Raw genomic sequence first — 47,032 nt, forward strand, 5'->3', positions numbered from 1 at the left:
AACTGCTCTGCTGGGCTGCTCATACCTTGATAATCGCACCGACCACCGACACTCCAGCCCCAGCAAAACCAGGTGTGGAAGAGTTCCCTGACCGGCCCCTTGTGGAGGACCGGCCGACCCGGATCAGGCCACGGCGATGAAGTGCTGCACGTCGGGGGACGGGCAATAGAACCTGTGCAGCAGCTCCTTCCATTTGGCGTATTCGGGGGAGCCCCTGAATCCCTGGGTGTGGTCCTCGAGTCTTTTCCAGTCGACCAGTAGCAGGAAGGACGACGGGTCCTCAATCGACCGGGAAAGGCTGAGCCCACGGAATCCGGGTATCGATTCGATGAGTGGCCGCGCTGTTTGGAAAGCAGTCAGGAAGTCATCTTCGAGGCCGGGACGCACGGGCAGGATGGCGTGTTCTCTGATCACCCGTCGACACTATCCCGGCTGGAGGGCCCGGCTCGGCGGGTACCATCGACTCCCATGAGCAGCAACACGACGGCCGACGCCGCCATACCGAGCACAGGCCCGAGGTCGGGCACCATCACCAGCATCGTTCTCGGTGGCGAGCACTATTCAGCCGAGCTCGTCGATGCGGTGCGCGCGGCGACAGTCGCGGCGGCGCTGGCAGCCGGCGGCTGGTTCGGCCGCGGCGACAAGAACGCGGCGGACGCCGCTGCGGTCGCCGCAATGAGGGGTGAACTGTTGCCGGCGCCGTTCGCCGGGTACGTGGTGATCGGCGAGGGCGAGAAGGACGAAGCCCCGATGCTGGCCAACGGAGAGGAGCTCGGCTCCGGGCAGGGACCGGCCTGCGATATCGCCGTTGACCCGCTCGACGGCACACGGCTCGTGCAGGAAGGCCTGCCCGGATCGGTGTGCGTCATCGCACTCGCCCCGCGCGGCACCCTCTTTGATCCCCGGGACGTCTTCTACATGGACAAGCTCATTTCCTCGGCACCTGCCCGCGGTGTTCTCAATCTCCGCGCCACCCCGAGCGAGAACGTGCGCCGGCTGGCTGAGGTGCTCGGGAAGCCGGTGACCGAGATCACCGTGGCCGTGCTCGACAAGCCGCGGCACGCGAGCCTGGTGGCCGAACTGCTCGGGTTCGGCGCGCAGGTCGTGCTTGCGGGGGAGGGCGACGTGTCCGCCGCGATCGACGCAGCCACACCCGGCGGGCGTATCGACCTGGCCATGGGAATCGGCGGCACACCAGAGGGTGTGCTCACCGCCTGCGCAATTCGGGCGCTCGGTGGATTCATGGAGGGCAGGCTCGCTCCCCAAAGCGATGATCAACTCGCCCTGGCCGTGGCCGCCGGGCACGACCTCGACAGGGTGTTGACACTCGACGACCTCGTGGCCAGCGACAGGGTGCTGTTCGCCTCGACGCCAGTAACCGCTCGGTCGTAGCGCAACGCCGTAGCGCGACGCCGTAGAACCAGACCGGCACGGCAGCGCGACGGGACGGCCACGCCGCGAGTGCGCCGTAGACCCCGGGCAGACCGAACCCCAGACCGACCAGGACGCTGAGCCCGCCGGCCACCCGGAGTCTGTTCCTGAGTGCTTTCTGTTCGAATGCGGAGTCAGCCATCAGGGCCTCCCGATATGCCGTCCAGTGTGTCTCTGAACGAGAGTCGCGCCACTTTCGGCCGGTGTCAACGGCCGGTTAACGACAAAACCCCCGGGGTTTCCGGGGGCTTTTTCGGTGGGCGATGCGGGACTCGAACCCACGACCTCTTCCGTGTGAAGGAAGCGCGCTACCAACTGCGCCAATCGCCCGAACCACACTCGAAAACCTCTCGACTGCGACATTTGATACTAGACCAGACCGGGGTCTGAACGCACATCGAGACGCCGCGACACGCTGCAATCGCTCGGTTTGAATATGCATCGCACTATCGGCTAGAGTCTTCAAAGCACGCAGAAATGCAGGCAGTTGCGGATGTGGCGCAGTGGTAGCGCATCACCTTGCCAAGGTGAGGGTCGCGAGTTCGAATCTCGTCATCCGCTCGAATTGAATCGGCCGAACGGCCGATTCTCTTTGGTATAAATACGGCGATAAACAAGCACGGTGGATTGGCCGAGAGGCGAGGCAGCGGCCTGCAAAGCCGTATACACGGGTTCGAATCCCGTATCCACCTCCAGCCTGAGAAGTTTTTGACTCGCTTCGCAGGATCTGGGCGATTGGCGCAGCGGTAGCGCGCTTCCCTGACACGGAAGAGGTCACTGGTTCGATCCCAGTATCGCCCACAGGAACAAACCCCCGGTAACCCCGGGGGTTTTGTCGTTTCCTGCTTGAATGATCGGCCGGCTGGGACTAACTTGTGTTGCACATGGGAACCGTCCGAACGCCGGAGCCGGTTCGGCGCCACCGAAAGTGGCTCGTCGGCAATGGTGTGCTCGGCCTCACTCATCGAGGAAAGTGGAGGACACGGCATGTCAACATCATCGGGCAAAACCACTACTACGACCATGACCGCAACGAACGTACAACGAGCATCACTGGGTGTCGGTATCGTCTTCGTTCTCGTGGGAATTCTGGGGTTCGTCCCTGGGATCACCACGAACCTCGACCAGATGCTCTTCGCTGGTCACGAGTCGGAAGCCTTGCTCCTGGGCCTCTTCCAAGTCTCGATCCTGCACAACCTGGTACACCTGTTGTACGGCGTCGCCGGGATCGCCCTGGCACGTAAGGCGAGCACTGCCCGCAATTACCTGATCTGGGGTGGAGTCATCTATCTCGTCCTATGGCTCTACGGCCTCTTCATCGATTTGGACGCTCCGATCAACTTCGTGCCGCTCAACGTCGCCGATAACTGGCTGCACTTGGGGCTCGGTATCGGCATGATCCTGCTCGGCGTCGTATTAGGGGGCCGCCGCACAAACGCCACGTCGAACAACATGTGATCTGTCGTGACAGGCCCAGGGCGCCGGATTAGCACGTCATGTGCGCTGGCGCCCTTCGGGATGCGGTAGAGTCTTCCAAGCACGCAGAAATGCGAGCAGTTGCGGATGTGGCGCAGTGGTAGCGCATCACCTTGCCAAGGTGAGGGTCGCGAGTTCGAATCTCGTCATCCGCTCGAAGTGAATCGGCCGAGAGGCCGATTTTCTTTGGGTGTACAGGTTTTAAAGAACACGGTGGATTGGCCGAGAGGCGAGGCAACGGCCTGCAAAGCCGTCTACACGGGTTCGAATCCCGTATCCACCTCCAGCCCGCGAGCACCATCCGCGGCCCTGGGCGATTGGCGCAGCGGTAGCGCGCTTCCCTGACACGGAAGAGGTCACTGGTTCGATCCCAGTATCGCCCACAGACAAATCCCCGGTTCTCGAACCGGGGTTTTTTTGTGATCGCTCACGAGGCCGACGATTCCTGCTCAGCCCTGGACTCGAACGACCCGCGACCCGAGCCCGCATCCCCGCCTGCTCGACTCCACTAAAGTTGTCGGGTACGCAAACACAGGGAGAAATACACGTGGCTGACGGCTTTGAGCTATTCACCGACCGATCCGTTGTCGCAATGCGCGTCAACGGCGAGCTCAAGGACCTCGCGACTCCGGTAACCGAGACGGATGACGTCACCCCGGTGACCGTCGACTCGCCCGACGGCCTCAACATCCTGCGCCACTCCGCCGCCCACGTGCTCGCTCAGGCTGTGCAGACCGTGAACCCCGCGGCGCGCCTGGGCATCGGCCCGCCCGTCACGGACGGTTTCTACTACGACTTCGACGTGGCCGAACCTTTCACGCCCGAAGACATCAAGTCGCTCGAGAAGGCCATGGACCGCATCATCCGCCAGGGCCAGCGTTTCGTGCGCCGCGTCGTGACCGACGACGAGGCGCGCGCCGAACTCGCCGCTGAGCCGTACAAGCTCGAGCTGATCGGCATCAAAGGCGGGGCAGCCGAGACCGCCGACAACGAGTCCGTCGAGGTCGGCGGCACCGAGCTGACCATCTACGACAACGTTGACCCCAAGACCGGCGAGACCGTGTGGAAGGACCTCTGTCGCGGTCCGCACCTGCCCAACACCCGCATGATCGGCAACGGCTACTCGCTCACCCGCCTGGCCGCCGCCTACTGGCGCGGCTCGGAGAAGAACCCGCAGCTGCAGCGCATCTACGGCACCGCCTGGCCCTCCAAGGACGAACTGCGCGCCTACCAGGCCCGCCAGGAGGAGGCCGCCAAGCGCGACCACCGCAAGCTTGGCGCTGAGCTGGACCTGTTCAGCTTCCCCGAGGAGATCGGCTCCGGCCTGGCGGTCTTCCACCCCAAGGGCGGCATCATCCGCCAGGAGATGGAAAACTACTCCCGCAAGCGCCACACCGAAGCCGGCTACGACTTCGTCTACTCACCGCACATCACCAAGTCCAACCTGTTCGAGACCTCCGGGCACCTGGACTGGTATGCCGACGGCATGTTCCCGCCGATGAAGCTCGACGCCGAGATCGACGCCGACGGCCACGTGACCCGCCAGGGCGTCGACTACTACCTCAAGCCGATGAACTGCCCGTTCCACAACCTGATCTTCCGCGCCAGCGGCCGCAGCTACCGCGACCTGCCCATGCGCCTATTCGAGTTCGGCACCGTCTACCGCTACGAGAAGTCCGGCGTGGTGCACGGCCTCACCCGGGTGCGCGGCATGACCCAGGACGACGCCCACATCTACACCACCCGCGAGGGCATGAAAGAGGAGCTCACCCGCACCCTCAACTTCGTGCTTCAGCTGCTGGCGGACTACGGGCTCGACGACTACTACCTCGAACTCTCGACCAAGGATCCGGTCAAGTTCGTCGGCAGTGACGACGCGTGGGACGAAGCGACCCAGACCCTCGCCGAGGTCGCCGCGGCGTCCGGTCTCGAACTGGTCGCCGACCCGGGCGGAGCCGCGTTCTACGGCCCGAAGATCTCGGTGCAGGCTCGTGACGCCATCGGCCGGACCTGGCAGATGTCCACCATCCAGCTGGACTTCAACCTGCCTGAGCGCTTCGAACTCGAGTACACCGCGCCGGACGGTTCGCGCCAGCGACCGGTGATGATCCACCGTGCCCTGTTCGGTTCCATCGAGCGGTTCTTCGCCGTGCTCACCGAGCACTACGCCGGTGCCTTCCCGGTCTGGTTGTCACCGGTGCAGGTGGTCGGCATCCCGATCTCCGAGCAGTACGGCCCGTTCCTCGACGACGTGATCGCCCAGCTCCGCGCCCACGGCGTGCGTGCCGAGGTCGACCACGCCGACGACCGCATGCAGAAGAAGATCCGCAACCACACCAAGGCCAAGGTCCCCTTCCAGCTCATCGTCGGCGACGAGGACCAGGCCAATGGCGCGGTCAGCTTCCGCTTCCGCGATGGCACCCAGGAAAACGGTGTTCCCGTCGCCGACGCCATCCGGCGCATCGTCGCCTCGATCGAAACCCGCGCGCAGGTTCACGGCACAGCTGACTTCATCGAGGGCGGCACTGCCGGAGCCCCGGTCGCTGCGGCCGGCGCGGACCAGGCCTGACGATGACCGACGCCACTTCGGCAGATCCAGAGAAAGACGCGCCGAGAGACACTCCCTGGGACCGGCTGTCCGGCAGCCCGCAAGATTTTGCCGAGGGAGTCCAGGTCGAGAACTCCGGCGACTTCGCCGCAGTACCGGATGCCTTCCAACGGCTGTGGACGCCGCACAGGATGGTCTACATTCAGGACGGTCAGCAGCCGCATCCCGACGATTGCCCGTTTTGCATCGCACCGTCGATGGACGACGAGAAGGCTCTTATCGTGGCCCGCGGCAGGTACGCCTATGTGCTGCTGAACCTGTTCCCCTACAACAGCGGCCACCTGCTGGTGTGCCCATACCGGCATGTTGCGACGTATGACGAAGCCACCCCGGAGGAAGTCGCCGAGATCGGTAGCCTGACCCAGGTGGCCATGCGGGTGCTCAAGGCCACCTCGGGCTGCGACGGGTTCAACCTCGGGATGAACCAGGGCCGCATCGCGGGCGCCGGGATCGCCGAACACCTGCACCAGCACATCGTTCCGCGGTGGGCGTTGGACTCGAACTTCTTCCCGATCATCGCCGGCACCAAGGCGATCCCGAAACTTCTGGGCGAGGTGCGCCGAGAGGTCGCAGAGGGATGGCCCGTCTCCACCGCCTGACTTCGCTCGCACGGCTCCCCGCACCACTCGTCTCCTGACCCAGATCTCATCACCCGTGCCCCTCGCCCCGAACAGCGGCACCAGACGCAAGGAATAGAATCGTAGCTATGACTGACACCACTTCCACCGAGCAGGTCGACAGCGCCGCACAGTTCGGCTCGAGCCGCGTCAAGCGCGGACTCGCCGAGATGCTGAAGGGCGGCGTCATCATGGACGTCGTCAACGCCGAGCAGGCCCGCATCGCCGAAGACGCCGGCGCCGTCGCCGTCATGGCGCTCGAGCGCGTCCCGGCCGACATCCGCTCCCAGGGTGGCGTCGCCCGCATGAGCGACCCCGACCTGATCGACAGCATCCGCGCCGAGGTCTCCATCCCCGTGATGGCCAAGGCCCGCATCGGCCACTTCGTTGAAGCGCAGGTGCTGCAGGCCCTCGAGGTCGACTACATCGACGAGTCCGAGGTGCTCAGCCCGGCCGACTACGTCAACCACATCGACAAGTGGAACTTCACGATCCCCTTCGTCTGCGGCGCGACGAACCTGGGTGAGGCGCTGCGTCGTATCACCGAGGGCGCCGCGATGATCCGCTCCAAGGGCGAGGCCGGCACCGGCGACGTCTCGGAGGCCACCAAGCACATCCGCACCATCAAGGGCGAGATCGCCCGGCTGTCCTCGCTCACCAAGGACGAGCTGTACGTGGCCGCCAAAGAACTTCAGGCGCCGTACGAGCTCGTTGCCGAGATCGCCGCGACCGGCAAGCTGCCCGTCGTGCTGTTCACCGCCGGCGGCGTGGCCACCCCGGCCGACGCGGCCATGATGATGCAGCTCGGCGCCGACGGCGTGTTTGTGGGCTCTGGCATCTTCAAGTCGGGCAACCCGCAGGAACGCGCCAACGCCATTGTCAAGGCCGTCGCCTTCTACGACGACGCCAAGATCATCGCGGATGTATCGCGCGGCCTCGGCGAAGCGATGGTCGGCATCAACGTGTCCGACCTCGCCGCCCCGCACCGTCTCTCAGAGCGCGGTTGGTAACACCCGCTTCATGAGCGTTGGAGTACTCGCCCTTCAGGGCGACTTTCGCGAGCACGCCGACGTACTGCGCTCACTCGGCAGTGAGGTCACCCTCGTGCGCCGCCCGGAGGAACTGGCCAGTGTCACCGGCTTGGTGATCCCGGGCGGCGAGTCGAGCGTGATGGACAAGCTGACCCGCATGTTCGGCCTGGCCGAACCCCTGCGGGCAGCTGTCGAACGCGGGATGCCGGTCTACGGGACCTGTGCCGGCCTGATCATGCTCGCCGACACCGTGCTCGATGCCATCCGCGGGCAGCAGAGCATCGGCGGCCTCGACATCAGCGTGCGCCGCAATGCCTTCGGCTCCCAGACGGCCTCGTTCGAGACCGATCTGGAGGTGCCGGCGCTTGGCGAGGCTCCCGTGCACGCCGTCTTCATCCGCGCCCCTGTGGTCGAGAGCGTTGGTCCGATGGCCACAGCCCTCGCCACAATCGCCGACGGCCGGTGCGTGGCCGTCGAACAGGGTAACCTGCTCGGCACGTCGTTCCACCCGGAAATCACGGGGGAGTACCGCTTCCACGAGTACTTCCTGCAGAAGGTGCGCTCGGCAGCCTTCCGCGGCTAGGCCGATCTGCCTCTCCTGCGTCAGACTGGGCGCATGACCCGGTATAGCGCATGACTCGATACAGCGCATGATTCGACACAACGCATGACTCGATACATCGCCTTGCTGCGCGGCATCAACGTCGGCGGCATCACCATAAAGATGGCCGACCTGGCCGAGGCCGTCGCCGCACTCGGCCACACGGGAGTGACGACCATCCTGGCCAGCGGCAACGTGGTATTCGAGAGCGATCAGACGGATGTCGCCGCCCTCAAAACCGACCTGGAGCTGGCGCTGTCGGAGCGGTTCGGCTACGACGCCTGGGTGGTGCTGCTCACCAGCGGCGAACTCGCCGCGGCCGTTGACGCCTATCCTTTCGACGACCGTGACGGCTGGCACTCCTACATCCTGTTCGCCTCACAGCCTGCCGTGCTCGACGAGCTGGTCCAGGCCGCACCCAAGCTCGATCCTCTGGACGAGAATGTCCAGCCGGGCGAGAGCCTGCTCTACTGGCAGGTGCGCAGGGAGGTGGGCATCAAGAGCCCCTTCAGCACGCTCAGCGCCAAGGCGCGATTCAAATCGAGCACCACGAACCGCAATCTGCGCACGCTGCGCAAGATCCTCGCCGTGCCGCCAGCACGGTGAGTCCAGCCCGGTACGTCCAGCCCGGTGAGCCGAGGGACGGCTCGCGGGCGCCCGAGCTACACTGGGAGGGCACTGAGCGGTCACCCGATCGCGGTGCCAGCAGACGACGCAGGAAGCGCGTCGCACGCGTAAGCGACAATACGATTTAGCGACAATCGGGAGATTCATGTCCGGGCATTCCAAGTGGGCGACCACCAAGCACCAGAAGGCTGTCACCGACTCGCGTCGGGCGAAGGCGTTCGCCAAGCTGATCAAGAACATCGAGGTGGCCGCCCGCATGGGCGGCGCCGACCTCTCGGGCAACCCGACGCTCGTCGACGCCATCCAGAAGGCGAAGAAGACCTCGGTCCCCAACGACAACATCGACCGCGCCGTCAAGCGCGGCGCCGGCCTCTCCGGTGAAGCCGTCGACTACACCACGATCATGTACGAGGGCTACGCCGCCAACGGTGTCGCCATCATGATCGAGTGCCTCACCGACAACAAGAACCGTGCCGCCGCCGAGGTGCGCACCACGGTCAGCCGCAACGGCGGCAACATGGCCGACCCGGGCAGCGTCGCTTATAACTTCCACCGCAAGGGCATCGTCGTGGTTCCCAAAGGCAACGACGTCACCGAAGACGACGTTCTCGCTGCGGTGCTCGACGCCGGAGCCGAGGAAGTCATCGATGACGGCGACAAGTTCGAGGTCTTCAGCGAGGCCCACGACCTCGTCGCCACCCGCACCGCCCTGCAGACGGCCGGCATCGACTATGACTCCGCCGACATCGCCTTCGTCCCGCAGCTCAAGATCGAGGTCGACGCCGAGACCGCCCGCAAGGTGTTCAGGCTCATCGACGCCCTCGAGGAACTCGACGACGTGCAGAACATCTACAGCAACTACGACGTCTCGGCCGCGGTCCAGGCCGAGCTCGAAGCAGACAGCGAATAGCCCACCGATGACGGTCAGGGTGCTGGGCATCGACCCGGGCCTGACCCGCTGCGGCGTCGGGATCGTCGACGTCGCAGCGAACCGTTCGGCGACCCTGGTCGACGTGCAGGTACTGCGCAGCTCACCAGACCTGCCCCTCGAACGCCGCCTGCTGCTGATCAGTGAGGGCCTCGAAGAGCTCCTCGACCGGCACCAGCCACACTTCGTGGCCATCGAGCGCGTCTTCGCGCAACAGAACGTGAGCACGGTGATGGGCACCGCCCAGATCAGCGGGGTGGCCCTCATGCTCGCCGCCAAGCGCGGCCTGACGGTGACGCAGCACACCCCGAGCGAGGTCAAGGCCGCGATCACGGGTTACGGCGCCGCGGACAAGAAGCAGGTCGGCACCATGGTCGCCCGGGTGCTGGGACTCGCCGAGATCCCGAAACCGGCCGATGCCGCCGACGCCCTCGCACTGGCCATCTGCCACGCGTGGCGCACCGGCGCCGCCGGCGGGGTGCTCCCCACCAGCGGTACGGTCGCCGCGGGCACCAGGTCCACCCCCACGCTCACGCCCGGTGCGCTCACCCCGGCGCAGAAGGCCTGGCGCGACGCCGAGCGCGGCAACGCGCCGGGGTCGACGGCTGCAGCGTCGGCGGCGCACCGTAGGCTGGCTAGGTGATCTCTTCAGTGCGTGGCCCAGTCCTTTCAGCCCTGGGCTCAACCGTCGTGATCGAGGTCGGCGGAGTCGGACTGGCCCTCCAGGTCACCCCGTCGACGGCCCTGGCCGCCAGGGTCGGCATCGAAACCCGCCTCGCCACCACCCTGATCGTTCGTGAAGACTCCCTGACCCTCTACGGCTTCCCCAGCGCCGAAGAACTCGCCGTGTTCGAGCTTCTCGTCGGTGTCACCGGCGTTGGTCCCAAGTCCGCGCTCGGCGTGCTCGCCGTGCTCACCCCCAACCAGATCGCCATCGCCGTCAACGCCGAAGACGATGCGGTGTTCCGCAAGGTCAGCGGGATCGGACCGAAGACCGCCAAGCTCATTGTGCTGTCCCTGATCGGCAAGGTCGCTGTCACCAGCGCCGCCGCGACCCCCGGACGCGCCGGCGTCGCCACGGCCACCGTCGGAGCCAGCGTGCAGGCGGCCCTGATCGGCCTCGGCTGGTCTGAGCGGGTCGCCGCCCAGGCCGTTGAGGAGATCCTGGCCGGCAGCACCGCCGAGTTCGACGCAGAGGAAGCCGGGGTCGGGGCTGTGCTGCGCCTGGCGCTGGCCCGGCTCGGCCCGGCGCAGCACGCCGGCGCTGCCAACGCGGCGGAGCGTCGCTGATGACCCAGGATCCCGGCGTCGACCTGACCAATCCGGCTCTCGAGGGCGACGCGGAGCTGGCCTTCGAGGGCGCCCTGCGCCCCAAGAGCCTCACCGAGTTCGTCGGCCAACAGAAGGTGCGCGGCCAGCTGCAGCTGCTGCTGACCGCGGCGGCCATGCAACAGCGCACCCCCGACCACATCCTGCTGGCCGGCCCGCCCGGCCTGGGCAAGACGACCCTCGCCATGATCATCGCCTACGAGGGCAACCGGCCGCTGCGCATGTCCAGCGGCCCCGCCATCCAGCACGCCGGTGACCTGGCCGCCGTCCTGTCCTCCCTCGTGCCCGGCGAGGTGCTCTTCATCGACGAGATCCACCGGATGGCCCGCTCCGCCGAAGAGATGCTCTACCTGGCGATGGAAGACTTCCGCATCGACATCATGGTCGGCAAGGGCGCCGGCGCCACGTCGGTGCCGCTGGACCTGGCCCCGTTCACACTGGTCGGCGCCACGACACGCTCGGGAATGCTGCCGAACCCTCTGCGCGACAGATTCGGATTCACGGCCCACCTCGAGTTCTACGCCGACGCCGAACTCGAACTCGTGCTGGTGCGCGCTGCCCGCCTGCTCGGGCTGGTCATCGACCGGGAAGCCATCGCCGAGATCGCCGGCCGGTGCCGGGGGACCCCACGAATCGCCAACCGGCTGTTGCGCCGGGTGCGCGACTACGCGCTCGTGCACGGCGGAGACGCGGATCTGGCGGCCGTTCACGCGGCCCTGGAACTCTACGATGTCGATCAAATCGGACTCGACAGGCTCGACCGCGAGGTCATGAACATCGTCCTCACCCGGTTTGGGGGTGGACCGGTTGGGCTCAATACGCTGGCCGTCTCGGTGGGGGAGGAGCCCGAAACCATCGAATCGGTCGTCGAGCCCTTCCTGGTACGGATAGGCTTCCTCACGCGTACCCCGCGTGGGCGGGTTGCCACTTCCGCAGCGTGGCGGCATTTCGGCTTGAGTAATCCTCAGGCTGCGCTCACCTTGGATGTTCTATAATTCAAGCTGGTCAGGCACGTACCTCCGACCGGCTCCCCCCAGCCACGCACACAAAAACAGCCACGCACACAAAAAACTTCGTCGCGACACCACGCTCGCACGGGAAGGTTTCACAGTTCTATGGATCCGTTGACTCTTGTCATGCTCGCCGTTCTGGCGTTGCTCGTGTTCTTCATGTTTCGCAATGGCCGCAAGCGCCAGAAGGACACCTTGGCCCTGCAGTCGAAGATGGTGGCCGGCGCAGACGTGATGACCAACTTCGGCCTCTACGGCACCATTGTGTCGATCGATGAGGAAGAGAACAAGGTCGCCCTGGAGATCGCACCCGGCACCATCGTGCAGATCCACCGCCAGACGATCGCTCGCGTCGTCGAGCCCACCGTTGCCGGCGACGACGTCGTCCTCGATGAGACCGCTGACGGCGACGCCGGCACCCCGGCCGTCGTCGGCGAGCCCGAGTACGGCCAGCGCACAGAATTCGAGCCCAGGACCGATGAGGTCGCGCCCGACAACAACACCGAACCCAAACAGGGCGACGCGTAACACACCCACTCCGGCTACGCACCCTCGGGCGCGGGCACGAGCAAAGAAAGCTGAGTTCAATAGGTGGCTAAGTCGTCTCCGACCAAGAAGGCCTGGCGCTCCCTGACCTGGCTTGGCCTGATCATCGTCGGTCTCATCGCTCTGAACGGAGCCGGCGTTCTCACCGGCGGGGGGTCGTGGACGCCGAAGCTGGCGCTGGACCTCGAGGGTGGCACCCAGATCATCCTGGCGCCCAAGCTCGAGTCCGGCCAGACCGTCTCGTCCGAGCAGCTCAACCAGGCTGTGTCGATCATCCGCCAGCGCATCGACTCCTCGGGTGTCTCCGAATCGGAGATCAACACCCAGGGTGGACAGAACATTGTCGTCTCGATTCCCGGAACCCCGGACGACGCCACCCTGAACCGCATCGAGTCCTCGGCCAAGCTCGAGTTCCGCCCGGTCCTGGTGGCCTCAGCGCCCACCGAAGACAGTGTCGGCGCCGACGGCTCTACCGCGACGCCCACGCCCGGCGCCACTGATGAGGCCACCGCGCCGGCAACGGATGCCGCGGCAGATCCAGCCGCTGAGACGCCGGCTGTCGCCCCCACCGACGCGAGCGACCTGAACAACATCACCCCCGCCCTGCAGGCGGAGTTCGATTCGTTCCAGTGCAGCGACATCGACACCAGCAACGTCGCACCGGCCGATCAGCCCCTGATCACCTGCGAGACCGATGGGTCGGTCAAGTACATCCTCGGCCCGGTCGAGGTGAGCGGCGAGAACATCTCCGACGCCACCAACGGCCAGGTCACCACGCAGAGCGGCGCCACCACCGGCGAATGGGCCGTCAACATCGTCTTCGACGGCACCGGCACCAAGTCGTTCGCCGACGTCACGACCCGCCTCAGCGGCCTCGAGGGCGCGCAGAACCAGTTCGCCATCGTGCTGGACGGCAGCGTCATCTCCGCACCGCGCACGCTGGCCGTGATCACCGACGGCAAGCCCCAGATCACCGGCTCGTTCGACCAGGACACGTCCAAGGCCCTCGCGGACCAGCTGAAGTTCGGCGCCCTGCCGATCAGCTTCACCGTGCAGAGCCAGGACACCATCTCGGCCACCCTCGGTTCGACCCAGCTGCAGAGCGGCCTGATCGCCGGCCTCATCGGCCTGATACTCGTGGTGCTCTACTCCCTGGCCCAGTACCGGCTCCTGGGGCTGGTGACGGTGGCATCGCTCGCCGTTGCGGGCGTGATCACTTACTTCCTGATCACCCTGCTCTCCTGGCGGGAGGGCTACCGGCTGTCGCTGGCCGGTGTGGCCGGCCTCATCGTGGCCATCGGTATCACCGCTGACTCCTTCATCGTGTACTTCGAGCGAGTGCGCGACGAGCTGCGCGACGGCAGGGGGCTGGTGTCGTCGGTCGAAGCCGGTTGGCGCCGCGCCATCCGCACCATCATCGCCTCCGACACGGTCAACTTCCTCGCCGCCGCCGTGCTGTTCATCCTGGCCGTCGGCAACGTGCGTGGTTTCGCCCTGACCCTGGGACTGACCACACTGGTGGACCTCCTGGTCGTGGCGCTGTTCACCCACCCGGTGCTGCAGCTGCTCGCCCGCACCAAGTTCTTCGGCGAGGGGCACACGCTCAGCGGGCTCGACCCGCGGGCCCTCGGTGCCGTCTACCGCGGCCGCGCCCAGTTCCAGCCCTCCGCCGAGGTGGCCTCACGCAAGGCCACGTCCTCAAGCAAGGAGGCCGCGAAGCGCCAGACCATCGCCGAACGCAAGGCGGCTGAGCTCGTCGGTTCCGGCTCCAGTAAGTCGACCGACGGGAAGGATTCCTAATGGCCAGCTTCAACCAGTTCGGCAACGATCTGCACACGGGCAAGCTTTCCTACAACATCGTCGGACGCCGCAAGGTCTGGTATTCCATCGCAGCGGTCATGATCCTGATCGCGATCCTCGGCCCGGTCCTCCGCGGCGGCTTCACCTTCGGCATCGAGTTCACCGGAGGCTCCGAGTTCGTGCTGTCCGAGATCTCCACTGAGGACCAGGACGCGGCAGCCACTGCGGTCACCGACGTGGTGCCCGAAGCCGTCCCGAAGGTGTCCGTCGTCGGCAGCGACAGCATCCGGGTACAGACCGACCAGCTCAGTGACACCGAGAGCCGGGAGGTACGCGCCGCTCTGGCCACCGCATACAGCGTCGACGCTGCCCAGGTGACGTCCTCGTTCATCGGCCCGTCCTGGGGTCAGGACATCACCGGTTCCGCCATCCGCGCCCTGCTCACCTTCCTGGTTCTCGCCGGAGCGGTAATGGCTCTGTACTTCCGCACCTGGAAGATGGCCGTGGCTGCCATGGTGGCTCTGTTGCACGACCTCGTGATCACGGCGGGTTTCTACGGCATCACCGGCTTCGAGATCACTCCGGCGGCCGTAATCGGCTTCCTCACGATCCTGGGCTACTCGCTGTACGACACCGTTGTGGTGTTCGACAAGATCCGCGAGAACACCATGGAAGACGGTCCCGAATCCCGGCGCACGTTTGCTGGCTCGGTCAACCTCGCGGTCAACCAGACCCTGGTGCGCTCGATCAACACGTCGATCGTGGCCGTCCTCCCCGTCGCCTCGATCCTCGTCATCGGTGCGTTCGTGCTGGGTGCGGGGACCCTGCAGGACATCTCCCTGGCCCTGCTGATCGGTATGCTGGTGGGCACCTACTCCACGATCTTCATCGCTGCGCCGCTCTATGCTCAGCTGCGCGAGAACGAGCCGGAGATTCGCAAGCGCGACAAGAAGGCTCTCGCCCTCAGAGCCAAGGCCACCGGTACCTTGCCTGTCGCCGGCACGGATGCGACCCCCGCGGACGTTTCCGCGTGAGCCGGTCTGCCCGGGAATATTCGACCGCATCCCTCGGGTTACCGTTTATCCGTTAGTACAGGGATAATTGGCGCCAGGGAGTGAGGTAACGAGATGACAGAAACCACCACGCCATCCGCCGCGTCACTGCGTCGCCTGGTGCCCCGCATCTTCTCCAGGGCTCAGCCCGTCGGCGCCGTCGACACACTGCTGAAGACCGTGCGCACCCACCATCCCAAGGTGGACCTGTCGATCATTGAACGGGCGTACGCGGCCGCCGAGCGGGCCCACGAGGGCCAGAAACGCCGCAGCGGCGAGCCGTACATCACCCATCCCGTCGCGGTCGCCCAGATCCTGGCCGACCTCGGGATCGGTCCCAAGACCGTGGCCGCGGCCCTGTTGCACGACACCGTCGAGGACACCGACTACACCCTGGATGCGTTGCGGGCCGATTTCGGTGACGAGATCACCATGCTAGTGGACGGCGTCACCAAGCTCGACAAGGTGAAGTACGGCGACAGCACCCAGGCCGAGACCGTTCGCAAGATGATCGTCGCGATGTCCAAGGACATCCGGGTGCTCATCATCAAGCTTGCCGACCGCCTGCACAACGCCCGCACCTGGGGCTTCGTGCCGGCCGAGTCAGCGAGCCGCAAGGCCACCGAGACCCTCGAGATCTACGCCCCGCTGGCCCACCGCCTGGGAATCCAGACCATCAAGTGGGAGCTCGAAGACCTCTCCTTCGGGGTGCTGTACCCGAAGCTGTACGCCGAGATCGAAAGCCTCGTCAAGCAGCGCACCCCGCAGCGCGAGGAGTTCGTGCAGTACGTCATCGACGCGATCAATGACGATCTCAAGGCCGCGCGCATCCGCGGCAAGGTGGCCGGCCGGCCCAAGCAGTATTACTCGATCTACCAGAAGATGGTCGTACGCGGCCGCGAGTTCGACGAGATCTACGACCTCGTCGGGATCCGAGTCCTGGTGAATTCGGTGCGCGACTGTTACGCGGTGCTCGGTGCCATCCACGCGCGCTGGACACCGCTGCCCGGCCGGTTCAAGGACTACATCGCCACCCCCAAGTTCAACCTGTACCAGTCACTGCACACCACGGTTCTCGGCCCGAGCGGACGCCCCGTTGAGATCCAGATCCGTACCCAGGACATGCACGAGCGCGCCGAGTACGGCGTCGCCTCGCACTGGAAGTACAAGGAGCAGGTCAACGGCAAGAGCTCCGGCCCGGGCCCGCAGAGCGACACCGACATGGCCTGGCTGGCCCATATCTCCGACTGGCAGGCCGAAACGGCCGACCCGAACGAGTTCCTCGATTCCCTGCGCTACGAGATCGGCGCCAAGGAGGTCTACGTCTTCACGCCCAAGGGGCGCGTGATCGGCCTGCCCGCCGACGCCACCCCGGTGGACTTCGCGTACGCCGTGCACACCGAGGTGGGCCACCGCACCATGGGCGCCAAGGTCAACGGCCGGCTCGTGCCGCTGGAGAGCTCGCTCAGCACCGGCGATGTCGTGGAGGTCTTCACCTCCAAGAACCCGGACTCTGGTCCCAGCCAGGATTGGCTGAACTTCGTCAAGAGCCCCCGCGCGCGCAACAAGATTCGCCAGTGGTTCACCAAGGAACGCCGCGACGAGGCCATCGAACAAGGCCGCGACGCCATCGCCAGGGCCATGCGCAAGCAGAACCTGCCGCTGCAGAAGCTGATGAACCAGGACTCGTTCGCCGAGGTCGCCGCCGTCATGCGCTACGAAGACGTCTCGGCGTTGTATGCCGCCGTCGGCGAAGGCCACGTGTCGACGCAGTCGGTGCTGGAGAAGGTCGTGGCCACGCTGCAGAGCGTGGAGGAAAGCGACGCGACGGACCTGCCGTTCACCCCGAACGGCCGCACCCAGACGCTGCGCAACAACGACTCCGGGATCCTGGTGCGCGGCGCCCCCGACATCCTCGTCAAGCTGGCGCGCTGCTGCACGCCGGTTCCCGGCGACAAGATTGTCGGGTTCATCACCCGCGGCTCCGGTGTGTCCGTGCACCAGTTCGACTGCCACAACGTGCAGGAGCTGCTCAAGGAACCCGAGCGGATGATCGACGTCGACTGGGCGCCGACCTCCAAGAGCCTGTTCCTTGTCCAGATTCAGATCGAGGCCCTTGACCGGTCCGGCCTGCTCTCCGACGTCACCCGGGTGCTGTCCGAGCACCACGTCAACATCCTCTCGGCGACCGTGCACACCTCCAGCGACCGGCTTGCCATCAGCCGCTTCGTGTTCGAGATGGGCGACACCACCCACCTCGACCGGGTGCTGAACGCGGTGCGCCGCATCGACGCCGTCTACGACGTCTACAGGGTCAGCGACGGCTGAGGTTCAGCCGGCGTGCCTCCGATAACTGGGCGGCCGCGACCTTGCTGAACGAGATTCCCCGCTGAACGGCCAGCCCCAGCGAGCCGGAGCGTGGATCGTCTGTTCCGTCGTAGGCCAGCAGCGCCGCCAACAGCGCGGTGTCTGCGGGGCACCCGGGGGTGCGACCCCAGCGGGCCAGGTCGATCGCGGTCCGCAGGGGAGTGGTGACGAGCTGCCGTCCCAGCGCCCTCGCGTCGTCCCGGCCGAGGCGCACCTCGCGCAGCTGGGTCGTCGTGTCGTTGGGTTTGCGGGTGCGCGCGCTCACGTCGACGCAGAACTGATGAAAGTCCGGCTCGGCCGCGAGGCCGTAGATCCAGGCCGCGGTCATCCGCTCGGCGACGGCCCGGCTCGGTGAGATCGAGGCCAGCGCCCCGGCCCGGGTCTCCGGACCGTCGTGCGCGTCGACGGGGCACCAGGCCCCGGCAAGCGGGAACAGCTCACCGTCGAGGCGGGCACAGTTCAGTTCGGCCAAGGGCAGGTCGGCCGGGGTGAGCGCGGCTGGGAGAAGGGGAGACATGACTCCAGCCTGCGGAGCCGTCGGCACCCGCCGAAACGGGACCGGGAATCTGTGGACAGATTCCGATCCCGTTTTCCATGTGCACTTCTCGCTGCGCGGTACGACTCGCTACTGGCCGATGGCCTTCAGCCAGGCCTTGCGGGTCTCGAGCGCCTCGGTCGCGTCCTTGATCTTGCGCGCGTCCTTGGTCTCCTGCGCGGCGGCCAGCTCGGCCTCGAGCTTGGCGATCGCGTCGTGCAGCTGACCGGCGAGGCCTTCGGCGCGGGCCTTGGTCTCGGGGTTGTTGCGCTTCCAGTGGTCGTCGTCGAGCTTCCGCACGGCGGCTTCCACCTTGCGCATGCGCTCCTCGACGGGCTTGACCTGGTCGCGGGGGACCTTGCCGACAGCGTCCCAGCGGCGCTGCACCGAACTGAGCAGCTCGCGGGCCTTGACCCGGTCCGTTTCGGTGAGCAGGGTCTCGGCTTCGGTGAGCAGTTCGAGCTTGACGACCAGGTTGCCGGCGAACTCCTCGTTGTCCTGCGCGTCGATCTCGGACTTCACCGAGTAGAGCACATCGCCTGCGGCCTTGAACTTGGCCCACATGGCGTCGTCCTGCTTCTTGCCGGAGCGGCCTGCGGACTTCCAGTCCTCGAGCAGGTTGCGGTAGGCGGGGATGCCGTCGGCACCCTGGGGCGCGAGCGCCTCGGCCTTTTCGATGAGCTGCTGCTTGCGGTTGCGCACGTCCTTGTGGGCGCTGTCGAGCTCGGCGAAGAACGCCTTACGGTTCTGTTCGATGGTGGTGCGGGCGGCACGGAATCGCTTCCAGAGCTCGTTCGCTTCGCCCTTGGGGATGCGCGGGGCGTCGTGCTGGTGGGCCTGCCACTTGGCGAAGAGCGCGTCCAGCGCTGCGCTGGTCTGCTTCCACTGCGTCTTGGCCGGGTCCTCGGCGGCGAGGCGTTCGGCCTCTTCGACGATGGCGGCCCGTTCGGCGAGGGCCGCAGCGCCGGCGGCCTTGGCCTCGACGCTCTGCTGCTCGGTGAGCTCGGTGACCGTACCGCCCAGGGCGCCGAGGCGCTCAGCGAGGACGGCGAGGTTGCCGACGGCGTTGGCCGTCGCCACAGACTTCGACAGGTTCGCGACCGACTTGGCGATATCCGCGGCCGGGGCTCCTCCCTTCGCGCGCTGTTCGAGCAGGGTGACCTGTCCGTTCAGCTCCACGTACTTACGTTCGAAGTAGGCCAGTGCCTCTTCCGGTGTCGCGTCGGGATACTGGCCGACAGCGCGTTCGCCGTCTGCTTCGCGCACGTAAACCGTGCCGGTTTCGTCTACGCGACCCCATGGTTGCTGATCTGTCGTAGTCAAGAGCCTCACCTTAATGATCTGGTTGATTCCCCGTGCAATTCAGCACTGCAGCGGGCGAATCCCTGAACGAGCCAGTACTGGCACAAGCCAATACGCGCACAAGCCTATTGCAAGCGTGCCCATCGTTCAGCGGAAACGACCGAACTGGTGGTACCGGACCGTTTTCTCCAGCAGTTCTACTGCACGGAGAACGAGGAGATGGTGGTCGGAATCAGGGGTGCGCCGTCGGCTGAGCCGTCCGCGACACCGCCGGCGGCGATCTGGTTGACAACCTGGTCGAGCCCGGAGGTGACCGAGCCGATGACCGTGTAGCCGCCGGCGTCGTCGGCGGGGATGGTGGTGTCTGCGTAGACGAGGAAGAACTGGCTGCCCGTGCTGTAGCCGTCGCCGCCGGCCCTGGCCATGGCCAGAGTGCCGGCCGGGTAGACATTGTCGGCCGGCGCATTCTCGATGGGCCCGTAGCTGTAGCCAGGTCCGCCAGTGCCGTCACCGTCGGGGTCGCCGCACTGCAGCACCGAGAAACCGCCGGTGGTGAGCCGGTGGCAGCTCAGATTGTCGTAAAAGCCGGACTGCGCGAGGCTGATGGTCGATGACACGGCCTGCGGGGCCGCCGCGCCGTCAAGTTCGACGCCCAGGGGAATGCCGTTGAGAGTGAGGGTGCCGGTCCAGGTGCGGCCTTCCGCCAGAGCGCTGTCGGGGACAGCGCCGGAGTTCGCGCCCGCAGCGGGGGTGGCGGCCGTGGGTTCGGGCGTCGCCGAACCGGACGCGCTGGGCTCTGGGGTGCCGGGGCCGCCGCCGAAGTAAAACAGCTGGGCGCCGACGAGCACGACCAGAGCGACCACAAGAACGCTGCCGGCAACGATGTTGTCGCGCACGCGCCGCTTGACCTGGTGCTCGTTCACGGCCTTGCGGGCCTGATACGCGCGAGCCCGGCCGCGGGCTTCGCGTTCCTGTTTGGTGTTCGGTGCCACGGTAATCCTCCAGGTGCCGCCTGCGGCGGGAAATCGGGCTTGTCGGGCATCATGGCCCGGGTCACTGTGAACTCTACGCATGCGGGGGCGGCGGGAAAAATTGGCGTCGGCGGCACAAACTACGCTGGAACCATGTCTTCCGTCCAACCAGGCCTCCGTACCGGCGCGACGCCGCTCGCGGTGCGCATGCGCCCCAAGAGCCTGGCCGAGGTCGCCGGCCAGCGCCACCTGCTGACCCCGGGGTCGCCGCTGGTGAGCCTCGCCAACGACAAGTCCGGTGAGCAGGGCTCGGTGTCGGTCATCCTGTGGGGCCCGCCGGGAACCGGCAAGACCACTCTGGCCCAGACCATCGCGCACAGTTCGGGGCGCCGGTTCGTCGAGCTGTCCGCCGTGTCCGCCGGGGTGCGCGACGTGCGCCAGGTGATGGAGGAGGCCCGCACCAGTCGGGACCTCTATGGACTGTCCACGGTGCTGTTCCTCGACGAGATCCACCGGTTCAGCAAGGCCCAGCAGGATGCCCTGCTGCCCGGGGTGGAGAACGGCATCATCATCCTCGTGGCAGCGACGACCGAGAACCCGTCGTTCTCGGTGATTTCGCCGCTGTTGTCCCGGTCGCTTCTGCTCACCCTGGAGACCCTCAGCGACGACGACCTCGGTACGGTCGTGGACCGCGCCGTCACCGACCTGCGTGGCCTGGCCGACAGGTTCGTGCTCGATCCCGAGGCTCGCGGGGCGATCATCCGGCTCGCATCGGGGGATGCCCGCAGGGCCCTCACGGCGCTAGAGGCCGCCTCGGTGTCCGCCGCGACGACCGAGGTCGTCGACGGCGAGAAGCCGGTCATCACGACCGAGATCGTGTCGCTCGCGGTCGACCGGGCGCTGCTGCGTTACGACCGCAACGGCGACGAGCACTACGACGTGATCAGTGCCTTCATCAAGTCGGTGCGCGGCTCCGACGTCGATGCGTCCCTGCACTACCTGGCCCGGATGATCGAGGCCGGTGAAGACCCCCGCTTCATCTGCCGGCGGATCATCGTGCTCGCCTCCGAAGACATCGGCATGGCCGACCCGCAATCCCTGGTGATCGCCATCGCCGCCGCCGACGCGGTGCAGTACATCGGCATGCCGGAGGGTCGCATCCCGCTGGCCCAGGCCGTCGTGCACCTGGCCTGCGCGCCCAAGTCCAATGCCGCGTACATGGCGCTGGACGCCGCCATCGCCGACGTGCGCAACGGCAACACCGGCCGGGTGCCCAAGCACCTCCGCGACGCGCACTATCCCGGCGCCAAACGCCTCGGCCACGGAAAGGGCTACAAGTACCCGCACGACGATGCGCTCGGCGTCCTCCAGCAGGACTACCTGCCCACTGAACTCCGCCAAAAGCAGTACTACACACCGACCGAACACGGCAACGAACGCGACGTGTCCGCGCGCCTGGCCAAGCTGCGCAAGATCATCCGCGGACAGTAGGCACGGGGACCCCGTGTGCTAGCCTTGACCTCGCCTACAACCGGTTTCGTCATGCGGCTGCGTACGAAACCGACGTTGGAGTGGATTCGCCCTGTAGCCGGGCGGCCCGTGGCACCCACCCCTCTGATCTCCCATGACGCCTGTGCGGTTCTCAGATCCGTGCTGTTCCCGGCTTCTGCCGTCGGACACCGGCGCCCTGGTATCCATTTTTCAGATCCATCCGAAAGGACACTGTGTCTACCAAGTCACGTACCCGTAGCAAGACCCGCCTCTCGCGGGCCCTGGGCATCGCCCTGACCCCGAAGGCCGCCAAGTACCTCGAGAAGCGTCCTTACGCTCCGGGCGAGCACGGCCGCACCAAGCGCAAGACCGATTCGGACTATGCCGTGCGTCTGCGCGAAAAGCAGCGCTTACGTGCCCAGTACGGCATCCGCGAAGCCCAGCTCAAGATCGCCTTCGAAGAAGCGCGTCGCCGCCAGGGCCTGACCGGTGAAAACCTCGTCGAGATCCTCGAGACCCGTCTCGACGCGCTCCTCGTGCGTTCGGCCATTGCTCGCACCACCGCCCAGGCCCGTCAGATGGTTGTGCACCGCCACATCCTCGTCGACGGCCAGCTGGTCGACCGTCCCTCCTTCCGCGTGAAGCCGGGTCAGCTCATCCACGTCAAGGCCAAGAGCGAGGGCACCGAGCCCTTCCAGGTTGCCGCGGCCGGCGGTCACGTCGACCTGCTGCCCAAGCTCCCGCCGTATCTCGAGGTCGAACTCGACAAGCTGCAGGCCCGCCTCGTGCGCGCCCCGAAGCGCGTCGAGATCCCCGTGACCTGTGAAGTCCAGCTCGTCGTCGAGTACTACGCAGCACGCTAGTCGCCTCCGGCGCGGCCTGCCGCAACGGAACTGAACTACGCTTGAGGGCGGATCACCTAGGTGATCCGCCCTTTTTGTTTTGCATTATTGTGATGTGCCTGTTCCGCCGAATCGAAATGGATGGTGCCGAATGACTGGTGGAGATATCGCCGGCCTGATTGCCGCTGGCGTTTTCGCCGTTCTGGTGGCGTTCCTCGCCATCCCGTTGATCAAGCTGGGCCGGGTGTTCGACGAGACCACCCTCGCCATCCGTGACCTCAGCCACAACGTGACCCCGCTGCTGGAGGAGACGACGAGCACCGTTGCCCAGACCAACCACCAGCTGGCCGCGATTGACACGATCACCACCAACGTGGCCGAGGTCACCGGAAACGTGTCCGCGATGGTTGCACTGTTCGCGGCCACCGTCGGCGGTCCGCTGATCAAGCTTGCCGGATTCTCCGCCGGTGTCCGGGCGGCCTTCCTGGCGGCCAGGCCCCGTCGCGGCGCGAAGTAAGTCCACTACGCTGGAAAGCAGACTGCCAGGACCTCGGCCCGCTGTACCAGCGGGTGCCCCGGCCCAACAGCCACCCATTCCTCAAACTCAGGGAGCACGTGCCATGAAGAATTTCATCTGGTTAGTCGTCGGCGTCGGAATCGGATTCGTTGCCGCCCACGAGGTGAACAAGACCCAGCAGGGCAAGCGGTTCTTCACCGACCTCGACGCGAAGACTCGGGAGTTCGGAGAGGCCATCTCCGAGGGCTACCGCAAGCGCGAAGCCGAACTGCACGCCGCACTCGGCGAGGCAGAAGAGACCATCGAAGAGCTGTCCAAGCCCTAAACGCTTTCCCCTTTCCACCGCAATTCTCCCGGTCGGATTTTTCGATCCTGTAACAGTACGGACCCCATGCAGACTGCCGACATTCGCGGGCGCTGGCTCGACTTCTTCGCCGACCGTGGACACACCGTTGTCCCGTCGGCGTCGCTCGTGAGCGATGACCCCTCCCTCCTCTTCACCGTGGCCGGCATGGTGCCGTTCGTGCCCTATCTCACCGGTCTGGTGCCCGCCCCGTTCCCCCGGGCCACCAGCGTGCAGAAGTGCATCCGCACCAACGACATCGAAGAGGTCGGCAAGACGCCGCGGCACGGTACCTTCTTCCAGATGAGCGGCAACTTCTCGTTTGGCGACTACTTCAAGGAGCAGGCGATCAGCTACGCCTGGGAGCTGCTCACCTCGAGCGAGTCCGACGGCGGATACGGCTTCCTGGAGAAGGACCTCTGGGTCACGGTTTACGAGAACGACGACGAGGCGTTCGGTTACTGGCGCGCGCTCGGCCTGCCGGAGCACCGCATCCAGCGCCTCGGCATGGACACCAACTACTGGTCCACCGGCCAGCCCGGCCCTGCCGGCCCGTGCAGCGAGATCTTTTTCGACCGCGGCCCCGCATTCGGCATCGACGGCGGTCCCGCCACCGACGACGACCGTTACGTGGAGATCTGGAACCTCGTCTTCATGCAGTACCTCCGCGGCGAGGGCACCGGCAAGAACGACTTCCAGATCCTCGGCGACCTGCCCAAGAAGAACATCGACACCGGCATGGGCCTGGAGCGCGTCGCGTTCCTCAAGCAGGGCGTCGAGAACATGTACGAGATCGACCAGGTGCGCCCGGTCCTCGATCGTGCCGCGGCCCTCTCCGGCCGCCGTTACGGCGCCGTGCACGAGGACGACGTGCGGATGCGCATCGTCGCCGACCACGTGCGCTCCTCGCTGATGCTGATGAGCGACGGCGTCATGCCGTCCAACGAGGGCCGCGGCTACATCCTGCGCCGCCTGATGCGCCGAAGCGTCCGCGCCATGCGGTTGCTCGGGGTGGACGCCGCCTCGTTCACCGAACTGTTCCCGGCCTCCCGCGACGCCATGAGCTCTGCCTACCCCGAGGTCGCCACCGACTTCGACCGGATCAGCCAGGCCGCGTACGCTGAGGAAGAGACCTTCCTGCGCACCCTTGCCAGCGGGTCGAGCGTGCTGGATCTCGCCGTGGCCAAGACCAAGAGCGCCCAGAAGGTCGAACTGCCCGGCGATACCGCGTTCCTGCTGCACGACACCTACGGCTTCCCCATCGAGATCACCCTCGAAATGGCCGAGGAGGCGGGCCTCAGCGTCAACCGCGAGGCGTTCGACACTCTGATGGCCAAGCAGCGCGCCATGGCTAAGGCCGACGCCAGGGCCAAGAAGACCCACTTGGCCGACCTCTCCGTGTACAGCGCGTACCGCGCTCACGGCGAGACTGTGTTCACCGGCTACGACATGCTGCAGACCGAGTCCAGCGTCCTGGGCCTGATCGTCGACGGCGCCTCTGTGAACCGTGCGGTGGCCGGTGACATCGCCGAGGTCATCCTCGCCGAGACCGCCCTGTACGCCGAGTCCGGCGGTCAGGAGGCCGACGCCGGCCTCATCGTTGGCCCCGGCTACGAACTCGAGGTTCTCGACGTGCAGAAGCCCGTCAAGGGCCTGATCAGCCACAAGGTGCAGGTCACCACCGGCGAAGTCGGCGTGGGCGACCCCGCGACCAGCGTCGTCGACCCTGACTGGCGCCGCGGCGCCCGCCAGGCGCACTCCGGCACCCACATCCTGCACGCGGCCCTGCGCCAGGTGCTCGGGCCGAACGCCCACCAGTCCGGCTCATACAACAAGGCCGGCTTCTTCCGCCTGGACTTCTCCTGGAACCAGGCCCTGTCGCCGGCGACGCGCAGCGAGATCGAAGAGATCTCCAACAACGCCATCCGTGACAACCTTGAGGTGAGCACCCGCGAACTGCCGCTGGCCGAGGCCAAGGCGCTTGGCGCAATGGCCTTGTTCGGCGAGAAGTACGGCGAGACCGTGCGCGTTGTCGACATCGGCGGCCCCTGGTCGCGCGAACTCTGCGCGGGCACCCACGTGGCGTCCAGCGCCGAGATCGGCATGATCAACCTCGTCAGCGAGGCCTCGGTCGGCTCGACCAACCGGCGCGTCGAATCCCTCGTCGGGCTCGAGGCTTTCCGCGATCTCGCCGCCGAGCGGGCCATCGTGTCCCAGCTCACCAGCAACCTCAAGACGCCGCGTGAGCAGCTTCCCGCCAAGATCATGGACCTCATGCAGAGCCTGAAGGCGGCCGAGAAGAAGATCGCATCGTTCGAGGCCCGCGCCCTGAGCGACCGGGTTCCCGCCCTCGTCGCCCAGGCCGGCCGGATCGGCGACCTCACGGTGGTTGCCGAGGACCTCGGCACCCTGAACTCCGCAGACGACGTGCGGATGCTGGTGACCGGCACCCGGGAACGGCTGGGCGACGACCCCGCCGTCGTCGCCCTCGCGGCGACCGTCGGCGACAAGCCCGTCGTGATCGTGGCGACCAACGCAGCTGCCCGTGATGCCGGGCAGAAGGCCGGCGCACTCGCCAAGCAGCTCGCCGGCATCCTCGGCGGCGGCGGCGGCGGCAAGGACGACCTGGCCCAGGGCGGCGGCACGAAGGTGGACCTGATCCCCGAGGCGCTCAGCACGCTGCGCACGCTCGTAGCCCGCTAGCCCATGCGACCGGGAGTGCGGGTGGGAATCGATGTCGGCACCGTGCGGATCGGCGTCGCCCGCAGCGATTTCCACGGCATGCTCGCCACTCCGGTGGAGACTGTGCCGAGGGACTTGGGTGCGACGGTGCCGGCGGACCTCACCAGGATCGCCGCGATCGTCACCGAGCTGGATGCCGTCGAAGTGATCGTGGGACTGCCCCTGGCCCTGTCGGGGCGGCACACCGCCTCGACGGATGACGCCGTCACCTTCGCCGAAACCCTTGCCGCGACCGTACCGGTGCCGGTGCGCCTCGTCGACGAGCGACTGTCGACGGTGTCGGCTCAGGCCGCCCTGCGGAGCGTCGGGCGCAGCACCCGCACCCAACGTCCAGTGGTCGATCAGGTGGCCGCGACTATTATTCTGCAGCACGCTCTCGACACCGAACGTGCCTCGGGCAAGCCAGCCGGCACGTCCGTCGACCAGACCGGAAGGCCGTGACCGTGGCGAAAAGTCCGCCGGAAAACCCCGCCCCGAACCTATCGGGCGGCACTGGCGACACGCCGCTGCCCTCCCGCCGGGCCCTGCGGGAAGCCCAGGCGGCCAGGGACGCGCAGGCGGCGCAGGAGAGTGCGAGCGCAGCAGAACCTGCCGACCAACAGCCTGCCGACCAACAGCCTGCCGACCAACAGCCTGCCGACGAGCAGCCCGCCGGCGACCACAACCCCTTCGCGGGGCTCGGCTTCGGCTCCGTGCCCGAGCCGGCGTACGCGTCCGACGGTCAGGTCGCGGGTGCTCCGGACGCCCCCGCGGCCGCCGGACGCCCCAGCTCCCGCGCGAATCGACGTGCGCGGCTCGCCGACCACCCGACGCTGGTGGAGAAAAAGTCCCGCAAGGGCGGCTGGGGCTGCCTGGTCGTGATTCTCGTCCTTCTCGGGCTGATGGGCGCCGCAGCCCTGGCCCTGCAGGGGCCGATCAGCCAGCTCGTCGCCGCCACCCAGGCCCCCGAGGACTACGAGGGTTCCGGCAGCGGCGATGTGCTCATTATGATCCACGACGGCGACACCGGTTCCGACATAGCCAAAGCCCTGGTGGACCAGGATGTGGTGAAGAGCTACGACGCCTTCTACGACCTTCTCCTCGCCCAGTCGACCGACCCGGTCTTCCAGCCGGGCGCCTACCAGCTGGCCTCGCAGATGAGCGCCCAGGCTGCACTCGAGGCCCTGCAGGACCCGGACACCCGCCAGGACCTCACCGTGGTGATCCCGGAAGGAACCGCTGCGGTCGACGTGCTGACCTCGATGTCTGAGGGTACCGACATCCCGCTCGAGGATTTGCAGGCCGCGGCCGCCGACCTGTCCGGGTTCGGGCTCCCGGCCGAGGCCACCAGCCTCGAAGGCTTCCTGTTCCCGGCCACATACACGTTCCAGCCCGCGACGAGTGCGCACGACGCCCTCAAGACCCTCGTCGATCGCCAGTTCGAGGCCCTCGACACTGCCGGGGTCGCCCCGGCCGATCGGTGGAAGACCATCGTGATGGCATCGCTGATCCAGCGTGAGGCCGGACTGCGGGACGACTATTTCAAGGTGGCCCGGGTGTTCTACAACCGGCTCGACCCGGCGCAGTGGGAATCCGGACTGTTGCAGTCCGATGCCACCGTCGCCTACGGCACCGGCAACACCCACCTGGTCACGACGACCGACGCCGAGCGTGCGGATGCCAACAACGCCTACAACACCTACATGCACCCCGGTCTGCCGGTCGGACCGATCAGCAACCCTGGCGACCTGGCCATCGATGCCGCCCTGCACCCCGCGGACGGAACCTGGCTATTCTTCGTCACGTGGAACCTGGATACCGGAGAGACCATTTTTTCGACAACGGCGGACGAACACGACGCGGGCGTCGCCAAGTGGCTGGCCTGGATGGATGAGCACCCCGAATATGGCTGATCCGACAGACGCAGCAGGACGCGCCGCGCCGCGCCGCCGGCTGGCCGTGCTCGGTTCGCCGATCGCGCATTCGCTCTCCCCGGCTCTGCACGCTGCCGCGTACCGGGTGCTCGGACTGAACTGGGAATACACGGCGGTCCAGATCGGCGAAGGGGAACTCGACGGCTTCCTGGACGCCCTCACGCCGGAATGGCTGGGGCTCTCGCTGACCATGCCGCTCAAGCACGAGGTCCAGCCGCGCCTGGACGACCTGGACCGGGTCGCGACCCTGACCGGTGCCGTGAACACGGTGCGGTTCGGCCACGCAGCGGCGGGGGAGGGTGACGGCACGGGAGCCGCGCGGCGGCCGTTCTCCGGCTACAACACCGATGTGCCCGGGCTCGTGCGTGCCCTGGCCGAGGCCGGCATGGACCGTGCGGCGCACGTTACCCTGCTCGGTGCCGGCGCGACGGCCGCATCCGCCCTCGCCGCCGCCGCCGAACTCGGCGCGGAGACCGTGGACATCATAGCCAGGACGCCTTCCCGCGCCGACCCGCTCCTGGACCTCGGCCGCAAGCTCGGGCTCGTCGTCACGGTGTCAGGCCTGCCCACCATGGCCGCCACCGACCGCGTCACCGACCTCGTGATCAGCACCATGCCCGGCGACGCCGCGCTGGAGCACGAGTTCCCGGCCACATTGCGGGCGACCACTCTGCTTTTCGACGTGGGCTACGCTCCCTGGCCCACGGCACTGGCCCATTCATGGGCGGTGGCCGGCGGCAGCGCCCTGTCCGGCCGCACGATGCTGCTGCACCAGGCTGTGGTGCAGATCCGGATCTTTCTGGCCAACGATCCCTTCCTGCCGCTTCCCGGCGAGGACGCCGTGCTGGAGGCCATGCGCGCAGTGCTACCCGCCGCCACCGCGCCGGTCGACGCCGCCGGGGGGACGGCTCCCGGCCGCGCTGTGGAAGGATAGGGACCATGCTTCGTTGGCTCACCGCCGGAGAGTCCCACGGCCCCGAACTCCTCGCCATTGTCGAGGGTTTGCCCGCTGGGATCCCGGTCACACTAGATGCGATCCGCCTCGACCTTGCGCGCCGCAAACTCGGCTACGGCCGGGGTGCGCGCATGAAATTCGAACAGGACGAACTGAACATCTCCGGTGGCGTCCGCCACGGCCTCACCCTCGGCGGCCCCGTGGCGCTGCGGATCGGGAACACCGAATGGCCCAAGTGGGCCGAGGTGATGAGCCCGGAACCCGTCGACCCCGCCCTGCTCGCCCGCGGCCGAGGCGCACCCCTGGTGCGCCCGCGACCCGGCCACGCCGACCTGGTCGGCATGCAGAAGTACGACTTCGACGAGGCCCGCCCGGTGCTCGAGCGCGCCAGTGCCCGGGAGACAGCGGCCCGCGTTGCCCTCGGCGCCGTCGCACGTGCCTTCCTCGCCGGCCTCGGCATCGAACTGGTCAGCCACACCCTGTCGATCGGCCCGGTTCGTGTGCCAGAGGGGTCGCCGCTGCCGCGTCCTGGCGACGTCGACGCCCTCGACGCCGACCCGCTGCGCTGCTTTGACGCCGCGACCAGCGCGCTGATGGTGGCCGAAGTGGATGCCGCGCACAAGGACGGCGACACCCTGGGCGGAATTGTCGAGGTTCTCGCGTACAACCTCCCGCCGGGTCTCGGCTCCTTCGTGCACTGGGACCGCCGGCTGGATTCTCAGCTCGCCGCGGCGTTAATGGGCATCCAGGCGATCAAGGGCGTCGAGGTCGGCGACGGCTTCCTCACCACCACCCGCCGAGGCTCGGACGCGCACGACGAACTCGTCCAGGTCGATGACCGGATCCTGCGCGCCAGCGACAAGGCCGGCGGCACCGAGGGCGGCATGAGCACCGGCACCGTGTTGCGCGTGCGGGCCGGTATGAAGCCCATCGCCACGATCCCGCGCGCGCTCCGCACCGTGGACATCACCACAAGCGAAGCGGCACCGGCCCACCACCAGCGCTCCGATGTCTGCGCGGTGCCGGCTGCCGGCGTCGTCGCCGAGGCAATGGTGGCGCTGGTCCTGGCGAACTCGGTGCTGGAGAAGTTCGGTGGCGACTCTCTCGGCGAAACTCGCCGCAACCTGGACTCCTACCTCGCCAGCATCCCGGCGAACCTGCGCACCGGGGCGTCCAGCGACGCCACGCTCTAGCGTGCTGTTCCTGAGCCCGGACGCATCCCGTCCCGCCGACGGCTGGCCGGCCGCACCCACGCCGGTTCCCGGTCGCCTCGAAGGCGTGTCGCCGGAGGACGTGTCGCCGGAAGGCGCGGAGCCGCGCCGGGACACGGACGCCCCGCTGTATCCGCTCGTGTTCATCGGACCGATGGCGTCGGGCAAGTCCAAGATCGGCCGCCGGGTCGCGCGCACCCTGCGGGTGCCGTTCCTGGACACCGACAAACTGATCGTCGCCGAGCACGGTCCGATCACCGAGATCTTCGCCACACACGGCGAGGGCCACTTCCGGGCCCTCGAACGCGCGGCCGTCGCCGACGCGTTGCAACAGACGCGGTCCGTGGTCTCGCTCGGCGGGGGAGCGGTGCTTGACCCGGCCACCCGCGCCGACCTGCGGCACAGCACCGTGATCTCCCTGAGCACCACCGCTGAGGCCGTACGCAACCGCACCAGGAACGCCAAGCGTCCGCTCCTGGCCGAGGGACCGGACGCGTGGCAGCGCATCTACGACGAACGCCGCCCCCTGTACGAGGCGCTGGCCAGCATCCACTTCGATACGTCGACCAGGCCGGTCGACGCCATCGCCGCCGATATCGTGAAATGGGTAAGAGAACAATCGTGACCGACATGCAGCCCGAAGAGACCGGCACCACCACCATCACCGTCAGCGGTGTCGACAGCTACCCGGTCCTCATCGGGCGCGGCATCGTCGCCGATCTCGCCGAGCAGCTCGGCGACACCGTCAAGAAGGTGCTCATCGTGCACACCTCTCACCTCGGCGCCCGCGCCGTTGCCCTGCGGGAGAGCCTCCTGGATCGCTACGAGGTACTCATCGCCGAGGTCCCCGACGCCGAACCGGCCAAACGGGTCGAGGTGGCCGCATTCTGCTGGCAGGTGATGGGACAGGCCGACTTCACTCGAACCGACGCTGTCATCGGCTTCGGCGGCGGCGCCGTGACCGACCTGGCCGGTTTCGTCGCGGCGACCTGGCTGCGCGGCGTGAAGCTCGTGCAGATTCCCACCAGCGTGCTCGGCATGGTCGACGCTGCCGTCGGCGGCAAGAACGGCATCAACACCGCCGAGGGCAAGAACCTCGTCGGCACCTTCTACGCCCCGGCCGCCGTGGTCTGCGACCTCGACATCCTCGCCGACCTGCCCCGCAACGAGATCCTCGCCGGCTTCGCCGAGATCGTGAAGGCCGGGTTCATCCAGATCCCGGAGATCCTCGACATCGTCGAAGCGGACGTCGCCGCGGTCACTGACCCGACCACGCCCGAGTTCCGCCGGGTGCTGGAACTCTCGATCGCCATGAAGGCCCGCGTCGTCGGCGCGGACTTCAAGGAGGCGGGCCTCCGCGAAATCCTCAACTACGGGCACACCCTCGGCCACGCCGTCGAGCACGCTGAACGCTACGGCTGGCGCCACGGCGCCGCCGTCGCCGTCGGCATGATGTTCGCCGCCGAACTTGCCAGGCTCAGCGGCCGGCTCTCCGACGAGGCCGTCGACCGGCACCGCCGCATCCTGGAGTCGCTGACCCTACCGACGACCTATCCGGTGGGCCGATGGCCTACCCTGCTGGCCACCATGCAGCGTGACAAGAAGACCCGCAGCGGCATGTTGCGCTTCATCGTGCTCGACGACATCGGCAAGCCCACGGTGCTCGAGGGCCCGGATGCGTCGCTGCTGTTCGCCGCCTACCAGGAGATCGGCTCCTAGCGGTCGTGCTCAGCCGTCGAACACCGACCAGCAGATGTCGTTGCGCAGCCGCTGGTCGTCCAGCACCAGAGGCCGTATCGCTTCCGGGAGCTGCTCGCGTTGCCAGCGACACTCCAGTCGTCCTGCGGCGATGCCTTCGTCTGCCGGGACGGCCGCACGGGCGGCCTTGATCGCGTATGCGGCCGCACCGAGCTCGTGCGCAGCAACGTGCGCAACCGCACCGGCCTGCCCGGCAGCGTATGCGGCATGGCGAGCCGCCCCACGAAGGTCTCTGGCCGCACCCATCGCATGCCCGCCCGCCGCGCGTGCCTCCATCATGGGGATCTCGCCGCGAACCCATCCGCGGGCGGCCGCTATCGCCTGACGTGGGCGAGGGTCTTCCGGCCGTGCGGCCTCGAAGAGACCCAGCACATGCTCCGCGCACGAAGCCGCCCAGAGCGCGAGCAGCCGGTGATCGGAATCGGTGAGGTTCCCACCGCGACGGATCGTGATGAAGCGAGGGTCGCGGACCGTCGGAAGGATCATCGGGGACCTCCTTGTCGCAGGAACTGCCCTCAACGGTACCGCCACGGATCAGTGTTCCGGGTCGGTACAGCCGGTCCCACCCTTTCCGGCCGACATGCCTGAAATGACGCACCCGACCGGCCGCTGAGCGCAGGTCGCCTCTGGGCGGCGGTCGATCTCCACGAAACCGGGCACCGCGTCGTCCAGATGGGAAACCGACACCACGAGGCGGAGGCTTTATATGAGTCAACGCGGGCCGTTGCCGTTTCCCGGAAGCAGCACTACGGTGTGGATTCCCCGACTGAACCCCTCGCCACGCCCATCGAAGGAGATGTCCCGTGCAGTCATTGAGAAAGCTCCACACCATCGCATTGGGGTGCCTGTCGGTGTTCGCCCTGGCTGCCTGTGGGAATGCGACAGCAGTGTCCCCCGTCTCGTCCGCCGCCACGCAGAGGACTAGTGCAGCGGCCGCTCCGGCAACGATCGGGTTCAGCGCTTTCAGTGGAACGGCGCCGGCCTCCTCCGGGAAGGGCGGGCCGCGCTACTCGGCCGGCGCTGCCGGAACCGGCGACACGTACTTTCCCTACGCCGGCAACGGCGGGTATGACGTCCAGGACTACGAACTTGCCCTCCGCTACGAGCCACCGGCGGATCCCGCGGTGCTCACCGGCCGCCTCAGCGGCGTCGCGACCATCACACTCCGCGCGACACAGGATCTGCAGTCGCTCAACTTCGACCTGCGCGGCCTCGACGTCGCATCCGTCCGGGTGGACGGCAAGGCCGCGGCACACGGGAAGTCACATGGCGGAGACAACGCCGAGTGGTCACAGCAGCAGGACGACGTGAACCGTATCTGGGAACTCACCGTCGGGCTGCGGCCTAAGCTCAAAGCAGGGCAGACGACGACCATCGTGATCGATTACGGCGGTGCCACCGGGCAGCCGCTGGACACCACCGGTGCCCTCTACGGGTGGGTTACCACTGCTGATGGCGCGATGGTGGTCAACGAGCCCGACGGCGCGGCAACCTGGTATCCGGTCAACGACGACCCGCAGGACAAGGCGACATACACGTTCCGCCTCACGGTGCCGGCCGGCAAGACAGCGGTGGCGAACGGGCTGCCGGCCGGAAAGCCCAAGACCAGGGCAGGGTGGACGACCTGGAACTGGCGGGCCTCGGACCCGATGGCCAGCTACCTGTCGACGGCGAGCGTCGGTGACTATGCCGTTTCTCGCGACGAGGGTCCTGGCGGTCTGCCGATCATCAATGCCATCGACGATGGCGTGACGGGGGAGGACCTTGCCGAAACGACGGCGTCCCTCGCGCTGCAACCTCAGATGATCGCGTTCCTCCAGGACCAGTTCGGGCCGTACCCGTTCGAGGCGTTCGGCGCGATCGTCGATGACGACTCTGTCGACTATGCCCTGGAGACCCAGACCCGTCCGGTGTACTCCGAGGTCGCGAACGAATTGACGGTGGTGCACGAACTGGGGCACCAGTGGTTCGGCAACGCGGTTTCCCCGGCCGATTGGAAGGACATCTGGCTGAACGAAGGCTGGGCGACCTATGTCGAGTGGTTGTGGGCCGAGCACCAAGGCACTGCAGACGTTGCCGACGAGTTCGCCGACACGGTGGCAGAGCTGGACGCGGACAACGGCTGGACGCTCAACATCGCAGACCCGGGTCGCGACGGTCTGTTCGATAGCCCGGTCTACCAGCGGGGAGCGGCCGCCTTGCACGCGCTGCGTGCGGAGATCGGCGACGACGCATTCTTCGCCGGCGCCCGCCTGTGGCTGACCCGATACAACGACTCGACTGCCACCACCGAGGACTTTGAAGCCGTGATGGAAGAGAGCTCAGGCCAACAGCTCGACACCTTCTTCGACGACTGGCTGCGCGAAGGAGACCGACCGGTCATGCCGCAGCCCTGAGCGTTCGCGTCCGCGGTTCACCGCGCTGCGTGCACGGCACAGTTCCGGCCGACTTCGCCTAGAATGAAGCACCCGACCAGCCGCCAAGCGCAGGTCGCCTACGACCAGCGCTGATCGGAGGTGTTGTGAGCAGTCCGTGGACGATAACTCCTGCCGATTCACCTCTGGGTACGTTCTCCCGGCAGGAACGTCTGCATGAGGCCGCCATCGGTGACCGAACAGACCTGCGCTCCGGTGCAGTGCAGGCCGGGGTGCGCCGACTGGTGCGGGAATCCTGGCAGCGGTCGATCTCACTTCGCCTGGACCCGTTGACGGCACAGGCCGCTCCGACGTTGAGCGCAGACGAGCTCGAACGGCTGCGCGCCCGGAACCCGCTCGCCGCGGTGCTGCCGGTGATCAACACCCTCCTCGTGCGGCACGCGTCCGAATTCGGGCTGATCGTGGCGGTGGCCGATGAGTCTGGCCGGCTGCTCTGGATCGACGGCGACAGTTCAGTGCGCACCCGCGCCGAAGACATGTACTTCGTGGTCGGCGCCGACTGGTCTGAGGCCCGGGTCGGCACGAGCGCGCCCGGCACCGCGTTGGCGCTGGATCATGGCATCCAGATCCAGCGCGCCGAACATTTCAACCAGCTGGCTCACCCCTTCAGCTGCACCGCCGTGCCCATCCACGACCCGGTCACCGGGGCGGTGCTCGGCGTCATCGACATCACCGGGGGAGACGCGGCCGTGGCCCCGCAGACCCTGCCGCTCGTGGAGGCCGCCGTCGCCGCGCTCGAGGCGGAGCTGCGCATCCAGAGCCTGAGCGCTCCGCGGCCGGCACCGGCACGACCGTCGGGCTTCACCGCGCCCGGAATTCTGCTGAACGTGCTGGGCTCCGACCACGGCGCCCTGCACGGGGCCACACCCGCGAGCACCCCGGGAGGGTTCGGCGCTCCGGTGCCCGGCACCCGGCACAGCACCGACCTCAGTCCCCGGCACGCCGAGATCCTGCTCCTGCTCGCCTGGCACCGGCAAGGCCTATCCGCCGACAGGCTCGCCGGCCTCCTCAGCGACGAGCAGCCGCACGCCGTCGAGAACCTGCGCGCCGAGATGGTGCGGCTACGCCGGGCGCTCACGGTCAGCCATCCGCAGCTGCGGATCGGCTCACGCCCGTACCGCCTGGAGACCAGCGTCGACACGGATGCCGGCCGGGTCCTTCGTCTGCTCGCCCGCGGTGCCCACCGGATGGCCCTGGCGGCCTACCGGGGAACCGTGCTGCCGGGCTCCGCGGCGCCGGGTGTCGCGGAGATCCGTCTCGAGGTGGGCCGGCGCCTGCGCCAGACCCTGCTCAGCGATGCCTCGGTGGAGGTGCTGCTCGACTACGCCCGCACCGAGGACGCCGCCTGGGACACGGAGGTGTGGCAGGCCTGCCTCGAACTCCTGCCCGCCCGGTCGCCCCAGCGCGCCGCCGTGGTGGCGAATCTCGCCCGCATCGAGGCCGAGCTCTGCGCGTAGTCGCTGTGAGGGCCAGCCGTCAGTTCAGGATGAACACGAGCATTCCCACGAAGGTGAGAGTTCCCACGAGCCACACGCTGACCACCAGCGAGATGTACCGGTGTGTGAGCCCGCAGTGAAGGATCGCCGCCAGCAGGACGACGACCGACAGCACGATCTCGAGCGTCCAATAGACCGGGCTCGTGGTGTCTGCGATGGTGTTGAGCGCCCAGATGCCCTCGCCCAGCAGAACAGCACTCAGCGGCGTGACCGCCAGTGCGCGCCACACCGGTGGGGCATAACGGACCAGGCTGGCGGCAACGCCCAGCAGGGGCCCGGCGACGAGGCCCACGATGGTCCAGATCGAGGTGAACGGATCGCCGTCGTCGAACCCTCTCCACTCGGCCACCACGCTGTAGGACTCGACGAGAAGCTGGAAGACCACGATGCCGAGGAAGCCCGCGAGCAGCGGCCGGGCGCGGCTGAGCCAGACAATCAGGAAACTGAACATCGTCCAGCCACCGGCCGAATTGCTGAGCGAATTGACCGAGGGTGGCAGGTACTGCTGCGCGAAACTGGTCAGCCCGCCGATCAGCACCCCTCCGACGATAACCAGGACGGCGGCCCGCAGCGCCGACGACCGGGTGTCGGCGTGCCACCAGCCGCTGCGCGAGTGCGCCGGCTCGACGATGCGTGAAGTCTCCAGGGTTTCCATCTCACCAACGCTAGGCATGCCGGGCATACAGGGCATCCGCCCAGAGGGTGACCGAAGCAAACCGGAGGATGACCTCGCCCACCAGGCCGCACTTCAAGCCACCGCAACTTTTCGCAACCTCTGCCTTCGTAGGCTCCCTCCATGGACCGCGACGACGCGGCAACCATCGACAGAGCCGTCGAACAAGGAGTGAAATGACCGTTTACGCCGTCCCCGGCACGCCGGATGCGAAAGTCACCTTCAAGCCCCGCTACGAGAACTGGATCGGAGGCGAATGGGTGCCGCCCGTGAAGGGCCAGTACTTCGAGGACATCTCCCCGGTCAACGGCAAACCGTTCACCGAAGTCGCACGCAGTACCCACGAAGACATCGACCTGGCCCTTGACGCAGCGCACAAGGCCGCACCGGCGTGGGGCAAGACCACAGCCACTCACCGAGCCGCCGTGCTCAACAAGATCGCGGATGTCATCGACGCGAACCGCGAACTGCTCGCGGTCGCCGAAACCTGGGACAACGGCAAGCCCATCAGGGAGCCGTTGAACGCCGACCTGCCGCTGGCCGCCGACCACTTCAGGTACTTCGCCTCCGCCATCCGCGCCCAGGACGGCGATCACGCCGAACTCGACAACGACACCATGTCGTACCAGTTCCACGAGCCGCTGGGCGTGGTCGGGCAGATCATCCCCTGGAACTTCCCGATCCTGATGGCGGTCTGGAAGCTCGCGCCGGCCCTCGCCGCCGGGAACGCGGTCGTCCTCAAGCCCGCGGAGCAGACCCCCGCGTCGATCCTGGTGCTGATCGAACTGATCGGCGACATCCTGCCGCCCGGGGTGCTCAACATCGTCAACGGATTCGGCATCGAAGCGGGCAAGCCCCTCGCCTCGTCGAACCGCATCCGCAAGATCGCGTTCACGGGTGAGACCACCACGGGCCGGCTGATCCTGCAGTACGCCAGCGCCAACATCATCCCGTCGACCGTGGAGCTGGGCGGCAAGAGCGCCAACATCTTCTTCGACGACGTGGCGCAGCAGGACGACAGCTACTACGACAAGGCGCAGGAAGGCTTCGTGCTCTTCGCCTTCAACCAGGGTGAGGTGTGCACCTGCCCCAGCCGTGCGCTGCTGCACAAGCCCATCTACGACAGCTTCCTGGGCGGCGCCATCGAGCGCACCAAGCTGGCCAAGCAGGGCAACCCGCTGGACACCGACACCCAGGTGGGCGCGCAGGCCAGCAACGACCAGCTCGAGAAGATCCTCTCCTACATCGACATCGGCAAGAAGGAGGGCGCCAAGCTGCTGCTCGGCGGCGAGCAGGCCGACCTGGGCGGCGACCTCAGCGGCGGCTACTACGTGCAGCCGACCATTTTCGAGGGCCAAAACAAGATGCGCATCTTCCAGGAGGAGATCTTCGGCCCCGTCGTCGCGGTGACCAGCTTCGACGACTACGACGACGCCATCTCGATCGCCAACGACACCCTCTACGGCCTCGGCGCCGGGGTGTGGTCGCGTAACGGCACCACGGCGTACCGTGCAGGCCGCGACCTGCACGCCGGACGCGTGTGGGTGAACAACTACCACAACTACCCGGCTGGAGCGGCTTTCGGCGGCTACAAGAGCTCGGGAATCGGCCGGGAGAACAACAAGCTGGCGCTCGGCCATTACCAGCAGACCAAGAACCTGCTGGTGTCCTACTCCGAAGACGCCCTGGGCTTCTTCTAACCGCGAACAGGCGGTGCCGGCCGGGCAGCTTCGCAGATTGTCTGGCCGGCACCGCCTCCCGAACCCCAAACCGCTCTACCCGCTGAAGTTGGAGGAACCCATGACCGACTTGATCACGCCAGCACCGGATGCGCCCGTCGTGGCCGCGGTCGAGGCGTCCATCACCATCCCGGGCGAGACCCGGTCCAGGGTTGCGCTGGCGCAGGCCACCGTTGACCTTCTGCGGAGCCTGTGGGAGGAGCACGGCCCGCTGATGTTCCACCAGTCCGGCGGCTGCTGCGACGGCAGTTCGCCGATGTGCTTTCCGGCGGGGGAGTTCATCACCTCAGACCAGGACGTGCTGCTCGGCCGACTTGACATCGCCCCGGCGGGGGAACCTGAACAGGTGATCGACTTCTGGATCTCCGCCGAACAGTTCGAGTACTGGAGCCACACCGCCCTGCTCATCGACACCGTCAAAGGGCGCGGTGGCGGGTTCTCGGCCGAGGCTCCGCGCGGGGTGCGGTTCATCATCCGCTCGGAGCTGATGGATTCGTTCAGCGGGTAGGCAGCGAACCGGGGCGAGGTCAGCGTGTCAATGGTCCGCAGGGCCCCTAGTGTCGGTTGCTTCAGTTCGGGTTGTGCTGCATGACCGACAGTGACCCGTGACCGGGCGCCACGACACACTTGGCGGCGTAGAGCGGCACTCCGCCGTGCTCCGCTGTCTGGGTGAGGATCAGGACCGCCGCTGACGCCTTGATGTTCAGCAATTTTGCTCGCGTGGGGCCGGCGTCGGTTGCGACGATCTGGCACACGCCGTTTGTGAAGACGTGACCGTTGGCCTGCATGGATGCGAGGAGCGTTCGGGGTTCGGCGGCGACCTCCATGAGTTCGGATGCGATCCGCGCGCTCACATCGCTGAGGTAGCGCCCCGCAGGGAGGTGTTCCTGAACTGTGGCAATGGGACGGCCGTCATGCAGCAGGACGCTCTCGCGGATCCACGCGTTCGCAGCCGGGTCGAGCGCGAGCCTGTTGGACACGAAGTCGGTGACCCCTTCCAACTCGAAGCGCGCCGGCTGCACGGTGATGGTCGTGTTCGGGTCGGCCAGGGCGACCTCGAACGGCCGAAGCTGCTCGAGTCCGCCGTGCGGGATGGTGTCCGTGACGAATCGCCCGACACCGCGGCGGGTGACCAGCAGCCCGTCTTCTTCGAGGAGCATCAGCGCCTCGCGAACGGGGGTGCGGCTGACGCCGAGTGTTGCAGAGAGCTCTGTTTCCCTCGGCAGCATCTCGCCGAGCCGGAACACACCGGAGCGGATCCCTTCGGCGAGCCGCGTGTAGACGGCGACTCGAATCGGCTGGCCGACGGCGAGCTGGAGTTGCTCTTGCAAAAACGAGTGGGATTCCAGACGGGTCGTCACGAGACCTCCTTGTGTGCCCGACGCTATCACGTTTGACATGTGCCCGCAGAGGTATAACCTCATACTGCAGTCGAGACACAGCAGTCCAGGCAAAGGAGCCCACATGAGTTCAACCACCATGACCAGCACACCCCACATTGATCCGAAGGGGGTGGACATTGCCGAGACGATCCTCCTTCCCGGCGACCCGCTGCGAGCCAAGTTCATCGCCGAGACCTACTTCGACGACATCCGCTGCTTCAACGAGGTTCGCAACATGCTGGGCTTCACGGGCACGTACCAGGGCCGCCCGGTGTCCGTCATGGGCACGGGAATGGGCATTCCCTCCATCTCCCTCTACAGCTACGAACTGATCCACCACTTCGGGGTCAAGAACCTGATTCGTGTGGGCACCTGCGGCGCAATGCAGGAGAACATGGAGCTCTACGACGTGGTCATCGCCCAGGGCGCCTCCACCGACTCCAACTACCTGCAACAGTTCGACCTGCCCGGCCAATGGGCGCCACTGTCGTCCTACCGGCTACTGGAGAAGGCCAAGCGGGTCGCCGATGAGCGCGGTCAACGCACCCACGTGGGCAACGTGCTCTCGTCAGACGTGTTCTACGGCGCCGATCCCGACGCCCTGGGCAGGTGGATGAAGATGGGCATCCTGGCCGTCGAGATGGAGTCGGCAGGTCTGTTCGCCAACGCCGCTGCCGCGGGCGTCGATGCCCTGGGCATCTTCACCGTCAGCGACAAGATCGGCTCAGACGTCAAGACCACCCCCGAGGAACGGCAGACCGCCTTCACCGCAATGATCGAGATCGCATTGGACCTGGCCTGATGAGCACCGCAACCCACTCCACGGCTCTCGCCCAGGTCCTCAAGCCGAGCCGGGCCGTCCCCATCCTGCTGTCCCTCTTCGTGTTCTCTTTGGTGCTGGACAACGGCTTCAAGTTCATGTCGCCGGCGTTGGCGGAGAGTCTCAACCTCCCGGTCAACACCGTCAGCCTGCAGGCCACTCTGGCCGGCGTCCTGATCGGCATCGGCGCCGTGGTCTACGCGGCGCTAGCCGACTCGATCAGCATCCGGAAACTCATCATCTTCGCAATCATTTTGATGACGATCGGGTCGATCGTCGGCTTCGTCTTTCAGACCAACTTCTGGCTGGTCCTAGTCGGCCGTCTGATTCAGAGCGCCGGCTTGGCCGCCGCCGAGACCCTTTACGTGATCTACGTCACCAAGCATTTCAGGGGCGACGAGCAAAAGAAGTACCTGGGCTTTAGCACCGCGGCCTTCCAGTTGTCGTTGCTCATCGGCGCCGTCGGCAGCGGCTTCATCGCCACCTACATCGGCTGGGCGGCCTTCTTCCTGGTCACGCTGTTGTCCCTGCTGGCCATCCCGGTCGTGTTGCGAACGGTCCCCGCGGAAGCAACGGGCACCAGCCGTGTGGACGTATTCGGGCTCTTTTTGATCTCGGTGTTCGCGACCGGGCTGATCCTGTTCATGCAGAACTTCAATTCCTGGTACCTGTTGCCGGTCGCTGTAGGCCTGATTCTCTTTATCTGGCACATCCGAACGCATGACAACGCCGTGATCACCAGCGCGTTCTTCGCCAACGCTCAGTATTCGCTCATGATCATCGTGGTGTTCGTCACCTATTCGGTCCAGCTGGGCTACACCTTCATGTTCTCGTTCCTGATCTCCGACGTTTACGGCTATAACCTCGGCGAGATCTCCCTGCTGCTGGTCCCCGGTTATGTCGCCGCGGTCATCGTCGGCTCGGCCACCGGCAAGATCGCCAAGTTCCTCCCGTCCAAGCAGGCCATCACCATCGCGTTGATTGTGATCATCGCCTCGTTGCTGATCCCGGCTCTGTTCGTGGGCCAGTGGATCGGGATCTTCGTGATCTCGATGATGTTGTTCGGCATGGGCTTTGCGTTGATGTACGGCCCGCTCGTGTCGACCGCCATCATGCGCGTACCGGTCGAGAACTCCGGTATCGCCATCGGCTTCTACAACCTCACGATCAACATCGCCGTGCCGGTCGGCATCGCCTACACGGCAGCGCTGATGAAGCTGAAGCCTGAGCTTTTGGGCGGCATCGCGGGCACCGGCCAGGCGTCCTCTTACGGTTCGGTGTTGTTGATTCTTACCGGAGTCGCCGCTCTCGGTCTGGTGCTCTATCGCGTCTTCATGATGGTTATCGAGCGCCAGGACGCCGAGGTCAGCACGCCCGTCGCACAGCAGTAGTGATTGGCTCTGACTCAGAACGCTGAAGAACCATTGGCCTCGGCCGGGAGCCGTTGCAGCCTCCCGGCCGGGCCTAGGCTGGGTCCATGCGCACAGTCCTCGTTCTCAACGGCCCGAACCTTGGACGTCTCGGCAGCCGGGAGCCCGACGTTTACGGCTCCGCCAACCTCGACGACCTGCGGGTGCTGCTCACCGAAGCCGCACCGCAGGACGTCACCGTGGACGTGCGCCAGACCGACGACGAGGCCGAACTCATCCATTGGCTCTACGAGGCCGTGGACACGAAAACGCCGGTGGTACTCAACCCCGCCGCGTTCACGCATTACAGCTACGCGCTGCGGGATGCCGCGGCCCTGGTCACCAAAGCCGGCATCCCGCTCGTCGAGGTGCACATCTCCAACCCGCACGCCCGCGAGACCTTTCGGCACACCAGCGTGGTCAGCGCTGTGGCGACCGGCGTCATCGCAGGTTTCGGCTTCGACTCCTACCGCCTGGCCCTCGACCACATCGTGCGCCTGGCCTGAGCTGCCCACCACCCGCGCCCACCATCCGCGCCCACCATCCAGCAACCGGAATCGATCGGGCGCGGCGTGTCGGCTACACTCGTCTGAGGCCTTTGGCCGCGCACCTTCCCAATTGAATCGAACGGAACACCTCTTCATGGCATCTACCGCCGACATTAGAAATGGCGTCGTCCTCAACATCGACAAGCAGCTGTGGGCCGTCATCGAATTCCAGCACGTCAAGCCCGGCAAGGGTGGCGCGTTCGTGCGCACCAAGCTGAAGAACGTCGTCACGGGCAAGACCGTCGACCGCACCTTCAATGCCGGCGCCAAGATCGAGACCGAGAATGTTGACCGTCGCGACTTCCAGTACCTCTACGCGGATGGTGAATCCTACGTCTTCATGGACGTTTCGGACTACGACCAGCTCACGGTCTCCGCCGCGGTCGTCGGCGACGCTGCCAACTTCATGCTCGAGAACCAGGCTGTGACCGTCGCACTGCACGACGGCAACCCGCTCTACGTCGAGCTGCCGGCCTCCGTCGTCCTCGAGATCACCTACACCGAGCCGGGCCTGCAGGGCGACCGCTCCACCGGCGGCACCAAGCCCGCCACCGTTGAAACCGGCTACCAGATCCAGGTGCCGCTGTTCCTCGAGCAGGGCACCAAGGTCAAGGTCGACACCCGCAACGGTGACTACCTCGGCCGCGTCAACTAGTGAGCGCCCGGACCAAGGCGCGCAAGCGCGCCATCGACATCCTGTACGCCGCCGACATCCGCCAGACCACGATTCCCCAGTCGCTGGCCATGGAGGCCGAGCGAGCCGCCAACGAACCGGCCCGCATGGTGTCCTGGCTCTACGCCCGCGACATCGTTGACGGGGTCGTCGACCACCGCGAGGAGATCGACGAACTGATCGAGACGTACTCGCAGGGCTGGACGCTCTCGCGGATGCCCACGATCGACCGGGCCATCCTGCGCATCGGCATCTGGGAGATCCTGTACAACGACGCCGTGCCGCACGCCGTCGCGATCGACGAGGCCGTCGAGGCGGCCAAGGTGCTCTCGACCGATGACTCCGCCGGCTTTGTCAACGGACTCCTCGGCCGCATCGCCCAGACGGCGCCATCCGCCTGAAGAGCCGCGCCATCGGTTTGAACAGCATCATCAGCTCGAACAGCATCTTCGGCTCGAGCAGCACGTAATGCCGGTGCCGGGAACATCGCCCGGGACCGGATTCACGAGGGGGAGAACATGACGGAACGCACTGACGGAAGCATTGGGGAGTACCCCGCCGGTGACCTGGGGGACCGGCCGGGTGTGCCGGTTCCGTACAAGGTTCCGCCCACCACCCCGTACTACGGTCCCGTGGCTCCGCGTACGAACACCCTGGCGATCGTGGCGCTGGTGACCGGATTCTGCTGCTCCATCGCAGCCGTGATCACCGGGCACATCGCGATCGGCCAGATCAGGCGCACCGGCGAGGCGGGGAAGGGCATGGCCATCGCCGGGCTCGTGCTCGGGTACGTGAGCATCGGCTTCACGGCGCTCTTGCTCGTGACGCTCGTGTTCTTCACGGCGGCGATGGGTGCGTTCGTCACCGCCGTCGCAGGCGCCACCTCGTCGGTGACGTCATCAGAGTCGGCAACGTCGTCCGAGGAGGCGACCGGCCAGACCGGCGCCGCGTATTTCGATGACGGGTTCCTGATGGTGGGTACCGGGGTCACGGTCGTCGACCTCTACATCGACCCGATGTGCCCGTACTGCGGCCAGTTCGACATCGCCAATGGCGACACCCTGGCGGCCCTGGTTGACGACGGCACCATCACCCTGCGACTGCACTCGCTCACCTTCCTCGACCAGGCGTCACAGGGCACCGAGTACTCCACGCGGGCCTCCGCCGCACTGACCTGCGAGGCCGCGATCAACCCGGAGTCCACCCTCGACTACCTGGCGGCGCTGTTCGCGAACCAGCCGGCCGAGGGCACGACCGGACTCAGCGACGACGAACTCACGGCGTTGTCCGGCGGCAGCGGGTCGATCGCTGACTGCGTCACCGGCGAGCAGTATCACGCCTGGTCGCAGCAGAATACGGATGACGCTCTCACCGGTCCGATCCCCGGCGCCGAGCTCTCGTCGATCCAGGGCACGCCCACCGTGCTGATCGACGGGAGCCAGTACAGCGGCCCGATCGACGACCCGCAGGCCCTCACCGATGCCATTCTGGGCGTGACCGGCTAGAGCGCCGTTCAGGTGGTCAGGGTGATGCTGGGAACTACGCCGACGATCAACGCCCAAAGTTGTAGCAGAATGCCGCGAACCCGATCGGACCGGCGGGCAGGAACCACCACCGGCTCTCGGCGACCAGGTCTACCGAGGCCGTCACCCCGAGCCCGGCGAAGACGATGTAGCCGGAATCCATGGCCGACGCGTTCACCCAGCTGAACAGGCGCCCGGTCTTCTCTGATGCATCGCTGCCGTCCGGCTGCCCGTCCTGTCCGTTTGCGCACCGATACCGGTAGCGATGATCGTCGGGAGCCGGAGAGCGCCAGTAGCTGCGATAGTCGGCGTCGGCGGGGATCTAGAGGTTGTCCGGCCAGGTGACAACGAATGGCGGACGTGCACGGAAGTAGTTCGTAAACAGGGCCTCGCGGTACTTCCGCACTCCGATGAGGGTGCGGGTGCGGTCGCCCGTGTTGGACTCGACTTCGCGGTGCACGGCCTCGATCTCGCGCCTGCGCACGAAGCTGATGGGTCCGGCCGGCGCGCCAACCTCCGATTCGACGTTTGAGGGTTCACGCAATTCGGAAGGAGCTGTTGATTCCTCCGTCAGAACGGCGGGTTGTCGGGTGCCGGTGGTGTCGGCTGCCGGGTCGGCCGGTGCCTGGGCACTAGGTAGGTGTCGTCGGCGGGTCGCTTCCGCGTTTTCGGTTCGACGACCGGTGGTTGGGGTCGGGGTGGTCCCATCGGGGTGGCGGGGTCGGTGCGGTAGCTGCGTTTCCCGGGTGAGGTCCAGAGCAGGATGCCGCCGGGTTCCTGGGTCACTCGCCATTGGGAGAGGTGTTTGAGTCGGTGGTGGGGTTCGCAGAGGTGGGCGAGGTTGTCGCTGTCGGTTCGGCCGCCGCCGGCCCAGTCGTCGGTGTGATCGACGTCGCTTTTCACCGCCGGGTGGGAGCAGCCCGGGAATCGGCAGGTTTCGTCGCGTACCCGCAGCCACTTCTTCATGGTTTTGGTGTTTTTGTGCTGGGTCTTGCCCAGGGAGAGCACTACCCCGGTTTCCGGGTGGGTAAGGATCCGGGTGAAGCCGGGGCAGTTTCCGGCGATCTCCCGTGGGCCTCGGGCGAGATGGGCCCATATCCTTCGAGGGTGGCGGGTTCCTCGTTCAGGCCCAGCGGGGTGAATACGGGCACGGTCACCATGACCGTGCCGCGGATCCCGGCGCCCATCCCGGTGGGGGTGATGCCGTCCAGGAGAAGTGCGGCGGTGATGTCGGCGCGGAGATGATCGAGAGTGCGGGTAGGGAGGTCCTCGGCCGTGTCGTGACTGATTCCGAATGCTGCGCCGCTGCCGGCAACGCCATCCGTCGTGTCTGCCGGGCTGGGGTCGCCGAGCTGCCGGACCTGCACGGCCATGCCGTTGATCCGGTCGTAGGCGGCCTTGGTCTGGTGGGCGGTTCCGTACCAGTGCAACCAGCCCATCCCGTCGTGCGCGGCTTCCCAGCAGGTGCGCCGGTCGGTCAGGGCGTTCGTGCTGCGGGTCACGATCGACTCCGGGTGCAGCCTCTCCCGCAACCGCCGCGTCCTGTCGCGGAACAGGCCCACCGGGAGGCTTTTCGCCTCCGGCAGTACCTTTCCTCGAACGCCGCGTGGTCGTCTGAGGGCAGCGTGCGCAACTGGTCGAGCAGGGTGGTGGCGTGCCGGTAGCTGATCTCGCCGTTGGAGAACGCCTCGAAGGTCGCCGGTGCGTAGGAGCAGAGGAACCGGGCCTCGTCCAGCTGCCGGTCGATGGTACGTTCGGCCACCCGGGTCAGGCACGCGGTTTCGCTCACAATCGTGCGGCGGGCGACCTGGTGGTCGTCCCACCGGTTGTGGGCGGCGGCGCGGGCCTGGTCCTCGGTCATCGCGGCCGCGATGTGGTCGGCAGTCCGGATGTTCTCTGGATTACCGTGCAGCCGGGACGCCACCTGGGGCCGTTCGCTCCAGTCCTGCAGGTCCAGCAGGTGCTCGATCCGGCGGGCCTGCGCCTGCGCGATGAGGCGGTCATCGGCCGCGATCAGGTCGGTGTGCCTGATCAAATCGGTCTGGACCAATTCGTCCAGGGTGCGCTCCGGAGAGTAGTCGTCATCGTCCGGAGCGGGCGGTGGTGCCTGGTCTGGGCTACTCATAGTGAGATCGTCTCAGCTCCCACCGACACTGAACCCGCCCGAGCGCGCACCCGGGCGAACCCATCCGCGAGCTGTGAGAAAAGCCCCAGAACTTGTAGGCAAAGTCATACGGTCGTAGCAACGCTCTGATTCAAGGAGTGTTGGATGGTCAAGCTTTTTCCGGCGGGCACGCGGACGAGGTTCGTGGATATGGTCTGCTCAGGGGG

The 47,032-nt window shown here is 66.7% G+C and carries 48 protein-coding genes and 7 tRNA genes; 42 read left to right on the plus strand and 13 right to left on the minus strand.

Going from position 1 to position 47,032, the window contains the following annotated elements; all coding sequences use genetic code 11:
• Nucleotides 1-123 precede the first annotated feature (123 nt).
• Nucleotides 124-414, minus strand: coding sequence for an antibiotic biosynthesis monooxygenase family protein (locus E3O42_RS05225; protein ID WP_134452933.1), 291 nt, complete (start codon nucleotides 412-414; stop codon nucleotides 124-126).
• A 54-nt stretch (nucleotides 415-468) separates the two neighbouring features.
• On the opposite strand from E3O42_RS05225, the gene E3O42_RS05230 reads away from it, so the two are divergent.
• Complete coding sequence (locus tag E3O42_RS05230) at nucleotides 469-1,392, plus strand: fructose-bisphosphatase class II family protein (protein ID WP_134452934.1); 924 nt, start codon at nucleotides 469-471, stop codon at nucleotides 1,390-1,392.
• Between the two features lie 296 nt (nucleotides 1,393-1,688).
• Here E3O42_RS05230 and E3O42_RS05235 read toward each other — a convergent pair.
• Nucleotides 1,689-1,761, minus strand: a tRNA-Val gene (locus E3O42_RS05235).
• Between the two features lie 159 nt (nucleotides 1,762-1,920).
• Between E3O42_RS05235 and E3O42_RS05240 the strand changes: the two genes are divergently transcribed.
• The 20 genes from E3O42_RS05240 to E3O42_RS05335 all read left to right on the plus strand — a co-directional run bounded on the left by E3O42_RS05240 (nucleotide 1,921) and on the right by E3O42_RS05335 (nucleotide 17,384).
• Nucleotides 1,921-1,992, plus strand: a tRNA-Gly gene (locus E3O42_RS05240).
• A gap of 60 nt (nucleotides 1,993-2,052) precedes the next feature.
• Nucleotides 2,053-2,126, plus strand: a tRNA-Cys gene (locus tag E3O42_RS05245).
• Nucleotides 2,127-2,160: 34 nt separating this feature from the next.
• A tRNA-Val gene (locus E3O42_RS05250) sits at nucleotides 2,161-2,232 on the plus strand.
• 222 nt (nucleotides 2,233-2,454) lie between these two features.
• Nucleotides 2,455-2,889 (plus strand): DUF4383 domain-containing protein, encoded by a 435-nt coding sequence (locus E3O42_RS05255; RefSeq protein ID WP_134452935.1) that lies wholly within the window; start codon nucleotides 2,455-2,457, stop codon nucleotides 2,887-2,889.
• 101 nt (nucleotides 2,890-2,990) lie between these two features.
• Nucleotides 2,991-3,062, plus strand: a tRNA-Gly gene (locus E3O42_RS05260).
• A gap of 57 nt (nucleotides 3,063-3,119) precedes the next feature.
• A tRNA-Cys gene (locus tag E3O42_RS05265) sits at nucleotides 3,120-3,193 on the plus strand.
• A gap of 25 nt (nucleotides 3,194-3,218) precedes the next feature.
• Nucleotides 3,219-3,290 (plus strand) — tRNA-Val (locus tag E3O42_RS05270).
• A gap of 209 nt (nucleotides 3,291-3,499) precedes the next feature.
• Entirely contained in the window at nucleotides 3,500-5,476 is a 1,977-nt protein-coding gene (gene thrS, locus E3O42_RS05275; protein ID WP_241984654.1) for a threonine--tRNA ligase, read from the plus strand.
• A 2-nt stretch (nucleotides 5,477-5,478) separates the two neighbouring features.
• Nucleotides 5,479-6,114, plus strand: a complete 636-nt coding sequence (locus E3O42_RS05280) for an HIT family protein (RefSeq protein ID WP_134452937.1) — start codon at nucleotides 5,479-5,481, stop codon at nucleotides 6,112-6,114.
• 107 nt (nucleotides 6,115-6,221) lie between these two features.
• Complete coding sequence (gene pdxS / locus E3O42_RS05285; RefSeq protein WP_134452938.1) at nucleotides 6,222-7,142, plus strand: pyridoxal 5'-phosphate synthase lyase subunit PdxS; 921 nt, start codon at nucleotides 6,222-6,224, stop codon at nucleotides 7,140-7,142.
• Between the two features lie 10 nt (nucleotides 7,143-7,152).
• Complete coding sequence (pdxT, locus tag E3O42_RS05290; protein ID WP_134452939.1) at nucleotides 7,153-7,746, plus strand: pyridoxal 5'-phosphate synthase glutaminase subunit PdxT; 594 nt, start codon at nucleotides 7,153-7,155, stop codon at nucleotides 7,744-7,746.
• A gap of 84 nt (nucleotides 7,747-7,830) precedes the next feature.
• The gene (locus E3O42_RS05295) at nucleotides 7,831-8,370 is read left to right on the plus strand and encodes a DUF1697 domain-containing protein (RefSeq protein ID WP_134452940.1); all 540 of its coding nucleotides are present in this window, start codon (nucleotides 7,831-7,833) and stop codon (nucleotides 8,368-8,370) included.
• Between the two features lie 166 nt (nucleotides 8,371-8,536).
• Nucleotides 8,537-9,301: a YebC/PmpR family DNA-binding transcriptional regulator gene (locus tag E3O42_RS05300; RefSeq protein WP_134452941.1), complete on the plus strand. Its 765-nt coding sequence runs from the start codon at nucleotides 8,537-8,539 to the stop codon at nucleotides 9,299-9,301.
• 7 nt (nucleotides 9,302-9,308) lie between these two features.
• Nucleotides 9,309-9,962 carry a crossover junction endodeoxyribonuclease RuvC gene (gene ruvC, locus E3O42_RS05305; protein WP_134452942.1) on the plus strand — a complete coding sequence of 218 codons (654 nt, stop codon included), beginning with the start codon at nucleotides 9,309-9,311 and terminating at the stop codon, nucleotides 9,960-9,962.
• Nucleotides 9,959-10,609, plus strand: a complete 651-nt coding sequence (gene ruvA / locus E3O42_RS05310) for a Holliday junction branch migration protein RuvA (protein ID WP_134452943.1) — start codon at nucleotides 9,959-9,961, stop codon at nucleotides 10,607-10,609. The genes ruvC and ruvA overlap by 4 nt, the downstream gene beginning before the upstream one ends.
• A complete protein-coding gene (ruvB, locus tag E3O42_RS05315; RefSeq protein ID WP_134452944.1) occupies nucleotides 10,609-11,643 on the plus strand; it encodes a Holliday junction branch migration DNA helicase RuvB in 1,035 nt (344 codons plus the stop codon). Before ruvA ends, ruvB begins: the two co-directional genes overlap by 1 nt.
• 141 nt (nucleotides 11,644-11,784) lie before the next feature.
• Entirely contained in the window at nucleotides 11,785-12,186 is a 402-nt protein-coding gene (gene yajC, locus E3O42_RS05320; RefSeq protein WP_241984651.1) for a preprotein translocase subunit YajC, read from the plus strand.
• A gap of 63 nt (nucleotides 12,187-12,249) precedes the next feature.
• Nucleotides 12,250-14,004 (plus strand): protein translocase subunit SecD, encoded by a 1,755-nt coding sequence (secD, locus tag E3O42_RS05325; protein WP_134452946.1) that lies wholly within the window; start codon nucleotides 12,250-12,252, stop codon nucleotides 14,002-14,004.
• Nucleotides 14,004-15,038, plus strand: coding sequence for a protein translocase subunit SecF (gene secF / locus E3O42_RS05330; RefSeq protein ID WP_134452947.1), 1,035 nt, complete (start codon nucleotides 14,004-14,006; stop codon nucleotides 15,036-15,038). The genes secD and secF overlap by 1 nt, the downstream gene beginning before the upstream one ends.
• Nucleotides 15,039-15,131: 93 nt before the next feature.
• Complete coding sequence (locus tag E3O42_RS05335) at nucleotides 15,132-17,384, plus strand: RelA/SpoT family protein (RefSeq protein ID WP_134452948.1); 2,253 nt, start codon at nucleotides 15,132-15,134, stop codon at nucleotides 17,382-17,384.
• On the opposite strand, the gene E3O42_RS05340 is transcribed toward E3O42_RS05335, so the two are convergent.
• From E3O42_RS05340 to E3O42_RS05350, 3 genes are all read right to left on the minus strand, one after another.
• Nucleotides 17,371-17,940 (minus strand): hypothetical protein, encoded by a 570-nt coding sequence (locus tag E3O42_RS05340; RefSeq protein ID WP_134452949.1) that lies wholly within the window; start codon nucleotides 17,938-17,940, stop codon nucleotides 17,371-17,373. The genes E3O42_RS05335 and E3O42_RS05340 overlap by 14 nt on opposite strands.
• A gap of 108 nt (nucleotides 17,941-18,048) precedes the next feature.
• Nucleotides 18,049-19,281: a DUF349 domain-containing protein gene (locus tag E3O42_RS05345; protein WP_134452950.1), complete on the minus strand. Its 1,233-nt coding sequence runs from the start codon at nucleotides 19,279-19,281 to the stop codon at nucleotides 18,049-18,051.
• Nucleotides 19,282-19,457: 176 nt separating this feature from the next.
• Nucleotides 19,458-20,252: a peptidylprolyl isomerase gene (locus tag E3O42_RS05350; protein WP_134452951.1), complete on the minus strand. Its 795-nt coding sequence runs from the start codon at nucleotides 20,250-20,252 to the stop codon at nucleotides 19,458-19,460.
• Nucleotides 20,253-20,384: 132 nt separating this feature from the next.
• Between E3O42_RS05350 and E3O42_RS05355 the strand changes: the two genes are divergently transcribed.
• The 11 genes from E3O42_RS05355 (at nucleotide 20,385) to aroB (ending at nucleotide 31,964) form a co-directional block, all read left to right on the plus strand.
• The gene (locus E3O42_RS05355; RefSeq protein WP_134452952.1) at nucleotides 20,385-21,722 is read left to right on the plus strand and encodes a replication-associated recombination protein A; all 1,338 of its coding nucleotides are present in this window, start codon (nucleotides 20,385-20,387) and stop codon (nucleotides 21,720-21,722) included.
• Between the two features lie 233 nt (nucleotides 21,723-21,955).
• Nucleotides 21,956-22,585, plus strand: coding sequence for a 30S ribosomal protein S4 (gene rpsD / locus E3O42_RS05360; protein ID WP_134452953.1), 630 nt, complete (start codon nucleotides 21,956-21,958; stop codon nucleotides 22,583-22,585).
• A gap of 130 nt (nucleotides 22,586-22,715) precedes the next feature.
• Nucleotides 22,716-23,081 carry a DUF948 domain-containing protein gene (locus E3O42_RS05365; RefSeq protein WP_134452954.1) on the plus strand — a complete coding sequence of 122 codons (366 nt, stop codon included), beginning with the start codon at nucleotides 22,716-22,718 and terminating at the stop codon, nucleotides 23,079-23,081.
• A gap of 103 nt (nucleotides 23,082-23,184) precedes the next feature.
• The gene (locus E3O42_RS05370; RefSeq protein WP_088456305.1) at nucleotides 23,185-23,406 is read left to right on the plus strand and encodes a hypothetical protein; all 222 of its coding nucleotides are present in this window, start codon (nucleotides 23,185-23,187) and stop codon (nucleotides 23,404-23,406) included.
• 66 nt (nucleotides 23,407-23,472) lie between these two features.
• Nucleotides 23,473-26,127, plus strand: a complete 2,655-nt coding sequence (gene alaS, locus E3O42_RS05375; protein WP_134452955.1) for an alanine--tRNA ligase — start codon at nucleotides 23,473-23,475, stop codon at nucleotides 26,125-26,127.
• A gap of 3 nt (nucleotides 26,128-26,130) precedes the next feature.
• The gene (gene ruvX, locus E3O42_RS05380; protein WP_174844224.1) at nucleotides 26,131-26,607 is read left to right on the plus strand and encodes a Holliday junction resolvase RuvX; all 477 of its coding nucleotides are present in this window, start codon (nucleotides 26,131-26,133) and stop codon (nucleotides 26,605-26,607) included.
• A gap of 2 nt (nucleotides 26,608-26,609) precedes the next feature.
• Nucleotides 26,610-28,058 (plus strand): endolytic transglycosylase MltG, encoded by a 1,449-nt coding sequence (mltG, locus tag E3O42_RS05385; protein ID WP_241984652.1) that lies wholly within the window; start codon nucleotides 26,610-26,612, stop codon nucleotides 28,056-28,058.
• Nucleotides 28,051-29,013, plus strand: a complete 963-nt coding sequence (locus E3O42_RS05390) for a shikimate dehydrogenase family protein (protein WP_134452956.1) — start codon at nucleotides 28,051-28,053, stop codon at nucleotides 29,011-29,013. The genes mltG and E3O42_RS05390 overlap by 8 nt, the downstream gene beginning before the upstream one ends.
• A 5-nt stretch (nucleotides 29,014-29,018) precedes the next feature.
• Entirely contained in the window at nucleotides 29,019-30,227 is a 1,209-nt protein-coding gene (gene aroC / locus E3O42_RS05395) for a chorismate synthase (protein ID WP_134452957.1), read from the plus strand.
• Between the two features lies 1 nt (nucleotide 30,228).
• Nucleotides 30,229-30,870, plus strand: coding sequence for a shikimate kinase (locus E3O42_RS05400; RefSeq protein WP_338144927.1), 642 nt, complete (start codon nucleotides 30,229-30,231; stop codon nucleotides 30,868-30,870).
• A gap of 5 nt (nucleotides 30,871-30,875) precedes the next feature.
• Nucleotides 30,876-31,964: a 3-dehydroquinate synthase gene (gene aroB, locus E3O42_RS05405; RefSeq protein WP_134452974.1), complete on the plus strand. Its 1,089-nt coding sequence runs from the start codon at nucleotides 30,876-30,878 to the stop codon at nucleotides 31,962-31,964.
• 9 nt (nucleotides 31,965-31,973) lie between these two features.
• Here the strand turns inward: aroB and E3O42_RS05410 are convergent, their stop codons facing one another.
• On the minus strand, nucleotides 31,974-32,489 hold the full coding sequence (locus E3O42_RS05410) for a putative immunity protein (protein WP_134452958.1): 516 nt from the start codon (nucleotides 32,487-32,489) through the stop codon (nucleotides 31,974-31,976).
• A 401-nt stretch (nucleotides 32,490-32,890) separates the two neighbouring features.
• Here E3O42_RS05410 and E3O42_RS05415 point away from each other — a divergent pair, with 401 nt between their 5' ends.
• Nucleotides 32,891-34,399: a M1 family metallopeptidase gene (locus E3O42_RS05415; protein WP_134452959.1), complete on the plus strand. Its 1,509-nt coding sequence runs from the start codon at nucleotides 32,891-32,893 to the stop codon at nucleotides 34,397-34,399.
• A gap of 125 nt (nucleotides 34,400-34,524) precedes the next feature.
• Nucleotides 34,525-35,895: a sigma-54-dependent transcriptional regulator family protein gene (locus E3O42_RS05420; RefSeq protein WP_241984653.1), complete on the plus strand. Its 1,371-nt coding sequence runs from the start codon at nucleotides 34,525-34,527 to the stop codon at nucleotides 35,893-35,895.
• A 19-nt stretch (nucleotides 35,896-35,914) separates the two neighbouring features.
• Here the strand turns inward: E3O42_RS05420 and E3O42_RS05425 are convergent, their stop codons facing one another.
• Complete coding sequence (locus tag E3O42_RS05425; RefSeq protein WP_134452960.1) at nucleotides 35,915-36,589, minus strand: DUF6518 family protein; 675 nt, start codon at nucleotides 36,587-36,589, stop codon at nucleotides 35,915-35,917.
• A 194-nt stretch (nucleotides 36,590-36,783) separates the two neighbouring features.
• Between E3O42_RS05425 and exaC the strand changes: the two genes are divergently transcribed.
• Together exaC and E3O42_RS05435 are read left to right on the plus strand one after the other, a co-directional pair.
• The gene (exaC, locus tag E3O42_RS05430; RefSeq protein WP_134452961.1) at nucleotides 36,784-38,307 is read left to right on the plus strand and encodes an acetaldehyde dehydrogenase ExaC; all 1,524 of its coding nucleotides are present in this window, start codon (nucleotides 36,784-36,786) and stop codon (nucleotides 38,305-38,307) included.
• A 100-nt stretch (nucleotides 38,308-38,407) separates the two neighbouring features.
• Nucleotides 38,408-38,854: a DUF779 domain-containing protein gene (locus E3O42_RS05435; RefSeq protein WP_134452962.1), complete on the plus strand. Its 447-nt coding sequence runs from the start codon at nucleotides 38,408-38,410 to the stop codon at nucleotides 38,852-38,854.
• A 61-nt stretch (nucleotides 38,855-38,915) separates the two neighbouring features.
• On the opposite strand, the gene E3O42_RS05440 is transcribed toward E3O42_RS05435, so the two are convergent.
• Nucleotides 38,916-39,707 carry a GntR family transcriptional regulator gene (locus tag E3O42_RS05440; protein WP_166787902.1) on the minus strand — a complete coding sequence of 264 codons (792 nt, stop codon included), beginning with the start codon at nucleotides 39,705-39,707 and terminating at the stop codon, nucleotides 38,916-38,918.
• Nucleotides 39,708-39,810: 103 nt separating this feature from the next.
• Between E3O42_RS05440 and deoD the strand changes: the two genes are divergently transcribed.
• From deoD to E3O42_RS05470, 6 genes are all read left to right on the plus strand, one after another.
• The gene (deoD, locus tag E3O42_RS05445; RefSeq protein WP_255454958.1) at nucleotides 39,811-40,530 is read left to right on the plus strand and encodes a purine-nucleoside phosphorylase; all 720 of its coding nucleotides are present in this window, start codon (nucleotides 39,811-39,813) and stop codon (nucleotides 40,528-40,530) included.
• Nucleotides 40,530-41,939 (plus strand): MFS transporter, encoded by a 1,410-nt coding sequence (locus E3O42_RS05450; RefSeq protein ID WP_134452965.1) that lies wholly within the window; start codon nucleotides 40,530-40,532, stop codon nucleotides 41,937-41,939. The genes deoD and E3O42_RS05450 overlap by 1 nt, the downstream gene beginning before the upstream one ends.
• An 86-nt stretch (nucleotides 41,940-42,025) precedes the next feature.
• Nucleotides 42,026-42,463: a type II 3-dehydroquinate dehydratase gene (gene aroQ, locus E3O42_RS05455; protein ID WP_134452966.1), complete on the plus strand. Its 438-nt coding sequence runs from the start codon at nucleotides 42,026-42,028 to the stop codon at nucleotides 42,461-42,463.
• 136 nt (nucleotides 42,464-42,599) lie between these two features.
• A complete protein-coding gene (gene efp, locus E3O42_RS05460; protein ID WP_088456291.1) occupies nucleotides 42,600-43,160 on the plus strand; it encodes an elongation factor P in 561 nt (186 codons plus the stop codon).
• Nucleotides 43,160-43,579 (plus strand): transcription antitermination factor NusB, encoded by a 420-nt coding sequence (gene nusB / locus E3O42_RS05465; RefSeq protein ID WP_088456290.1) that lies wholly within the window; start codon nucleotides 43,160-43,162, stop codon nucleotides 43,577-43,579. Before efp ends, nusB begins: the two co-directional genes overlap by 1 nt.
• Nucleotides 43,580-43,696: 117 nt before the next feature.
• The gene (locus E3O42_RS05470; protein WP_134452967.1) at nucleotides 43,697-44,683 is read left to right on the plus strand and encodes a DUF4190 domain-containing protein; all 987 of its coding nucleotides are present in this window, start codon (nucleotides 43,697-43,699) and stop codon (nucleotides 44,681-44,683) included.
• A gap of 46 nt (nucleotides 44,684-44,729) precedes the next feature.
• Here E3O42_RS05470 and E3O42_RS18715 read toward each other — a convergent pair whose 3' ends face one another.
• The 5 genes from E3O42_RS18715 to E3O42_RS05490 all read right to left on the minus strand — a co-directional run bounded on the left by E3O42_RS18715 (nucleotide 44,730) and on the right by E3O42_RS05490 (nucleotide 46,826).
• Nucleotides 44,730-44,864 carry a hypothetical protein gene (locus E3O42_RS18715; RefSeq protein WP_255454959.1) on the minus strand — a complete coding sequence of 45 codons (135 nt, stop codon included), beginning with the start codon at nucleotides 44,862-44,864 and terminating at the stop codon, nucleotides 44,730-44,732.
• Between the two features lie 159 nt (nucleotides 44,865-45,023).
• A complete protein-coding gene (locus E3O42_RS05475) occupies nucleotides 45,024-45,245 on the minus strand; it encodes a hypothetical protein (RefSeq protein ID WP_134452968.1) in 222 nt (73 codons plus the stop codon).
• 26 nt (nucleotides 45,246-45,271) lie between these two features.
• Complete coding sequence (locus tag E3O42_RS05480) at nucleotides 45,272-45,667, minus strand: HNH endonuclease signature motif containing protein (protein WP_134452969.1); 396 nt, start codon at nucleotides 45,665-45,667, stop codon at nucleotides 45,272-45,274.
• Between the two features lie 41 nt (nucleotides 45,668-45,708).
• Nucleotides 45,709-46,203 carry a hypothetical protein gene (locus E3O42_RS05485; protein WP_134452970.1) on the minus strand — a complete coding sequence of 165 codons (495 nt, stop codon included), beginning with the start codon at nucleotides 46,201-46,203 and terminating at the stop codon, nucleotides 45,709-45,711.
• On the minus strand, nucleotides 46,200-46,826 hold the full coding sequence (locus tag E3O42_RS05490; RefSeq protein ID WP_134452971.1) for a hypothetical protein: 627 nt from the start codon (nucleotides 46,824-46,826) through the stop codon (nucleotides 46,200-46,202). The genes E3O42_RS05485 and E3O42_RS05490 overlap by 4 nt, the downstream gene beginning before the upstream one ends.
• Between the last annotated feature and the right edge of the window lie 206 nt (nucleotides 46,827-47,032).

It is taken from the genome of Cryobacterium adonitolivorans, assembly GCF_004402695.1.
Taxonomy (GTDB): domain Bacteria; phylum Actinomycetota; class Actinomycetes; order Actinomycetales; family Microbacteriaceae; genus Cryobacterium; species Cryobacterium adonitolivorans.

Coding starts and splice junctions, on each gene's coding strand:
- E3O42_RS05230 (WP_134452934.1), top strand. CDS start 469: ATGAGCAGCAACACGACGGCCGACGCCGCCATACCGAGCACAGGCCCG.
- E3O42_RS05255 (WP_134452935.1), top strand. CDS start 2,455: ATGACCGCAACGAACGTACAACGAGCATCACTGGGTGTCGGTATCGTC.
- thrS (WP_241984654.1), top strand. CDS start 3,500: ATGCGCGTCAACGGCGAGCTCAAGGACCTCGCGACTCCGGTAACCGAG.
- E3O42_RS05280 (WP_134452937.1), top strand. CDS start 5,479: ATGACCGACGCCACTTCGGCAGATCCAGAGAAAGACGCGCCGAGAGAC.
- pdxS (WP_134452938.1), top strand. CDS start 6,222: ATGACTGACACCACTTCCACCGAGCAGGTCGACAGCGCCGCACAGTTC.
- pdxT (WP_134452939.1), top strand. CDS start 7,153: ATGAGCGTTGGAGTACTCGCCCTTCAGGGCGACTTTCGCGAGCACGCC.
- E3O42_RS05295 (WP_134452940.1), top strand. CDS start 7,831: ATGACTCGATACATCGCCTTGCTGCGCGGCATCAACGTCGGCGGCATC.
- E3O42_RS05300 (WP_134452941.1), top strand. CDS start 8,537: ATGTCCGGGCATTCCAAGTGGGCGACCACCAAGCACCAGAAGGCTGTC.
- ruvC (WP_134452942.1), top strand. CDS start 9,309: ATGACGGTCAGGGTGCTGGGCATCGACCCGGGCCTGACCCGCTGCGGC.
- ruvB (WP_134452944.1), top strand. CDS start 10,609: ATGACCCAGGATCCCGGCGTCGACCTGACCAATCCGGCTCTCGAGGGC.
- yajC (WP_241984651.1), top strand. CDS start 11,785: ATGCTCGCCGTTCTGGCGTTGCTCGTGTTCTTCATGTTTCGCAATGGC.
- secF (WP_134452947.1), top strand. CDS start 14,004: ATGGCCAGCTTCAACCAGTTCGGCAACGATCTGCACACGGGCAAGCTT.
- E3O42_RS05335 (WP_134452948.1), top strand. CDS start 15,132: ATGACAGAAACCACCACGCCATCCGCCGCGTCACTGCGTCGCCTGGTG.
- E3O42_RS05340 (WP_134452949.1), bottom strand. CDS start 17,940: ATGTCTCCCCTTCTCCCAGCCGCGCTCACCCCGGCCGACCTGCCCTTG.
- E3O42_RS05355 (WP_134452952.1), top strand. CDS start 20,385: ATGTCTTCCGTCCAACCAGGCCTCCGTACCGGCGCGACGCCGCTCGCG.
- E3O42_RS05365 (WP_134452954.1), top strand. CDS start 22,716: ATGACTGGTGGAGATATCGCCGGCCTGATTGCCGCTGGCGTTTTCGCC.
- E3O42_RS05370 (WP_088456305.1), top strand. CDS start 23,185: ATGAAGAATTTCATCTGGTTAGTCGTCGGCGTCGGAATCGGATTCGTT.
- alaS (WP_134452955.1), top strand. CDS start 23,473: ATGCAGACTGCCGACATTCGCGGGCGCTGGCTCGACTTCTTCGCCGAC.
- ruvX (WP_174844224.1), top strand. CDS start 26,131: ATGCGACCGGGAGTGCGGGTGGGAATCGATGTCGGCACCGTGCGGATC.
- E3O42_RS05390 (WP_134452956.1), top strand. CDS start 28,051: ATGGCTGATCCGACAGACGCAGCAGGACGCGCCGCGCCGCGCCGCCGG.
- aroC (WP_134452957.1), top strand. CDS start 29,019: ATGCTTCGTTGGCTCACCGCCGGAGAGTCCCACGGCCCCGAACTCCTC.
- aroB (WP_134452974.1), top strand. CDS start 30,876: ATGCAGCCCGAAGAGACCGGCACCACCACCATCACCGTCAGCGGTGTC.
- E3O42_RS05410 (WP_134452958.1), bottom strand. CDS start 32,489: ATGATCCTTCCGACGGTCCGCGACCCTCGCTTCATCACGATCCGTCGC.
- E3O42_RS05425 (WP_134452960.1), bottom strand. CDS start 36,589: ATGGAAACCCTGGAGACTTCACGCATCGTCGAGCCGGCGCACTCGCGC.
- exaC (WP_134452961.1), top strand. CDS start 36,784: ATGACCGTTTACGCCGTCCCCGGCACGCCGGATGCGAAAGTCACCTTC.
- E3O42_RS05435 (WP_134452962.1), top strand. CDS start 38,408: ATGACCGACTTGATCACGCCAGCACCGGATGCGCCCGTCGTGGCCGCG.
- deoD (WP_255454958.1), top strand. CDS start 39,811: ATGAGTTCAACCACCATGACCAGCACACCCCACATTGATCCGAAGGGG.
- E3O42_RS05450 (WP_134452965.1), top strand. CDS start 40,530: ATGAGCACCGCAACCCACTCCACGGCTCTCGCCCAGGTCCTCAAGCCG.
- aroQ (WP_134452966.1), top strand. CDS start 42,026: ATGCGCACAGTCCTCGTTCTCAACGGCCCGAACCTTGGACGTCTCGGC.
- efp (WP_088456291.1), top strand. CDS start 42,600: ATGGCATCTACCGCCGACATTAGAAATGGCGTCGTCCTCAACATCGAC.
- E3O42_RS05470 (WP_134452967.1), top strand. CDS start 43,697: ATGACGGAACGCACTGACGGAAGCATTGGGGAGTACCCCGCCGGTGAC.
- E3O42_RS18715 (WP_255454959.1), bottom strand. CDS start 44,864: ATGGATTCCGGCTACATCGTCTTCGCCGGGCTCGGGGTGACGGCCTCG.
- E3O42_RS05480 (WP_134452969.1), bottom strand. CDS start 45,667: ATGAAGAAGTGGCTGCGGGTACGCGACGAAACCTGCCGATTCCCGGGC.
- E3O42_RS05490 (WP_134452971.1), bottom strand. CDS start 46,826: ATGAGTAGCCCAGACCAGGCACCACCGCCCGCTCCGGACGATGACGAC.